The sequence below is a fragment of the Sulfitobacter sp. UBA1132 genome (assembly GCF_002311545.1).
Lineage (GTDB): Bacteria > Pseudomonadota > Alphaproteobacteria > Rhodobacterales > Rhodobacteraceae > Sulfitobacter > Sulfitobacter pontiacus.
Window position 1 is genome coordinate 1 of record NZ_DCAN01000020.1, and the last position, 57,041, is coordinate 57,041.

The window sequence follows — 57,041 nt, forward strand, 5'->3', positions numbered from 1 at the left end:
CCGTCTAGCGCCCCGTGTCTGCATCTCTGCGTCTCCGGTAGAACGCTCTATAGACCTGTGATTTGGGGGCCGCAACAGCTTTTTTCAAAAAACTTCGTTTTTTTCGATTTTATTCGGAACCGCGCTGATATCGCGTGCTGCTGGCGCTGTGCCCCCATTCCGGCCCCTATGCCCCAAGCCGGCAGTAAAGCCCCGCGGCCAGCTTTGCGCGCTCTACCAGACTGTCGACTTCGATATGTTCGTTCAGCGTATGGAGCCCCTGCCCCCGGACCCCGATGGAATCGAGCGTGGGCAATCCGAGGTAACCGGTAAAGTTCCCGTCCGATCCGCCGCCTGCCGATTGGCCGGTCATCTCGAACCCCAGCTCGCGCGAGATGTCTTGCGCCACCCCCAGCATCGCCATCGTGCCGGGCTGGTCCGGTTCCCACACGGGGCGGGTCACACCGCGCGTGACCTCCATCACCACATTCCCCTGATCCGAGTTCAGCGCCATCATCTTGGCGATGCCCGCATCCAGTTGTTCCTGTGTCTTGGCCATCGACAGAACTTCGGCATCGCAGACCGAAGATACGCAGTTCACCCATTGGCCTGCGTTGAACACGCCCAACGAGAAGGTGCAGTCGTCGCTGGTCATGCCTTCGATCACGGCGACATGCTTTGCCATTTCGGCAATCGCCGACACGCCATCCTTCAGCGCCCATCCCGCGTGGCTGGGTTTGCCGCGGGTTTGCAGGTTGAACCGCGCGATGGCATAGCGCCCGATCACCGCGCCGCCGTCGGGGCAGGCAGGTTCGGGCACAAGGATATATTTATGGCGCTTGGCCTCGGCCTCGATCAGCGCGCGGGTCGACGGTGTGCCGACCTCTTCATCCGGCGTGAACAACACGGTGACGGGCAGCGGAGTTTCGACCCCGGCGGCCAGCAATTTGCGCAGCGCTTCAAGGAAGACATAATTGCCGCCCTTCATATCCATCAGCCCGGGGCCATAGCAGATACCGCCCTCGCGACGGAACGGCAGCTTATGCAGCGTGCCCACTGGGTGCACCGTATCCATATGCCCCAAGAGCAGAATACCCCCCTCACCCGCACGGGGGTGGGGCATGGTGGCACGCACGCTGTCGCCGAACCCCATCCGGCCCGGGATCCGTTCAACCCGCGCGCCCAAGGCCGCCAAATCATGCTGCACCAGATCCATCATCCGGTTCACGGCCCCCGCGTCAAAGGTCGGGCTTTCGGTTTCGATCCAGGGGCGCAGCCCTGCGATCATCTCGTCCGTGTCAAACGGCAGCTCAAGCGGATTGGTCATGTCGGGTCTCCTCCCTAGTGCGATGCCGTGATCTGCGGCGCCGCCAGACGTTTTTGATGATAGCGTAACTTCAGGCCTTGGGCAGACGTGTTTCCACGATGCGCGCATAGATCGATGCCCCCACGGGCAGCATCGCGTCATCCAGCACAAAGCCCGGATTATGCAGCGGAACATTTCCCGCGTGTCCGACACGGCAATAGGCACCGGGCACGACTTTCAGCATATCGGCAAAATCCTCTGATCCGGTGGCCTGCTCGGTCGATTCTGACGACAGGTCAGCGCCCACCACATCTGCGGCAGCTGCGACATAGGCAGTGGTCAGGTCGGGGTCGTTCATCAGCACGTCAAAGACATTGCGCAGGTCCACGTCAATCTCCACCCCGTAAGACAGCGCCATGCCCGCGCAGATATCGCGGATGCGCTGATCGGCGAGCTGGGACACATCGTCGTGGAAATAGCGGATGGTGCCGGCGATCGTCGCCGTATCGGGCACCACGTTATAGGCAGAGCCCGCATTGAACTTGGTCACCGACAGCACGATGGGCTTGGTGGGGATGATATTGCGGCTGGCGATGCTTTGCAGCTGTTGCACCAAAGCGGACCCGATAACGATCGGGTCTTTCGACTGATGCGGCGCGGCGGCGTGGCTGCCGGTGCCCTTGATCGTGATGTCGAAAAAGCTTGCCCCCGCCATCGCCGGCCCCGGCGTGACGGACACGACATTGGGTTCCGAATTCGGATCGTTGTGCATCCCGTAGATCTCGTCACAGGGGAAGCGTTCAAACAGCCCCTCGGCGATCATGCGGCGCGCACCGCCCAGACCTTCCTCGGCGGGTTGAAAGATCAGCACCACGGTGCCGTCAAAATCGCGAGTTTCCGCCAGATAGCGCGCGGCCCCCAGCAGCATCGTGGTATGGCCGTCGTGACCACAGGCATGCATCCGCCCCGGATTGGTCGAGGCATAGGCCACGCCCGAGGTTTCCTCGATCGGCAGCGCATCCATGTCGGCGCGCAGACCCACGCGGCGGTTGCCACCCCCCTGCCCCTTGATCAGCCCAACGACGCCGGTACCGCCGATGCCCTCATGTACCTCGTCCACCCCATAGGCGCGCAGCTGCGCCGCCACGATGCCCGAGGTCCGCACCTCTTCGAACCCCAACTCGGGGTGGGCGTGGAAATCCTGACGGATCGCGGTCAGATCGCTGGCAAAGGATTCGATCTTTGGAATGGTGGTCATAGGGTGGCTCCTGTCACGGGGGGCGTGCGGTCCAGCGCACGGAAGTTGGCGAAATCCCAATGCCGGCCGGGCGCGGCCTCGATCAGGTTGCGGGTGTAGTCATGGCGCGGCGCGGCAAGCACCTCGCCCGCGGGCCCATGTTCGACGACAACGCCTTTCTGCATCACCAGCACCTCGTCGCAAATCTGCGCTGCGACCCGCAGGTCATGGGTGATGAACAGCATCGCGATGCCGAATTTTTCCTGCACATCGTCCAGCAGATCAAGCACCTGCGCCTGCACGCTGACATCCAGCGCCGACACGGCCTCGTCCGCGACCAGCAGATCGGGTTTCATTGCAACGGCGCGCGCGATGGCGATCCGTTGGCGCTGCCCGCCCGAGAATTGATGCGGATAGCGGTCCAGCGCATCGCGCGGCAGGTCCACCAGCTCCATCAGTTCGGCGGCGTGCTCCATCGCATCGGCGCGGCTGGTGCCAAAGTTGATCGGCCCCTCGCACAGGCTGCGCGCCACGGTCCAGCGCGGGTTCAGCGACCGGTAAGGGTCTTGAAACACGATCTGGAAATGCTTGCGATGCGGCTGCAACTGACGGCGCGACAGCTTGGCGATCTCGGTCCCGGCAACAGTCACCTTTCCCGCCGTAGGGTCGATCAGCCGCATGATGGCGCGGGCCACGGTCGATTTCCCCGACCCGCTTTCGCCCACGATCCCAAGGGTGCGCCCCGGCTGGATGGTAAAGTTCACATCCTGCGCCGCCCGCACCCCTTGGCTGGCTTTGAAAAAGCCTCCCCCGCCATAGGTCATCTCTAGCCCGTCCACGGTGATCACATCCCGCGCCTCCGCCGGCGCCCGAGGGGCGCGCGGATCAAGGTTGGGCACCGCCTGCAACAGCTTGCGGGTGTAGTCTTCCTTGGGGGCCGTCAGCAGCTGCTGGATCGGCGCGCTTTCAACGATGCGGCCCTTCTGCATGACGCTGACGGTATCCGCGATCTCGGCCACTACGCCCATGTCATGGGTGATGAACAGCACCGCCGTGCCATGGCGTTCCTGCATCTCTGAAATCAGCTTGAGGATCTGCAACTGCGTCGTCACATCCAGCGCCGTCGTCGGCTCGTCCGCGATCAACAGATCAGGGTCAAGGATCAACGCCATCGCGATCATGATCCGTTGCCGTTGCCCGCCTGAGAGCTGATGCGGGAAAGCGGCATAGATACGTTCCACATCCGGCAGATGCACCTGCTCCATCATATCGATGGTGCGGGCCTTGGCTTCGGCGCGGGACAGATCGCTGTGCATGTTCAGCACTTCCTCGATCTGCTCGCCCACCCGCAAAACAGGGTTCAGCGCGGTCATCGGTTCCTGAAAGATCATCGCGATCCGCCGCGCCCGCAAGGCCCGCATCTGCGCCGGCTTGGCTTGGGTGATCTCGATCCCTTCCAGATCAATCGACCCGCCCTGAATTTCCAGCGCATCCTTGGGCAGCAGCCCCATAGCCGTCAGCGAGGTGACAGATTTGCCCGACCCGCTTTCGCCCACCAGACAATGGGTCTCGCCGGCGCGGATATCCAGATCGATCCCGCGCAACACCGGATCGGCCTTGGGCCGCCCCGCCAGTCCCACCGTCAGCCCGCGTATTTTCAGAACGCGTTTGGCATCGGTAAAGTCTTTGGACTTGAATTCCATCTCACACCTCCCGCTTTTTCATACGTGGATCAAGGATATCGCGGGCCGTGTCGCCCAACAGGTTGATCGCCAGAATACACAAAGACAGCATCAACCCCGGCCAGAAGATCAGCCCCGGCTTGATCTGGAAATAGCTTCGCCCCTCGGCCATGATATTCCCCCATGTGGGGATCTCGGTCGACACGCCCGCCCCCAGAAAGCTCAGGATCGCCTCGATCAGAATAGCAGAGGCGCAGATATAGGTGCCTTGCACGATCAACGGCGCAAAGGTGTTGGGCATCAGATGCTGCAACAAGACCTTGGGCATGGACGATCCAAGCGCGATCGCCGCCTCGACATAGGGTTCTTCGCGCGCAGTCAGCACCACCGACCGGACCAGCCGCACGACGCGGGGCACCTCCGGCACGGTGATCGCGATGATCACCGATGTGACGCTTGGCCCGTTCAGGGCCACCAGCGCAATCGCCAGCAGGATCGCGGGGATCGCCATCAGGCTGTCCATGATCCGCATGATGATACTGTCGGCCAGCCGGAAATACCCCGCGACCAGACCAATCAGCAGCCCCACGGCGACACTGACCACCGCCGCCCCGACACCGATCAGCAGCGACACGCGCCCCCCCGTCACGACGCGGCTAAAGATATCGCGGCCGTAAGGGTCCGTGCCCAGCAAGAAATCATCCGACGGCGGCTTCAGCCGCGCCATCGCATTCATCTCAAGCGGGTCATAGGGCACATAGTAAGGGGCCAGCACCGCCGCGAGGACAATCGCCACAAGGATCACCGCCGCAATCGTCGGACCTACGCCGATCCGCATCGCTTTGGGGACAGAGAATAAACCGGTCACAACTTGAAAGGCGCTGTGCCGAGAGCTTGGGATCTGCGTCATATCAGTACCGGATCCTTGGATCGAAGAATGAATAGGAAATGTCGATCAACAGATTGACCGTCACATAGATGCCCGCGGTCAGCAGGATCATCGCCTGAATAACCGGATAGTCGCGCGCCAGAATGGCATCGACTGTCAGCCGCCCGATCCCGGGGATGTTGAACACGCTCTCGGTCACCACCACGCCCGAGATCAGCAGCGCGAACCCCGTGCCGATGATGGTCAGGATCGGCACCGCCGCATTGCGCAGCGCATGGCGGAACAGCACGACATTCTCGCGCACCCCCTTGGCACGGGCGGTGCGGATATAATCCTCGCCCAACACTTCGAGCATCGACGCCCGCGTCATCCGCGCGATCAGCGCGATATAGATCGTTGCCAGCGTCAGCGACGGCAGGATCGCACGGCTAAAGAACGGCCCGATGCCATCGGTTGGCGATTTATAGCCCTGCACCGGCACCCATTTCAGGTCGATGGCGAAAATCTGGATCAGGATATAGCCGATCACAAAGACCGGCACGGAAAAGCCAAGCACCGAAAAAGACATCACGAGGAAATCCACCCAGGACCGGTGCCGCCACGCGGCAATCACCCCCATCGGCACGGCCAGAGCGACCGAGATCACAATCGTCATCAGCGCGATATTCAACGTCGGCCCCAAACGGTCGCCGATCATCCCCGCAACCGAGGTATTCGACAGCAGCGATGTGCCCAGATCACCGCGCAACAGCTGGCCCATCCATGTGCCGAACTGCACCAGCAGCGGGTCGTTCAGCCCCAGACTGTCACGGATACGTTCAAGCTGCGCAGGGGTGGCAGCATCACCGGCAAGGATCGCGGCAGGATCACCGGGCGTCAGCCGCAGCAAGAGAAACACAAAAATCGCAACGATCACCATCACCGGTATCGTGGCCAATATGCGCTTGAGGATATAGAAAAACATGCCGAAGGCTCCTTGCGGTCGTAGGGGTGAGAGGCGCACATCGCAGCGCGCCTCTCAAGGCAGATCACTCTGCCGCTTTGGTCATGTTCCAGAACACCGGCACCGGCGACGGGATCATGTCTTCGATATTGGACCGACGCGCCTGCGGGATGATGTATTCGCCCATCATCAGATAGTTCACGTTGTCCATCACATGCTCTTGAATACGCGTCGCGATCTCTTTCTTGGTCGCGTCGTCGCTGGCCGAGACATACTCGGTCCGCATGGCTTCGATCTCGGGGTCATCGGGCCAGCCGAACCAGCCATCATCGCCGCGACCGTTCAACATCACGTTGACCAGCGGGTCAGAGACTTCGGGCACCATCCAGTTGGTGAAGAACAGGTTCCACCCGCCCTCAGCCACAGGCGACTGCTGTGCGCGGCGTTGCACGACCGACTGCCAGTCCATCGACTGCATATCGACCTCGAACCCCGCCTCGCGCAGCGCTTGGGCTGCAACCACAGGCTGGTTGTTCAGGCTGATCACATCGGTCGGGGCCATCAGGACAATCGGCGTCCCGTCATAGCCCGCTTCTTCCAGCAGCTCCTTGGCACGCTCGGTATTCGCGCCACCGGTCAGCAAGTCTGATCCCGCCTCGTCTCCCAAGGGGGTAGAACAGCCAAAGATCGCGCCACAGACTTTGTAGTATTCAGGATCACCCTGCATCGTCGCCAGCATGGATTCCTGATCCAGCGCCGCCATCGCCGCCTGACGCACCAGCTTGTTGTCAAACGGCGCATGCAAGAAGTTCGGACGCCCGATGGTGACATAGCCCAGATCATCGCGTTTCTCGACGACGACATCCTCATTGCCCGACAGGATCGGCATCAGGTCGATCTGGACCTGCTCAAGATAGTCGATCTCCCCCGCCGAAAGCGCATTCAGCGCGGTCAGCGCATCGGGCATCGTGGTCCAGACAACCTTGTCCACATTCACGACCTTGCCGCCTGCCATCCAGGATGCGGGTTCGTCGCGCGGCACATAGTCGTCGAACTTTTCATAGGTGACCGACACGCCGGGCTCATAGGCATCCTGATCAAACACAAAGGGGCCGGAGCCGATGTATTCCGTGATCGTCTCATCGGCAGAGGTTTCGGCAACACGCGCCGGCATGATGAACGGCGGCACCGCGGATTGCTTGGAAATCACGTCGATCAGCGGACCAAAGGGCTTGGTCAGCGTCCAGACAACCGTTTTGTCATCGGTCGCCTCAAGGCTTTCGGTCACGTCAAAGATCAACTGCCCGCCGCTGTCGCGCTTGCCCCAACGGGTCAGAGAGGCAACAACATCGGCGCCGGTCACAGGCGCGCCATCGTGGAACACCAGCCCGTCGCGCAGGGTGAACGTATAGACCAGCCCGTCGTCAGATGTTTCCCAGCTGGCCATCTGCGGCTGCGGGGTGAAATTCTCGTCCACCGCCGTCAGCACGTCATAGATCATATAGGCGTGGTCACGTGTGATGTGCGCCGTGGTGATCACCGGATCCAGCACCCGCAGGCCCGAGTGCATGACCGCCGTGATCGTGGTTTCTTCCTGCGCGAAGCTCGCGGCAGGCACCAGCAGCGCAGCCGTGGTCATCAGCGACGCCGCCAGCCCCCGGCTTTGTTTCAATGTGGGTCGTAAAGTCAGCATATCAATTTCCCATGTTGGTTGTGGTCATTGTTATATTTGGACACCGCCGGTTGATCCGCCGGTATCGGGGCGTGCAGCAGCCGCACGCGCGGCCCCGAAAACGGGACCGTTAGGAGAAAGCCGCAACCCCTCACGCAACCGCGTAAAGGGCAGGTCTGCGGGGTCGAACGGCATGGGGCCGGGGGCACGCGCGACAATAATCTCGCGCGCACTCGGGGTGAAATCGGCCCGAAAATGGGTAGAGCTTTTGACGACAAGGATTTTCTGCGTCTCTGGTGCGATCCCGACAAAGCGGAACATCTCGCGGTCGGCCATCTGCGCAATCCGCGTCGTGACGGCCACCCGCACGCCGCCGATGCGCAAACAGGCCGAGGGCCCCAGATCCAGCATCGTCCCACCGTAATATGGGCCGGTGGCTTTCACTTTGCCCTCCGACAGCATTTCGACAACGGCCTCGACCTCGACGGGGCTATCGTCGGGCAGACCGGGGTGCCCGCCAATGCGAAAGACAGCGCACGCGCCCTCCCCCAACTCATGGGCTTGCGCGGCGGAATGCGGGTCTACGATCAGCCCGATCGCCGCGTCTTGGGCATCGGCATCGATCAAGGCCCGCAACATCCCCGTCGTGGCAGACACCCCACCCGCGCCGGGGTTGTCTTGGGTATCGGCAATCACCACAGGCCCCTGCCCTGCCCCTTTTGCCGCGCGCACCGCATAGGCAACCGCCGCGTCGGGGGTAAAAGTATCATTGTCGAACTCGGATTCGGCAGCGGCATAGGCATCCGCCACCGCATCTGCTGCGGCATCCGCTGCTGCTTGAGTCTCTGCATAGGCCACCGCCGTGGGGCCACAATCGGCAATATCCGCCGCCGGAAAGCCCATGAACAGCGACGCCGATAGTGCGCCTTGCGCCTCAATCCCTGTCAGGTTTTCATACAATCCCTTGGCGGGCTGCATATCCGTCGTCTGAAACGGGATCGGCACCAGATAGGACATGCGACGGAACGCTTTGGCCGGGCGCGTGCCGGTCTGCATCACATGATCCAACAACCGCGCTGCTGCGGCACCGGTATCGGCCATGTCGATGTGCGGATAGGTGCGGAATCCCGCCAGCACATCCACCGTGTTCACAAATTCTTCCGAGATATTGCCATGCAGGTCCAATGCGGCGGCAATCGGCACATCCGGCCCCACCAATGCGCGCACCTGACGGGCGATCTCGCCCTCCCCGTCATCGTGATGCGTTGCCACCATCGCGCCGTGCAAATCCAGAAACACACCATCCAACGGCCCTGCGGCACGTAGCCCGTCCAGAAGCTCGCCCAGAATAGTGTCGAACGCATCCTGCGTCACAGGTGCTGATGGAATAGCCCCCGCCCAAAGAACAGGCACCACATCCCAATCCGAATCCCCCGCGACCTTCAACGCACCGGTCATGCCAAGGTTCACTTCCTGAAAGGCGTCGATCATCGCGGGGCCACCCACCATAGGGACATAACCGCCACCGGCCTTGAAGGCCGCCATATCCGCAGGCTCGGGCGCAAAGGTATTGGTTTCATGAAGAAATCCGGCCATGGCGACACGCATCGGGGAACCCACCTTTAAATCTTGTATCGCTTCACAAGGTTGAATGTATTGCTTGGCGATACGGCTGTATTGCCATACGATGCTAGGCACTGACCTATCCTCGCGTCAACCCGGAGCGCTCAATGCCTGACCCCAAACGACCACATTCCTCTGTCGCGTCTAATTTTCAGGCAGATGCCGATAGGCTCTTTGTGCGCTCCGCCGCCCGCGCCATTCATGTGCTCAGCGCGTTTCACGAGGCCGACGGCCCGCTCAGCCTGTCAGACATCGCAAAAAAGGCAGAGATCGACCGATCTGCCGCGCAACGCCTAGTGCATACGCTCATGACATTGGGGCACATCCGGCGCAGCCCCGATGACCGCGGCTACCTGCCCGGATTGCGCTTGCTCGACCACACCCACGACACCCTGCGTCTGGACCCCGTGGTGCAAGTCGCCACCCCCGTTGTTCTTGAGATGCGTAAATCCATCAACGAACGGATCGACTTCAGCCTCTATGATGAAACCCGCGTGATCTATGCCCTGCGCATGCAAAGCAAACGCGAAACGTTTTACGCCACGCTTGTGGGCCATAGCGTCCCCACCTATTGCACCGCAGGCGGCCGCGCGACCCTCTGCGCCCTGCCCCCGGAGGAAGCGCGCGAGATCATCAATCGCTTCCCGCTGCACAGCTATACCTCATATACCAACGTGGACCCCGACAGCATCATGAACAGTCTCGAACAGGCCCGTAGAGACGGTTTTGCGCAGGTGCAGAATGAATTTGTATTGGGCGAAATCGCCGTCGGCGTTCCGGTCGTCAACCGTCAGGGCCGTCCCTTGGGCGCCATCCACATCGCCGGGTCGCTTTCTGAATGGAGCGCCGAAGACTTCGCCCGCCGCGCGGCCCCCATCGCCCAAGAAGCCGCGCGCGCCATCAGCGGCAGTTTCTAGCCCTTGAATTCAATCCGCGCGACGGGCCCCAGCTCTGCCTCCACCGCAGTGACAAGCGGGCGCAGAAGATGTGTCTCTATATAGCGTTGCGCGAATTTGCTCGGGGTGCGCAGCTCAAGCACGCCCCCTTCGAACGCCACATATTCAAGCTGCGAGAACCACGCCTTGAACTGATCCGCGTTCTCCCGCGACAGGTTCACCATCGCACGTTGCCACGTGCCCGGCCCGCCCTGCGCGGGATCCGTCGCCTCAGATTTCGCGTAATCCGCCAGTTGCACCACCTTGACCGGCGTTTCACTGCGATACCGCTCTTTCATCCGCGCATCGTAATCCGGCCCGACCAGCGGCCAGCATGGCTCTGACAACCGCGCGATCTGCGCATAATTCAACCGATAGGCCGCCACCCTGCCCCGCACGCCGCCGCGCGTACAAATCAACAGCTGCGCATCCGTCAGACGCTTGATCTCGCGTTTCACCGTGCGTTCATTCACTGACCACATCCGCGCCAGATCTCGCTGGCCCACGCTGAGCTCGTCGGCGCGCCAATTATACCGCGAGGTCACCGCCGCGATCAGCCGCATCAACGAGGTCTGCAAGGTCGGTGATCCGTTCAACCCCGCCACGCTCAAAGCGGTCAAAAGGTCGTACTTGATCACCCCGGCTTCAGGGCCGGTCAGCCGCAATGGGTTCATGGTTTTGCCTACTCGATGTATCGTCTTATTTTTATCGGTCAGCTTCTTTGAGCCGATTCCGTTTATGCTTTCTACAAAGCTCTAAATCCCGTCTTCTGTCAACCCGCTGGGAAAAACAGGAATTACCCTTTTCCTTAATCCAAATTCAATTTGGTAAAGGTTAATAGGTTAAGGGGGACGCTAAGGTGTCACCATATCAGGGGATCGCTGTCACCAAAACAGCGTCATATGCCCCTTGCCTGTCACCAAAATCTCTTTGCCCCGCGTTAACCGCAGCGTAATAAACCCGTTCTTCAGGAACGGCGCGCGAATTTCGGGAAAATTAGGTTTTGCCAAATTGCCGAATTCGCGTTATTCGAAATTCGAGGCTTAAAAACGCGAGTAGATAGATGAGAAATCACAACGACCTTCTTAACATGAACGAGCGCAGCTTGGAACAACAGGCCGCCGTGCGCCGCGCCACCTTCTCCCCCGGAGAGATCAAGGCCCTGCGCCCCTTCTCCATCTGGGAGATCAGCCAGTTCATGTTCGACGTCCCCGCCGACACCCTGCGCAAGAAGCTGGCGGACGACCCGACCCTGCCCCAGGGGCTCACCGAGGAGGACGGCCGCCAGCGCTGGTTCAGCCTCGAAGAGATCAACGAACTGCGCCGCCGCGCCAAGTTCCGTGGCCGCAAGCTGCTGCCCGAACGCCCCCGGGGCCGTGCCATGCGCGTGGCCGTGTCGAACTTCAAAGGCGGCGTCGGGAAGACGGTCGTCGCACAACACCTCGCCCATGCAGCCGCCCTTGATGGCTACCGCGTGCTTTGCGTCGACTTCGACCCGCAAGCGACACTGACCCATTCGATGGGGCTGACCGAGGTCAAGGAAAGCCACACGGTCTGGGGCATCATGTGCCGCGACCTCTGCCGTGAATCCAACCGGATCATGGAAAGCTATGATGACCCCGATGACTGCCCCTACCCCGCCGCGGACGAATTGCCTGAAGACGTGCAATCCATCGGCGCGCAGCGGTTCCAGGAATTCATCCAGCCAACCTGCTGGCCCACGATCGACATCATCCCGTCCTGCGCCAACGCGGCATTCGTCGAATTCGCCTCGGCCCAATACCGCGCGCTCCACAAGGCATGGAGCTTTTTCGGCTGCGTCGCGCGCTACCTCGATGAACTGCCCGACGATCAATATGACATCATCATTTTCGACTGCCCGCCCGCCATCGGCTACCAGTCCCTAAACGCCGCGTTTGCGGCTGATATCCTCTATATCCCCTCGGGCCCGGGCTACTGGGAATATGACAGTACGACCAGCTATCTAGGGCAGCTTGGCGACGCGATGGCCGATATCTCGGAAGGGTTTGCAAGCCTCGCAGCGGACGCAGGCATTACGCTTCCTAAACAGTTTTCCGACATCCGTTTACTTATGACCCGTTTTGAATCCAACAATCCGTTGCACAGCGCCATGATCGACGCGTTCAAGAACGTCTTCGGCGCCGACGTCTGCGCCCACCCGATTGAAATGACCCGCGCGGTCGAACAATCGGGCCGGTTCCAGATGTCGGTTTACGAACAGGACTATCGCCAGATGACGCGCGAAACATGGAAACGGGCGCGGCAAAGTTTCGACCGTGCCTATGACGAGTTTTTGCAAACCGTGCTCGAAGCGTGGAAAGAAAACGGAAAACGTAAGGAGAAGGCAGAATGAGCAGTAAAAACAAATTCGGCTTCGCCCCGGTAGAAGCCCCCACATCCGGCAGCCGCCGCAACCGCCAGCCGGGCCCCATGGGCGCCGCCGTGCGGGACGTGGCCGAAAACCTAGCAGAGGCAACCGAAGCCAAAATCGAACAGCGCCGCCGCAACGCCGAAGATGCCAAGACTTTCCGGCAGGCCCAAGGCGAAGGCCGCGTGCTCTATCAGATCGACCTGTCGGAAATCTTCACCGACGATCTGCCGCGCGATCGCCTTGCGCTGGAAGAAGTCGCGCAGTCCGACGAGATGGAGGAGCTTAAATCCTCGATCCGCGAACGCGGGCAGCGCGAACCGGTCGAGGTCTATGTCGGGCCGAACGGGCGCTACCAGCTCAAGAAAGGCTGGCGCCGGTTCACCGCCCTGTCGCAATTGTTTTCCGAAACCAAGGACGACCGCTTTGGCACGATCACCGCGCGGGTAGAAGTGGGCGAGGATGACCGCATTTCGCGCTATGTGGATATGGTCGAAGAGAACGTCGTGCGCGAAGATCTGTCTTTTGCCGAGATGGCACAGGTGGCGATCACCGCCGCCAAGGACGACGCGGTAGAAGAGATCGACCCGGCAGAGCTGGTGACCCGTCTTTACAGCGCGCTGCACAAGACCAAGCGGTCTTACATCAAAAGCTTTGTCTTCCTTCTCTCTGCTTTGGATGGGAGCTTGCAGTGGCCCAAGGCCGTGCCGCGCAATCTGGGTGTCGATGTCGCGCGCGCGCTGCGCACACCTGATCAAGCGAGCGTCTTGCATGAGAAACTCTTGGATGCCTCGACACCGGACGAGCAGAATAAAATCCTCAAGGATTTTCTGACCACCTCGAACGAACCGACAGAGAAGTCCGCCTCCAAGGTGGAGCCAAAGCAGAAGTTCGAATTCTACGTCGGCCAGACCAAGGTCACCGCCCGCCACGGCGAATGCCGTTTGATGAGCGATATCGACTTTGCCACCATGCCCAAGAAGCAATTGGAAGAAGCCGTGCGCGCCTTTGAAGAGGTGCTCAGCAGCGGGCCGCGCATCCGGTAAGGGGTTACCCATGGGTAACCACTGCCCACCCGGTTACCCATGGGTAACCACCGCGCATCGGGTTACCCATGGGTAACCGGCAAGGGTAAATGAGGGGGGTAGCCGGGAAGGGGGCGCAGAAGCGTCCCCTTTTTTGCGCGTTGAAAGGCAAAGAGCGCAATTGCCCCATTTCCCAATAAAACAAGGGGTTTTCCGCGCGAATATCGGCTTAACGCTTTGATTCAAAACAGCTTTGCGGTTGAAAGATGCAGATTTCACCGTGATTCCGCCCTATCGGCACCAGAACCCGACGTTGACCCATGGACATCCCCTGAAACGCGGGATTAACGTGCGCCCATAGGGGAGGGCTGGCAGATGTCAGAAAGACCTTATCGACATATTTTTGATCTCGGGAGAAACATCATGGATCGTCGTTCATTTATTCGTGGCGCAGGCGTTGCGGGGGCAGGGGCCGTTGCTTCATCGCTGGCCGCACCCGCCGTCGCCCAAGGCAACATTACCTGGCGCATGGTCACCACCTGGCCGAAAAACTTCCCCGGTCTGGGTGTCGGCGCGCAGCGTCTGGCAGACCGCATCACCGCCGCTTCCGGTGGCCGCCTGACGGTCAAGGTTTTCTCGGCGGGCGAACTGGTGCCGCCGCTGCAGTCGCTGGACGCGGTCATCGACGGCACAGCCGAGATGAGCCACGGTGCCGCTTACTATTGGCAAAACAAATCGCCGGCGCTGTCCTTCTTTACCGGCGTTCCTTACGGCATGACCACGCCAGAACTGACAGCCTGGATGCGCTATATGGGCGGTCAGGAAATCTGGGACGAGATCTATGACCAGTTCGGCGTTCAGGGCTTCCTGTCGGGCAACACCGGCACGCAGACCGGCGGTTGGTTCCGCGACGAACTGACCAGCCTTGACGATGTCAAAGGCGTGCGCTTCCGGACCCCCGGCCTTGGCGGTCGCGTATGGGAGAAACTGGGCGCCACGGTCACCAACATGGCCGCGGGCGAGATCTTTCAGGCGCTGCAATCGGGCACGCTGGACGCGGCCGAATTCGTCGGCCCCTACAACGATCTGGCGCTCGGCTTCCATCAGGTTGCCAAGAACTACTACATGCCGTCCTTCGTTGAATCCGGCCTCGCGACCGAGCTTGTCGTCGACAAGAAGAAGTATCAGGAACTGCCCGAAGACCTGCAGGCGATCATCCGTGATGTAAGCCAGGCGGAATACGATCAGGTCGCGGCAGACTTCTATGCCAACGATCCACGCGCGCTGAAAACGCTGGTGGAAGAGCACGGCGTGACCGTCCGCAACTTCCCCGACGACATCATGGAAGCCGGTGCCAAAGCCTCGGTCGAGGTGGTCGAGGAACTGCGCAGCAGCGACGACCCGCTGGTCAAGAAAACCGCCGACAGCTTTGTCGAAGCGCTGAACCTTGTCCGCACCCGGACAGAGAACATCGACAGCCCCTACATTCAGGCGCGTCAGAGCTTCCTGAAATACTAAGTTCCGCCCGTCGGATACAGAAAAGGCCCGGTGGAAACACCGGGCCTTTTTGTTTGCTGGGGCAGGGGTGTTAGCCTGCGATCAGTTTGGGCAACCAGGTCACGATCTGCGGGAACATGAACAGGATCGCGATTGCCACCAGCTGCAGCATCACGAAGGGCAGGATGCCCTTGTAGATCGCGCTGGTGGGCAGGTCCGCCGGGGCGACGCCGCGCAGGTAGAACAGCGCAAAGCCGAAGGGCGGGGTCAGGAACGACGTTTGCAGGTTCACCCCCACAAGCACACCCAGCCAGATCGGATCGACATCCAGCATCAGCAGCACCGGTGCGGTGATCGGGATCACGATAAAGATGATCTCGAAGGTGTCGAGGATGAAGCCCAGGAAGAACATGATGATCATCACCACCGCCACCGCAGCGAGCGTCCCGCCCGGCAAGTTGCTGAGGAATTCATGCACCAGATTGTCGCCGCCCATCATGCGGAACACGACCGAAAAGACCGAGGCCCCGAGCAGGATCACAAAGACCATGCTGGTGATTGTGGCCGTCGATACCATCGTTTCCTTGAGCACGCCAAAGGACAGACGCCAGCGCAATGCGGCGAGGATCATGGCCCCGACGGCACCGACGGATGCGGCCTCTGTCGGGGTGGCGATGCCGCCCAGAATAGACCCTAACACGGCCAAAATCAGCGCCAGAGGCGGGACAAGCGCCACAAAGACCTCGCGCAGCAGCTTTGATTTCTCATCCGCTGGAACGGGGGTGGCCGGGCAGGATTTAGGGTCTGTTGCGGCTTTGAACAGCACATACCCGAGGTAGAGCGACACGAGCAGCAGCCCGGGCAGCAGGGCGCCGGCAAAGAGATCCCCGACAGAGACAGGCGTGGGGGCAAAGTTGCCCTTGGCCATCTGCACCTGCGAGTTGATGCCTGACAGCATATCGCCCATGAAAATCAACACGGTAGAGGGGGGGATGATCTGGCCCAAAGTGCCGCTGGCGCAGATCACGCCGGTGGCCAGTTTCGGGTCATAGCCCGCCCGCAGCATCGCGGGCAGCGAGATCAGCCCCATCGTCACCACGGTCGCGCCCACCACACCGGTAGAGGCCGCAAGCATCGCCCCGACCAGCACCACAGAGATCCCAAGCCCGCCGCGCATATTGCCGAACATCTTACCCATGGTGAGCAACAGTTGTTCCGCGATCTGGCTGCGTTCCAGCATCACCCCCATGAAGATGAACAGCGGCACGGCAACGAGCACTTCGTTCGTCATAAAGCCGATATATCGGTTGGGCAAAGACCCGAAGTTGGACGGGTCGAACACGCCCAAAGCCATGCCTACACCGCAGAATAGTAACGAAGTCCCGGCGAGGGTGAAGGCTACGGGGAAGCCCAGAAGCAAAAAGCCGATGACCCCAAAGAACATCAGCGCGGCGAGCATCTCGCCAATCATGATCGGGTCCATCAGGCGGCTCCCTCGGTGGTGGCGGGTTTGATGGCGTCCGGGCTGTATTGCATCGCGGCGGGCACAAGATCAGCCCTGCCACCAAGCACCAGAATGGACCGGATCGCCATGGCAATGCCTTGCGCCGCAATCAGGGCCGCAAAGACGATGATAAAGGTTTTGAGGATATAAAGCCCCGGCATCCCGCCTACATTGGCAGAGCCTTCGTGATAGCCCCATGCGCGCTGCACGAAGGGCATCGAATAGATGTAGACGATCCAGGTAAAGGGCAGCAGAAAGACGAACACCCCGATCAGGTCGGTGATCGCGCGGGTGCGCAGTTTGGCGGGACGGTAAAAGATATCGACGCGCACGTGATCGTCGCGCAGCAGGGCAAAGCCTGCCACCGCGGTGAACATCGCCCCGTTCAGCCAAATATAGAGATCCTGCATCCAGACGTAGCTGGTGGCAAAGAGGTATCTTTGTACCACTACGGTAAAGCAGACGACGACAATGGCCAGCGCGAGCCAGGAAAAGACTTTTCCGATAATCAGATTAACAGCGCAGATGAGGGATGCTACTCCAGCGAGAAAACGCACATTCCACCCTTTTCTATGGTTTCTATCGTTCTTAACGCATGTCAATCAAAGTGCCGCAGGGGAATGTCAAGCGGGGACAGTTGTTTTCAAGCAGCGGAAAATTGCGAATGTCTGTTCTGGCAAGTCGACCTAAGAGATACCTTTTGACTCGGGCCGCAACTTTAGGTTACGGATTCGCCATAGCGTGCGACGGTTAGTAAGTGCCCAGATCTAAAGATAATAAGTATAGATGTCAGCAACAGTTCAACTCATTCATAATGAAACCGGCACTCTTCTTAGAAGAGAGGAGGACAGGGCGGTTTTTTCGGTCACGGCACCTGATGACCTTGTTGTCAAAGTCCCGCTAAGGCCCGTCAGCGAGTCCGCGCGCGGCGGCATAAAACCGTTTCTGCACAAGCATTTTCCCATGGCACCGCATCGCGCGTTGTTTCGCGAGGTGAACCACGACATCACCATACGAATTCGCAGCTACCAGATGGGGCATGCGTCGCCGATCGCGTCCACCAATGGCATCATGCGCACCGATCACGGGTTGGGCCTTTTGATGCAACGTGTGGGGCCGGCGACAGGCGGGCTGGGGCTGACGCTGGATGAATTCATTGCACAGGACCTGCTGGATACGCCGGCGCTGAAAGCTTTGAACGACTTTTCCCGCGCGATGTTTGCGCTTGGGGTGGTTGCGCCGAACGTTGGCCCAAGAAACATCGTTTGGGGCGAGCAGGACGGGACGTGGCGACCGCTGATCGTGGACGGCTTTGGCGATCACAGCGTGACCAAGCTGCCGTCTTGGATACCGTTTCTGCGCCACTATGGATTGCACCGCGGGATGGAGCGTACGGCACGTGACGTCGGGCTCCGGTGGTCGCGCCGCAAAAAGATGTTTCTGCGGGCAGATTCTGGTGCGCTCGACTAAGGTTACTCTTTTTGCTTATTCCGCCGGAAGCTGGGAATAATACAGCGCCAGCGCCTCTATCTCGGCATCTGACAGATTGCGGGCGGCTTTTTCCATCAGCTCTTTGCGGGGGCCGCCGCCGCGTGTGCCATCGCGCCAAAGCTTCAGCTGCTGCGCCAGATAGGGGCGCGGCTGGCCGCTGATGCGCGGGAAGCCGGGTTTGGTTTGGTCCAGACCGGGGCCGTGGCAGGACGCGCAAGACGGCGCGTCGATATTGCCGATGGCGGCGACGCCGGCCCCTTGCTCCATCAGCTCAAGCTCTGCCGGGGGTAGGGGGGCTGTCGGGGTCGGGCCATCGGGCGCGGATGCGGCATAGTGGCGTATCACACGGGTCAGGTCATCGGGGGGGAGCTGCGTTGCCGCATGGGCCATAAAGCCGCTGTCCCGCGCGCCCGTTCGATAGGCGATGATTGCGTCCTGCATGTATCCTTCGTCGAGGATATCGAGGCGGGGGATATGGCCGTTGCCTTGACTGTCGCCCGTCGCGCCGTGGCAGGTGGCGCAATAGGTCAGCGCGGTGTCGTCGGCCGGTGCGTCTGACGCCAGCAGCGCGTCAAAGCCCGCGCCTTCCATCTTTCGGACATGGGTGAGGAAGGCGACCATGGCCCAGATCTCGTCCTCGCGGTTTTCGGCGGGCCAGTAGGGCATGCCGCTCATCTTGACGCCATCCTTGACGATGGTGAACAGATGTTGCGGCTGCCAGTCGGCGACGGCGTCGGTGATATGGGGCGGTTCGGGCGACATGGCGTCGGCGGTGGCGGAGTGGATCCGGTCGGGGGCAGCGTGGCAGAAGCTACAGGCGCTGTCGAAATGCCCCGCGCCGAGGGCGACGAGATCGGGGTCGGACAGGTCGGGCACCTGTTCGGCGTCGGGGGCGCGGAGTTTGACCGACTGGCGATAGGCGGTGTGCAGCACCCAGGACACGCCCGGAATATGGCCCGCGCGGGCAGAGACGTTGAACAGCCCCAGCCCCACGATGGTCACCGCGCCGACAGCCCCCAGCAGGGCCAGAACGATCAGGGTTTTGATCACAGTTCTCATTGCGTTTGCTCCGTTACGTTTGGGGTGCGGTGTCGGTGCTGCGCAGGTCACGGCCCACCAGCCACAATCCGGCGATCAGATAGACCGGTGTGCCGATGCCCAGCATCAGCAGCCCGCCCAGTTGTTGCCCGCCAAGGTCGGCGGCGCGGCCGCAAATCTCGGCAAAGACATCGCGGGGGGCGAGGATCAGCAGCGCCCCCAGTAGGGTCATATGCATCGAGGTCAGCAGCAGCGATCCGGCCCCTGCCAGCCCGTTGTGCGCGCGCAGGGCGCTGACCCAGACTAGCAGTCCGACGATCAGGAAACTGCCCTGCTCCAGCGCAAAGCCCGCGGGCAGCAGATAGGCCATCCCGTGCAGCTGCGGCAGATGCCATGCCCAGACCACCATGAATTCAAGCACCGTTGCGATCAGCGGAGAGATCATCAGCCAGCGCAGCCGGTCCCCCAGTCCGAAGGCGAGCAGCGGTGCGACCACGGCGACCAGCCCCATATGGCGCAGCATATGGACGGGGAAGGCGGCGCCGGTCAGCCGTTCCAGCGGCACCAGCCAGAGCAGGCCAAGCAGGACAAACCCTAGATATGTCGCGGCGCGGGTCATGCGCAGCTGGCGATCAGGAGCACGGGGAGCGAGACATAGATCACCCCGACCGCCGAGATCAGCGACAGCAGGAAGGCCGCGTGGCCCATGAACTGGTGGCGGTCCTCGTTGTTGCCCGCGTCGTTTTCCCATTCGCGGTCGCGCACCACATCCCATTGCCGCCACGCGCCCCAGCCCAGCCAGACGATCGCCGCCAGAACGCCTATGGTCAGCAGCCCGATGCCGAGGCGCAGCGTGCTGAGGTAATCCACGCCGAGGATGTGATCGGCGCAGAATACGGTTGTGGCACCGTAGCAGATCACGAAATGCAGCGCCCAAAGCGTGGGGCTGAGGGCGAGCCGCCAGAGGCTGTCTTGTTCCTCGTGGAATTCCTCTTGCTCTTCTTCGGTGGAGATCTGGTTCATGCCAGCAACCTTGGGGCCACGCCCAGAATAAAGCCGGTGACCAGTGCGGTCAGCACCATGAAGTGCCAGAACAGCGTCACGTTGCACAGATCGGCGTCATATTGCGGGGTCACCTTGCCAAAGATCGACCCTGCCAGCGCGTAAAGCTGCATGATGATCCCCAGCACGGAATGCGCCACCAGCCAGACCATCAGCGCCCACATGGTCGCGGGGTAGACATGGGTCGTGGGCTCAAGATCGAGGACCGACACGATGATCAGCCCCGCCCCGCCGAGGGTGCAGGTTGCGGCCCCTGCCAATGCGAGGCGTGCCAGCGTGATATGGCTGCGTTTATTGACCTCGCGCGCGAGCACGGTCGCGGCCCATGAGACGACAAACAGCGTAACCCCGAGCGCGACGGCGGCGCCCGTCGCGTGGTCCGCTCCGATGGTGATAAAGTCCGGGCGCGCGGTCCAGTAGAAGAAGAACCCGAAGACGAGGCTGGCGAAGGCGGTGCTGTCGCCCAGCATCGTGATCCAGACCGCCCACCACCCGACAGAGGTCGGCCCCGAGGCGTAGGTCGGCAGGCTGAGGCCAAGACCCACGTCCTTACGCTCCTGATCCGGCACCTGTGCCGTGCTGGTCCAGAGCCAGTAGAGCACGCAGACAATGGCGAAGGCGCCGCAGACGATGGCGGGTTCGTAGATGTGGAAGGTGGGGAAGATGAACGCACCGCCGGTAAAGAACGCGGCGAGCATGGTGATCCACGCGGGGCCGGTGACGCGCTGCACCATCAGCGGTTTCGCGTCGATGACCGAGGTGATCAGCGTCTCGCGTTTGCCCTCGGGGGCGTCGGGCAGATAGTAGCGGCCCGCGTCCATACGCTCGACCAGTTTGGGCTGGTCCCACAGGGGGTAGCGCGAGGTGATATAGGGCACCGAACGGTTGCCCCATGCCTCTTCGGGCACGTCATGAGCCCATTCCAGCGTACCGCCGCCCCAAGGGTTGCGCTTGATCTGCCCCTGATACGCTTTGGGCCGCAGCAGGTCGTAAACGAAGACGGCAAAGCCTGCGGCGGTGATATAGGCCCCCACGGTGGACATCATATTGAGCCAGTCCCAGCCCGCGCTGCCCGGATAGGTGAAGATCCGGCGCGGCATCCCCTTGAGCCCGGTCAGATGCATCGGCAGGAAGGTGACGTTGAAGCCCACAAAGATCAGCCAGAAGGCCCAACGGCCAAGGGTTTCGGACAGTAGCTTTTTGCGGAAGAAGGGGAAGAAATAATAGACCCCCGCCATGACCGGAAAGACCATGCCGCCGAACAGTGTGTAATGCAGGTGGGCCACGACGAAGTAGCTGTCATGCGCCTGCCAGTTGAAGGGCACGATGGCCAGCATCACGCCCGTCAGACCGCCCGCCACAAAGATCGCCAGCGCCCCCGCGATCCAGAGCATCGGCAGGGTCATCTTGACCCGTCCCACCATCAGCGTCGCGACAAAGGCGAAAAGCTGGATGCCGGTGGGGATCACCACGGCCTCGGACGCCGCAGAGAAGAACCCCAGACTGATCTGGGGCAGGCCGGTGGTGAACATGTGATGCACCCACAGCCCGAAGGACAAGAACCCCGTGCCGACCGCGCTGAGCACGATCCACGAATAGCCCACGATGGGCGTGCGGGCGACGGTGGGCACGATCATCGCGGCGATCGCGATGGAGGGCAGGAAGATGATGTAGACCTCCGGATGGCCGAAAATCCAGAACAGATGCTGCCAGAGCATCGGGTCGCCACCCCGGACGGGATCGAAGAACGGCCAATCGAAGGAGCGTTCGAGTTCGAACAGGAAATCCCCCGCGATCAGCGGCGGGAAGGCGAAGAGGATCATCCCGCCCACGACCATCACATACCAAGCGTAGAGCGGCATGATGTTGACGCGCATCCCCGGCGGGCGGCATTTGAGCGCGCCGACGATCAGCTCGACCGCCGCGGCGATGGAGGCGACCTCGATAAACGAGAGGCCCAAAAGCCAGATATCGGGGCCGATGCCTTCTTCCTTCGTGGCGAGCGGGGGGTACATGAACCAGCCCGCCTTGGGGCCGGAATCGAACAGGATGGACCCGAAGACAAAGATGCCGCCGATCAGGAAACACCAGTAGCCATAGGCGCTGAGCCGCGGGAACGGCATGTCGCGCGCCCCCAGCATCCCGGGCAGCAGCAGGATCGAGATCGCCTCGAACATGGGCACGGCAAAGAGGAACATCATCGCCGAGCCGTGCATGGTGAAGAACTGGTTATAGCGGTCGGCGTCGAGGAAATCATTCTCGGGCACGGCAAGCTGGGTGCGCATGAGCACCGCAAGAATACCCGCACAGAGCATGAAAAAGAACGCGGTCATCGTGTACCAGATGCCGACCTCGGTGTTGTTCACCGCCGACCAGTAGCGCCAGCCTTGCGGCGTTTTCCAAGCCGCACGCAGACGTTTTTTCTGCGCCTCCTGAACCTCCTGCGGGACGGGTTCGGCGAGCATATCCTCGGTCGGGGGGTAGGTGCCTTCGGGGTCCAGCACATCGGGGTATCTGCGGGTCATTCCAGCCCCCCCAGATAGGCGGCGAGCGCCGCGAGGTCGTCGTCGGACAGGAAGTCATAGGTGGGCATATTGACCTCGGGTTTGATCGTGTCGGTGTGGCCGATCCATGTGGCGATGGCCTGCGCGTTCAAGGGAAGGGTGCCTGCGGCAAGCGAGTGGCGATTTGCCAGATGGGTCAGGTCGGGGCCGGTCTTGCCGATGGCTTTGGTGCCACGAATGCTGTGGCAGGCGCCGCAGCCTTCATCAAGGAACAGGGTCGCGCCGGCCTGGGCCAGCGCGCCTTGGGGCGGCTTGGCATCGCGCGCCTCTGCGCTCAGCCATTGGTCGAATTCATCGGGCGGCATCACCACGGTTTCAAAGGCCATCAACGCATGGGAGGCGCCGCAGAATTCGGCGCATTGGCCCCGGTAGATGCCGGGATCGGTGGGCGCGAGGGTCATGCGGGTTTCGCGCCCCGGGAACATATCGGTCTTGCCGCCAAGGGCCGGCACCCAGAAGGAGTGGATCACCCGATGCGCGTTCAGCACAAGCTCGGTCCGGGCACCGGCGGGCAGGCGGAGCTCATTCGCCGAGACGATTGTTCTGGTCTCCCCTTGCTGTTGGTATTCGACGCGCCACCACCATTGTTCGGCGGTGACCCGCACGACCAGCCCGTCCCCTTCGGCGCGGGTCGGTCCCATCAGCGGCAGGGAATAGATCAGCAGCCCCCCCAGCAGGACCACGGGAAAGAGGATGCCCCCGCCGACGATCAGCATCTCGGCGGTGCGGCGGCGCATGGCACCGGGGTTGATGCGTGTGACATAGACGAACAGCAGCGCGACAAGCCCCCACAGGATCACCGCGCCGACCAGCATCACCCAAAAGAGGTTCAGCACATCCGCCGCGTCCTGACCGGCGGGGGCCAGCACGGATTGACGCCCCTCGCAGCCTGCCAGAAGCAGGGCGGCCGGGGCGATTGCATAGATGCGCCAAGGGTATTGCAAGGGGGCTCCTTTCACTCTGACAATTTGTCCATGTCCGAGGCAAGCGGGTCTTGCCCCTTTGATTTCATGTAGAACACGGTCGCACCCCATAGCACCACACCCAAGCCGATCAGCACCGCGGCGATCAGGTATTGCACGCTGTCGCGCCCCGTCCACGGGCCGACGAAAAAGGCGCAAGATATCGCGCCGATATAGGGCAGGCCGAGGGGGCTGGTGAAATGGTCGTGGTCCACCGTATCGCTGCGCACTACCAGCACGGCGATATTGACCAGCGTGAACACCGCAAGCAGCAGCAGCGCCGTGGTGCCCCCCAGATCAGGCACCGCGCCGACAAAGGTGATCAGCGCGATCGCCAGCCCGGTGGTAAAGACGATGGCCGTATAGGGCGTGCGCCGCTTGGGCAGCACCTTGCCCAGAATGGAGGGCAGGACTTTTTCCTGCGCCATCCCGTACAGCAGGCGGCTGGCCATCAGCATGTTGATCAGCGCGGAATTCGCCACGGCGCACATGGTGATGATGCCGAAGACGCTGAGCGGGAACCAGGGCGCGCCGGCTTCGACGACCTTGAGCAGGGGGGTGGCCCCTTCGCCCAAGGCCTTTGCGTCGACAAGGGCAATGGCGGTGATCGACACCAGAAGATAGATCACGCCGGTGATCAGCAGCCCGCCGAGCAGGACTTTGGGAAAGATGCGCGAGGGGTTCTTGGCCTCTTCGGCCATGTTCACGGAATCCTCGAAGCCGACCATCGCAAAGAAGGCCAGCGTGGTCGCAGCGATCACGGGCCAGAACAGGCCCTGCTCTCCGGCGCTGCTGAAATCGAACGCGCGGCCGAAATCGCCTTGCCCGCCCATGAGCGCGGCGGCCCCGATCATGATGATGATGAGCAGGCCGGTCAGTTCGATGCAGGTGAGCACCACATTTGCCTTCACGCTTTCGCCGACGCCGCGCAGGTTGATCAGCCCCAGCAGCACCATAAAGCCGATGCTGATGGCGGTGATCAGGAAGGCCCCGTCGCCCAGACCGAAACTCTTGCCGAAATTCTCGGCAAAAGCCTGCGAGGCGGTAGAGGCCGAGGTGATCCCGCTCGACATCACAGCGAAAGCCACAAGGAAGGTGAGGAAATGCACGCCAAAAGCCTTTTGCGTATAAAGCGCGGCACCGGCGGCCTTGGGGTATTTGGTGACAAGTTCAAGGTAGCTGCAGGCGGTCACGGTGGCCAAGACAAAGGCCACGAGGAACGGCAGCCAGACGATGCCGCCGACCTTTGCCGCGACTTCGCCTGTGAGCGCGTAGATCCCTGTGCCCAAGACATCGCCCACCACGAAAAGCAGCAGCAAGCCGGGCCCCATCACGCGTTTGAGTTCGGTTTTCTCGCCGTCTTGATCCGGCGCCTTTGAAACATCCTTGGTCATGGGACACTCCCTTCCCCCCTTGCCGGGGGCGTGGCCCCGACATCACAGCCGTCACCAGTTCACGCCCGTAGCGACGGCTAGCCCGTGGCGTCTTGTGCGCTGCCGCCTTTCTTGCGGATCACGCGGTAGATGTAGGTCAGCACCAAGGCGCCGATGACAACGTTGGACACGGGGTTCATGTAGTCCGCGACCAGATCGTATTGCGACCCGAGCGCGTAGCCGAGCCCGGTCAGCAATGTGTTCCAGATCACCGTGCCCGCCAGCGAGAAGGCCAGAAACGGCAGGTGATGCATCGGCGTCAGCCCCGCGGGCACCGAGATCAATGTGCGGATCGCGGGCACCATGCGCCCCATGAGCACGGCCAGATTGCCGTGGCGGTCGAACCAGTCCGACGCGCGGTCAAGATCCTCGGGGGACATGGTGAGCCAGCGGCCATGCTTTTCCAGAAGGCGCCGCACGCGGTCGCGCCCGATCTTGCGCGCGATGATATAGTAGAGGTAGGTGCCCGCCAGCGACCCGATGCTGCCCGCGATCACCACGCCGACAAAGTTCATCTGGTCCTGATAGGCCAGATACCCCGCCAGCGGCATGATCAGCTCGGACGGGATGGGCGGAAAGACGTTTTCCGCGAACATCAGAAACGCGACGCCCAGATAGCCTGCGGCGTCCAGCAGGCCGGTGATCCAGTCAAACATGGGGTTTCCGGTTCTGTTGCGTTGCGGGGGAGGGGGCGTTGAGCGTCATTGAGGGTCTTTCGTCGTCAGCGGGTTGGCCACGCGTTCATAGTATTCACTGATGGCGCGCATATCCTCGGGGGTCATTTTGCGGGCGATGGCGGACATCATGCCGCCAAAGTCATTGTCCCGCTGGCCGCGTTTCCAGCGGTCCAGTTGCAGCACCATGTAGTTGGCGTATTGACCGGCAAGATAGGGCACCGAGGGCGGGTTGCCCGTGCCGTCGGGCCCGTGGCAGTTGGTGCAGGCGGGCAGGCCCTTGTCGGGCGACCCGGCCCGCGCGATGGCGGCACCTTTCTGGATATCTTGTACCGAGACCTGCCCGCGCGCCACCCGCAGCGGTGCGGCGAGAGAGGCGTAATAGGCGCTGACCGCGGCGCGGTCGTCTTCAGAGAGGGATTGCGCGACGGGCGTCATCAGGTCGTCGGGCCGCGCGTCGCTGGCATAGTCGTCCAGCTGCTTGTCAAGATACCACGCCGGTTGTCCGGTCAGCCGCGGGAAGCTGCCCGACCCGTCCCCCTGACCATCAACGCTGTGGCAGGTCACGCAGGATTGCACATCGCCCGCGCCTTGCAGGGCGATGGCCTGCCCCCGTGCCAGCGTGTCGGCGTCGGGCGGCGTATCGACCGTCATGTTGAACAGATCGCGCGCCGTATCATAGGGCTGATCCGCAGGGATCGCCTGCGCGGTGGCCAGCGCGGGCAAAAGGGCTGCGAGGGCGAGGCAGAGCAGGGGGCGGTGCGGGATGTTCATGGGGGCTCCTCTGCTTCAGGCGTCCATCAGCGGGCGCGGGTTGGCGATATAGTCGTTCTTCATGTGATCGAGCGTCCAATAGGCGACGCCCATCAGCGGCCCCGTGGGGTTGTAGCCAAGGTTCTGCGGAAACAGCCCTGCGCCAAAGACAAAGACGTTGTGATGATCCCACATCTGGCCAAAGCGGTTCACGACGCTGGTGGTCGGGTCCGTGCCCATAACCGTGCCGCCGGTGTTATGGGTGGTCTGATAGGGCACGATGGAATAGTCACTGCCCTCTGCCGCGCGGTTGCTGGCGGAGGTGGATGTCACGTTCTCCATATTGCGCGCGATCTCATGCGCCTTGCCCATCACATAGTCGGCCATGCGCCGGTCGTTTTCGGGGAAGTTGAAGGTCATCCGCAGCAGCGGGCGGCCATAGGCGTCTTTCCATGTTGGATCGAGGTCAAGGTAGTTATCGGGCGTCGCCATGGATGACCCGTGGACGGTCAGGCTGGCGTGGTGCAGGTAATTCTCGCGCACCGCACGTTTCCAGTCGGCGCCCCATGCGGGCGTGCCTTTTGGCGTGGGCTGGTAGTTGATCGGGCGGCCATTGGTCTGCGTGCAGGCGATATAGCCGCCGCCCAGAAACCCCAGATCGCTGTGGTCAAAGTTGTCGCCGTTGAAATCGTCGATCACCGTGCCAAGCGCCCCCGCCCCCATAAAGGGGTTGGTCACCACCTGATCCTCAAAGAACACGTTCACGCCTGCCATCGTCTGATAGGCATAGTTCCGGCCCACGGTGCCCGTGCGGGTTTTCGGGTCGTAGGGTTTACCCAGACCGGAGACCAGCATCAGATGCGCGTTCCACAGGCCATAGGCGTTCATGCAGACGATATCGGCGGGCTGGAACACCTCTTCGCCCGCGTCGGTCAGATAGGTGACACCGGTGGCGGTCTTGCCGTCCTCTGACTTCTCGACGCGCAGGACCTGCGCCTGATAGCGGATCTCGAAGTTGTCGTGGGATTTGATCTGGTCAAAGACGCAGATGATCGGGTCGGCCTTGGCGTAGTAGCCACAACCGAAACGTTCGCAAAAGCCGCAATAGGTGCAGGGATGCAGCTTGGCCCCATAGGGGTTGGTGTATTCCTTGGTGGCGTTGGCGGCGGGCATGGGGAAAGGGTGATAGCCGAGCTTTTGCGCCGCCTCGCCAAATTTGGTGGGGCCGATGGGCTGGCGCATGGGCGGGTTGGGATAATCAGCGCTGCGGGGGCCTTCGAAGGGGTTGCCGCCTTCACGCGGGCCGTCAGCCATCTGGCCTGCTGTGCCGGAGGTGCCGCAGATTTTCTCGTAGAAATCAAAATGGGGCTCAAGCTCGTCATAGGTGACGCCCCAATCCTGCACATTCAGATCATCGGGGATGAAGTCGGCCCCATAGCGGTTTTCGTAATGGCTGCGCATCTCGAGGTCAGAGGGCAGAGGCCGCCAAAGCTGGCCATTCCAGTGGATGCCCGCGCCGCCAAGCCCGGCACCGGGCAGGAACGACCCGAGCCTGCGCATCGGCAGCGCCCGTTGGCTGGCAATGTTGCGGAAGGTCAGGGTCTCTTTGCGGGTGTTGATCATATGCGCGTGGTGCACCGCATATTTCAGTTCGTCATGTTCCTTGGGGGCGGCGAAATCATCGGCGTCGTGGCGGTAGGATCCGCGTTCCAGCACCACACAGCGTTTGCCAGCGTGGGCAAGTTCATATGCAGCTGTCAGACCCGTCCAACCGGCCCCGATGATGACCACATCTGTTTTCGCCAGCCGCCGTGCCATGATCTACCTTTCCCAGTTGAAGTCGCTTGTGCCCGGTTGATGCCCGATGCCCATAGGGGGCTGCCGGTAGGGGCGATTGTGGGCGTCGACCGTGTCGGTGAAATAGCCGAAGGCCCCGGGGAAGCCGACCATATGCCAACCGGCATAGCCCTTGTTGCCGCCATAGATCGGGTCGGCAAAATAGCCCTGGTTCGTCAGGGCGTGGAGTTCGGTAAAGAAGGTTTTGGCCCCGACACGACCGGCGAGCGCGGGCCTATCCTCGGACAGGCCGGTCATCAGCTGGTCGAGCGCGGATTGCGGTTGTCCGTCAAGCGGGCCGATGACGGTCTGCATCGCTGCCAGCCCCTCGCGCCAGAGCTCGGCGGGGCGTAGGGGGGATTGATAGCCTTGCTCGGGCGTGCCTTGGGGGTGGGGCCCGTCCATATACAGGTGTTCCCCGCGCCCATATCCGCCCGCGAGTTGCAGGTCGATGAAATCGACCACGCCGGCCTGACTGGCCGAGGGGAAATCATCCTGCGGGATCAGCGTGTCACACAGCAGTGCGAGGCTTCGGGCCTCGGGATCGGTCAGGAAGGTGAAGGGGGTGCCATCGAGGGCGGCAAAGGCATGGCGCGGCAGGGACGCAAGGCCGACTGCGGCACCGAAGCCGAATAGAACTGATCGTCTGGAATACGTTGGCATACGAAACCCAAATGATTGGTCATTTGTCTAAATAACGCCCGCGTGAGCGAGATGTTCCGCAGTTTTGCAAAAAATTTTGGCGAAACTAGTCGTGGCGTTTCTGCCGGGGGCGGTCTAGTTTGCGCGGGCCGAAACAAACTCACACAGCCATGTGACTGGTTCTTGGGAACTGGGTCGCGCTATTGGGGGTTACATCGTCAAGCACTAACTAAATAGGAGCGTGCACGCATGCTGACCAAACGCCATTTTATCACCAGCTCCGCTGCCGCGTTGTTCTCTGCCCCTCTGGCCCCCAGTCTCGCCGCCGCTGCGACGACAGACAAGTCGATGTGGGACGCATGGGATGCGCAGGTAACGCCAGCGGGCTACGATCCTGCAACGACGAACCCCTGGGGCGTCGCGCCCCGCTTTCTGCCCCAACTGGTAGAGGCGAACCCCGGTCTGACGCCGGGCGATATCCACGTCGATGCGGTCGCGCGGTATCTGTATCACATTCAGGACAATGGCACGGCTATGCGCTATGGCGTGGCGATTGCGCGGGGTAACCTGTACGAGCCCGGCACCTATTCGATCAAGCGCAAGGCGAAATGGCCAACCTGGACGCCGACGCAGAACATGATCCGCCGCGATCCAGAGCTTTATGAACAACACGCCGATGGGATGGACGCAGGCCCGCAGAACCCCTTGGGGTCACGCGCGCTGTATCTTTTTGTCGGTAACCGCGACACCTATCTGCGCATCCACGGGTCGCCTAACCCGCAATCGATCGGCGGGCGTGCAAGCTCTGGCTGCGTGCGGATGATCATGGCGCATATCAACGATCTGTACGAGAACGTGAACACCGGATCGCGCGCGGTCCTGTACCCGCCGGAAGAGCTGGTGACGGCTGCGACCTAAGTCGGGACCTTTGCAGACATGAAAAGGCCGCCCGAAGCGAGATGCTTCGGGCGGCCTTTTTACGTCACGACGCGGGGCGCGATTAGCCCGCCGCAGCAGCCGCGATCGTTTGGGTGCAGATCGGGCGGCCGTTGTCGGCGCGCAGGGGCAGGAAGGTGGTTTCGACCGGCCCGCGGTAGCGATAGACGTAGCACCCGTTGCTGGGGTCGATCTTAACCGCGGTCAGATCCTGGTTCTTGGCAGCCACCAAGCGCACCCCTTCGGGCAGCTCGGTGAAAAACCCTTGGTCGTTGGTCATCTTGTCAGTGGTGGTCTGTACATCCGCACAAGCAGCCAGCGCCAATACGGCACAGCCTGCAATCCAAACCCGAACGCTCATCGTGATATTCCTCATATGAATTTGCTATGCAGCTAGGGTATTTCGCCGGAGTTGTAAAACAAGGGCGCGTGTTTCTGGGTCACAAACTGTTGCATTGCTGCCGATGGCCGTGACTAGTCGTGCTCTTCATAGGTGCCCGCGTGTTTTTCAAGCTTGCGCACCAGCGCGATGATGATCAGCGCGAGGATCACGGTCATGCCCGCAATCGTCCATTCGCCTAAGCCACAGGCCACGCCAACGGCGGCGGCGACCCACATGCTGGCCCCCGTTGTCAGGCCGCGCACCTTGCCTTGGGAAAAGACGATCAGCCCCGCGGCAAGGAAAGCGACGCCGCTGGTCACCGCCTCGATGATACGCAGGGGGTCCATCCGGATGGTGTCGCCGAATTCGGCGCTGCGGGCGAGCAGGGCGAGGGTCAGCAGGCAGTAGATGCACGACGCGAGGCCGATCAGCATATGCGTGCGCAGACCCGCAGGCCGTTTGGAGGTTTCGCGTTCAAGCCCGATCAGCCCGCAGAATACCACCGTCGCAAGGGTGCGGGCCACAACGACCGACAGGGGCAGGCTGGGGGCGAGGGCGAATTCGTTCAGCAGATCCTCCCACATCAGCGTGTCTCCTGCGCGCAAGACGGGTGCGGGAGAGGGGGGCAGGGGGCGGAACTGGGCATAGGGGCAATCCGGTCTCTTGAAAGCTATTGGTCTGGATGTAGGGCAGTGACAGAAAAAGACCGCCCCCGATGTGGGGACGGTCTGCGTCGTTAACTTCTGTGGATCAGATCCAGTAGTTCGGCACCATATAGTGTTCGTGGGTCCGGCGTTCCCATTCGCGGTCTGTCACCCAACCGTCGCTGCGGGTTGGTGCGCCTTTGACCTGCTCTTCGGTGATGTCGGTCACGAAGCCTTCTTTGGTGGTGTCGTATTCAAGCTTGCCCCACGGCACGGGGTGGTGATCCTCGCCCAAGCCCAGAAATCCGCCAAAGCCCATCACGGCATAGGCGACCTTGCCGGATTGCTTGTCGATCATCAGATGATCAATGGACCCGATATGCGTGCCGTCGCGGCTGTAAACAGTCGTACCATTCACGTCAGAGGAAGATACGAGGCTAGAATGTGATGTCGCAGTCATGTCGAAACTCTCCTGTGTTGTGGTTACCTGTAGTTGAAACGATAGAGGCGGCGCGGCGGTTCCGCGTCCTTCGGCGGACGGCTAACTTCTGCCGATGCGCGTGGTTTGGCCGTGTGGGCACGGGGGCTTGGAACTTTGGGTAAATGCGGCGGGTTGGTCTTTGATCAATCGACCACAGCTGGCCGGTTCAAACCCAAGCATGAAAAGGGAGATTCCAATGAAATTCGCACTAACCACCGCCGTTGCCTGCGGGCTGATGACAAGCGCCGCTTTCGCCGCCGAGACGACTGCGCCGGTTATGGATGCCGAGGGCGCAGAGGTCGGAACCGTGACGGTTCAGGATACCGAGTCCGGCGTGGCGCTGGCAAAACTGTCGCTGTCCAACCTGCCCGCAGGGGGCATCGCGGTGCACCTGCATGAAACCGGTGATTGTTCGGGCGACGGGTTCAAATCCGCTGGCGGACATATCGCGGGGGACCGCGAGCATGGCGTGTTGACCGCCGGTGGCCCACACCCCGGAGATATGCCGAATGTCACGGTGGGCAGTGATGGCACCGTAGAGCAGGAAGTGTTCCTACCGTTCCTGAATGTCGAAGAGCATCTGATGGATGACGACGGCGCTGCCTTTGTTATCCACGGCGGGCAGGACGATTACAGCTCGCAACCCTCGGGTGATGCGGGCGACCGGATTGCCTGCGGTGTCTTTGGTGCTGATCCCGCCTGATCCCCCTTCGGCAAACGATGATTTGAACGACCAAGGCCGCGCCCCCACTGGCGCGGCCTTGCTTTTGCTGGCATAGGCTACCGCTGGCACCCTGCGCGGGCAGGGGGCAAACCGCCGGATCAATCAGCAAGGTTTCCCATGGCAAAAACACCCAGCCCCTGCATCGACGTGTGCAAGTTCAAACGCGAAGGCCATTGCATCGGGTGTTCGATGACCAAGGCGCAGAAATCCATGTTCAAGTCGCTGAAAAAAGAAAGCCACCGCGTCGGCTTTGTTCAGATGCTGACCGCGCAACAGGAACGTCTGGGCAAATACAGCCATTGGGATCTGGCCTATCGCAAGAAGCTGGCAAAACGCAAAATCGCGGCCGAGAAGCTTCTCTAGCCGCGATTTGATTTTGGGTGCTGACGGGATCAGCGGGCGGGCTATTTAGCCTGCGAGGTGTGCGCGCAGGAACCACGCGAATTTCTCGTGCTCTGTCCCGCGTGCGATGCACAGATCTTCTGTCAGCGTGTCGCCGTGGTCGGCGGCCAATTGGCCCGCGCCCGCGATGGTGGAGGCCAGCGTTTCCTGCGCTTCCATCATGATGCGGATCATTTCCTTGTCGTTGGCGTGGCCATCATGTTCGTTGATCTTGGACCGCTTCAGCATGCCTGCAAGCATCCCTTCGGCATGGACATCAAGGGCGCGAATACGCTCTGCCAGATCATCCTGCGCGACAAAGTGGTCTTCGTAGATCTTCTGGAACAGGTCGTGCAGCGGGCCGAAACCCATACCTTTTACGTTCCAGTGAAAGTTTTGCGCCAGCATTGTCGTCACGGCGGTTTCCGCAACGCATTGGTTCAATGCATCGGCGATTGCTGTTTTTGCATCGGTTGTCAAAGCAGCTGCTGTCTGGTTCATTTTCTCGTCCCCAAGTGATTAAAATTCTGACTGGCTGGCACGGTACTAGCTTGCTGTCCATTCAACATAGACACCAAAAACGGTTTGCCAAGGTCTTTTTGGAATTATTCTAAACTTGAGAAAACTGCTCGGAAATCTGGCCAAGAAGATAGCCGATATAGCGTCGGTCCGCAGGGGCCACGCGCGACTTGATCAGGAAGTTGAGACTGGCGGGATCGTTCTCGCGGATGCTGGTCAGGCAGCGCAGGATCCAGGCTTCGTCAAACGATAGCGTGTCTGTGCCCGGCGCGCACCAGACGACCTTGCGCTGGATCGCATTCGGCAGACATTTGATCAGCGTATCCACAAATGTGCGTTTCGCGTCCTCGCCATCAAGGCTGAGCAGGGCGCAGGCTTCGTAAAGATCCGTGCGCGCGGCGACGCGGCAGGCCATCGCCGACATCCGGAAATGGGTCAGCGCGGTGCGTTGTTCGGGGGTGATACGGGGGGCGGGAGCCTGTGCCGGAGCGTCGTCGCGGTCGAGGATCGGAAGGGTCGCCAAAGATGCCATATCAAGAGAAGTCCATACATGGGGCAGGGTTGGGGCCTGTCCGGTTGAATATCTTACTTTATTTATAGGGTATAAGCATCGCCCCGACAAGGGGGAGTGTTTTAGTGGGGTATTTGAAAATATTATGTAAATACATGGGTGTAGGCAGGATGCCGCTTGTGACGGCCAAGTTTGTGACGCAGCGGCTTGCCCCGACGCGCCGACCTGATTAGGTCTCGCGCAAGTGAATACCTTACTATTTCAGTTTGACAATAGCCGCGGGGCGGTTCATTTCCGACTAAAACAGTAAGGGACAGAATTCCATGCAAATTTCAAGGATTGCCTTGGTGGCCGCGCTGGCCGCATCACACCCCGCCTATGCGCAGGAGGCGGATACGCTTGATCTGGGGACGCTCACGCTTGAGGCGGAAAGCGATGCGACGCTGCTGCAAAACGGGTATGTGGCCGAATCGGGGCGTCAGGCCACGCGCGTAGACACCCCCATCCGTGACATCCCCCAAACGATCAGCACCGTCGGGCAGGACCAGATCGAAGATCAGGAGCCGCGCACGCTGCTGGACGCGTTGGGCTATACCTCGGGGACGAATGTCACCAACTTCGGTTTCGACTCGCGCTATGACGCTGTCTATCTGCGCGGTTTCTCGGCCTATTATGACGGGTTGTTCCGCGATGGCCTGCGTCAGGTGAACGGGCCGTCGGCGTGGTTCCAGAACCACCCCTACACGTTCGAAGGGGTTTCCGTGCTGAAGGGGCCATCGTCGTCGATGTATGGCGTCAGCGGCGCAGGCGGTTTGGTGAATATCATTTCCAAACGCCCCAAGGACGACGCCTATAACGAGCTCAAGCTGACCTTTGGCACCGACAGCCGTAAAGAGCTGGCGTTTGATTTCACCGGCCCCGTCGGCACCGACGGACGGCTCAGCTATCGTCTGACCGGTGTGGCGCGGGATGCGGATACGCCGCTGCCGGGCTATAGCGACGATCTGGCGCTGCTGGCCCCGTCCTTTACCTATCAGTTGACGGATCGGACCAAGATCACCGTACTGACAGAATATTCTGAATCAACCCGCGGCGGTACGGCGTCTTACTACAACCCGTCGCAGGGCGAAGCGTCTGATATCTATGTCGGCGATCCTGATTATAATGACTTTGTGAACGAACAATGGCGCGTCGGCTACGAGCTTGAGCACGAGATGGACAATGGCGTGACCCTGCGCCAGAACCTGCGGTATTCCGAAGTGGATGCGGATCTTGAGTTCAGCGGCATCTATGCGGCGGGCACGGGTTTCGGGCGCTACTGGGGCCATTACCTTGAGAACTCCGAGAATTTCTCGGTCGATACCTATGCCGAGGGGCATTTCTCTACCGGTGCGTTTGACCACACGGTTGTGGCCGGTTTCGATTACACGCAGTCGTCCTATGACGCCTATTATGGCGGTGTCGGCTATGTCTCTGCTGCCGACACGGACGCGGTGGATCAGCCCTATTCCAACGGTCAGGAAATGTATCAGTATGGCGTCTATGTGCACGACCAGCTGAGCTCCGGCCCCTGGACGATGTTCCTCAGCGGCCGCTACGACTGGGTCGACATGACCACCTTTGATGCCAATCAGAACGGCACCGATACATCGCACAACGGGTTCTCGGGTCGTGTCGGTCTGAGCTATGCGTTCAACACCGACCTGTCGGTCTATGCCAATGTGTCGAGCTCTTTCGTGCCGACCACAGGGCTGGTCTATGACGACAGCAGCGATCCCAACAGTGGCCGCGCAGCAGAGCCGACGCGCGGGCTGCAAAAGGAAGTGGGCGTCAAATACCAGCTGCCGGGCACGGAAAGCCTGATCACCGCGTCGCTGTTTGACATCCGCCAAGAGGACGGGGTTGTCTTCCAAACGGTTGATCCGGCCACGTTCAATGGCTTGAACCAGGTGCAGGTGCCCTATGACCTGCGCTCGCGCGGGCTGGAGATTGAAGGCCAGTTCAACTTTGCCAATGGTTTGCGCGTGACCAGCGCCTATACCTATCTGGATATGGAGATCGAGGCAGGGTCGACCGGCACCGTGGGCAACCAGCTGTCGGCCACACCGAACCATACCGCATCGATCTGGGGCTTTTACGAGCCGCAAAGCGGGGCGTTCAAGGGCTTTGGCTTCGGGGCGGGTCTGCGCTATGTCGGCGAAAGCTATGGCAACGATGCAAATACCTACAAGAACGATGCCGAGGTCTTTGCCGATCTGTCGATGTCCTATGACTTTGGTGAAGTCGGCTATGACGGGCTGAGCGCGCAGATCAACGTCAAGAACGTCTTTGACAACACCGACCAGACCTGTAGCGCGGACTATTGCTATCGCTACGAAGGGCGCACAGCGACGGCCAGCGTCAGCTACCGCTTCTGATGGCGCGGCTTGAGGGAACTTGGGGTGTCGTCGGCGCGATCGGCGGCATCTATATCGCGCAAAGCGTGATTGCGGGCGTCACATGGTCGGGGTTGCCGGGGGTGTTGCGCGCGCAGAACCTGCCGCTGGATCAGATCGGGTTGATCTCGGTGCTGGTGTTGCCTTGGGCGCTCAAGTTCCTTTGGGCACCGAGGGTTGAACGGTTCCGCCTGCCCGACGGCGGGCGGGACCGGTCGGTCACGATTGTAACATTGGGCGCTGCGGTGGTGATCGCGGCGCTTTTCGTGGTGGGGCTGATCGGCCCGTCGCCGGTGCTGCCTGTTCTGGCGGTGCTGATGGTGGCGGCCTTTGCGACGGCCACGGTAGATATTGCCTGCGACGGCTATGCCGTGGCGGCGTTGAAGGAGACGCAATACGGTTGGGGCAACGCGGCGCAGGTGGGCGGTGCCTATCTAGGGGCTGCGATCGGCGGGGGCGTGTTCCTGATCCTCGTGGACCGCGCCGGATGGCTGGTGGGCGCATGGGGGATGGCGGCGGTGATTGCTGTGCTCTGCGTCCCCTTTGCGATCATCGCGCGGGCGAAAACCGCGCAGGCGCGACCGCATCAACCGCGGCTTAGAACCGCCTTGGCCCGCGCCGAGGTGCGTCAGGGTTTGCTGGTCGCGGCGCTTTATGTCGTGGCGCAGAAAACCGCGATGGGGATGTTCGGGCCTTACTTTATCGATGCGGGCTATGATCTGGGTCAGCTTGGACTGCTCAGCGGGGTCGGCAGCCTGACCTTGGGTTTTGCGGGGGCGATGACCGGCGGCGCAGTGGTGCGCCGTTTTGGCACCCGCGTGGTGCTGGCCGGCGCGGTGGCGCTTCAGGCGCTGATCCTCGGGGTGGTTGGCCTGTCGGCGGCGGGTGGCGTTTTAGCCGCTGCAACGGTGGCCCCGATTGCGATGGTCAGCAGCGCGGCAGTCATGGCTTTCGGGTTCGTCGCCCTTTACGGGCAGTTTATGAACTGGTCCGACCCGCGGCAGGGGGGCGTCGATTTTACCTTGTTCCAATGTATGGATGCGGCGGTGAGCATGGTCTCGGGCATGGTCGCCGGGGTCATCGCCGAGCATCTTGGTTACGGTTTCTTTTTTGGTGTGGCCTGTGCCGTCTCGCTTGCGGCATTGCCGCTGATCTGGCGGGTCTCGGGGCAGCGCGCACCGCAACAGGGGGTGGCCCATGTCTGATCACACTGCACAAACCGAATTGCCCGGCGTCAACTTCGCCGCCCTGCGACAGGCCACCTTGGCCGAAGCGGCAGAGCATGACCTGCACGTCGAACAGGATGGCGCACAGGGAATTGTCGTGGGCACCTATTATGGGCGGATCGCCTTTGCCCCGTCCGGTGCCCATTGCAGGGCCGAGATTTCGACCGCGCGCGCCGATTTTCTGCAGACGTTAAAGGACAGTCTGGTGGATCAGATCGGCAGCGTCATGCCCGATGCGGCGCAGGCGATCCGCTGGTCGGATGGGATACGTCAGGGTGCCTTGCCCGATAACGCACGGTTGATGACGGTGCAGCACCGCGAGATGCTGGATTGCGGGTTTATGCGGGTCACGCTGGCGGGCGATGTGGCGCGGTTTTCTGACAGTGCGATCCATTTCCGCCTTGGCATCGCGCAACCGGGCAAGACCCCCCAATGGCCCCGCATCGGAGAGAACGGGGCAACGGTCTGGCCCAAGGGTGAGCACAAGCTGCATCTGCCGGTCTACACCGCGCGGCGGGTGGATCGGGAAAACGGGTTGTTGGTGTTTGATCTCTTTATCCACGAAGGCGGGCGTACCACCGATTGGGCGCGCAGCGTTGAACTGGGGACGCAGATCCTTGTCACCGGACCGGGGGGCGGCGGCTGTACGATCACGGGGCCGGTGTTCGGATTTGCCGATGATACCGCCTTTCCGGCCATCGCCCGTATCATGGAGGCGAACCCCGATCTGACCGGGCGCATCATGCTGTATCCATCGCATGTAGATGCCGCACATTATCCGCTGCCAAAGCACACAGGACTGGAGGTTGTTATCGCCAGCGAGGCCGCGCGTCCCACGATGGGGCAGGCGGCCTGCGACGCGGTTTCATCTGCGGCGGACGGGTTTTTATGGTTCGCGGGGCAAAAGGCGATGGCGACGCAGGTGCGCAAGACGTGGAAAGAGTACGGCGGCGCGGCCGAGCGGTCTTACATCTCGGCCTTTTGGTAAAACCCTGTTATCCACGCAAAAAAGGCAGCCTGTTAAAGGGCTGCCTTTTCGTTACTTGCGCCGGATTGCGCAGCTTACGCGGCGCTGGCGGATACCAGCAACTGCGCCTCATGCGCGCGCAGGGACCGCCGGGCAGCGACAAAGTTGGACATGCCGTCAGCCGCATCGAGTTCGGGGAACAGCGACAGGATTTCGCTGCGCTGTTCGGACTGGATGCCGGCCATCGAATGTGCCCCCGGCTGGAAGCTTTCGGCCCATGTCCCGTCCGCAAACACGACTTCGTGGTTGTCAAACAGCATGTGGATGTAGCTGACCTTGTCCGGCGTGACAGTGTCGACCCCGTCGAGCCCGACCAGATGTTTCGCCGCAACCAGAACTTCGCGTTCGCTGAACATCACCTCGGCCGTCTCGGAGGCGACAAGCATGCGGTGGTTCGGGCTGACCATCATATCGCGCTGCGGCACGCCTTCGCCAAAGGCACCGGCCTTGATCCGAACGGGGTTGAAGCCGGGGGTGCGCAGCAGGTTGTCGCGCCCCAGATTGCGGCGACCCACCCAGCGGACCGGCTGCAGGCCGTTGTCACGGGTGACGACCAGATCGCCGACCTTGATCTGCTGCACCGGGATCTCGCCGCGCCGCGTGGCAATGGTGGTGCCGGGGGTAAAGCAGATCACAACCTCTTCGATTTCGGAATAGGTTGTGGTGCCGGTCACATTGCCGTCCGCATCGCGGAATTCGATGGTGCCGGATTCAGGGCCCGTTTTGGTCAGCGTGTACTGCGACCGATCCAGCCCGCTGAGGTTCAGAACGTCGACATCTGTTCCGTCGGCATCTTCGCCGCCTACGATGGTGTGATCACCGCCCGAGGTAAAGTTGAACAGGTCGGAGCCTTGCCCACCTTCGGCGCGGTCATCGCCGCCGCCCGAGGTGATGGTATCCTGCCCGTCGCCGCCTTCGATCTGATCGTCGCCTTCGCCACCGTCAAGGCTGTCGTTTCCGCCCTGACCAAAGATCGTGTCGTCGCCCTCGCCGCCCAGAATGGTGTCATTGCCCGCTTCGATCGGGGTCACAACGGCGTCGTCAATCAGGTCGCCAGAGAGGGTGAAGCCCGACTGTGTGGAACGGGTTTCAAGCGTGAACTCGATGAACTCGCGGTTCTCGAACTGGCCCGAGAACCACGCATCCTGATCGTCGGGGGAGTTCGCCTCGGTCCCCGCCGCGGTCACGGTGCCATCGGCATTGGTGACATTCAACGACGTGTCATCGCTGGTCGCGAAGGAGGTGAAGCTGTTGGTGTCCAGCGTCACAGATTCCTGATCGCCGGGGGAGTTGCGATCCAGATCGTTGAAGGTTGCTGTCGCGTTCAGGGCGATAGGCTGGAGTGTTTCGCGATCGTAAAATTCGAGCCTAAACGTTGCTGTTTCACCCTCGAAGCGTGAGCTACCACCGCGACCTGAATTAAGCAGTATTTCGGAACCGTTGCCGCCTGTAAGGTCGATTGGCATATCGTCGTTTGTTGTGCTGACCAGTACGAGTCGGCCAACAACCGACCGACCGTCTTCTAGCGTGGCGACATTTAGGTAGATCGCAGAATCGCCCGGCTCGGCGTTGTTTTCGGTGCCTCGGTATGCATTGCCCGATGACAGGTTGATAGGCGAAGCGTCGTTGCCCGGTGCCGTACCGACGCCTGCATCGCCATACAGCAGGTCATCGCCCGCGCCACCGTCGATCCGATCGTCGCCGCCTTCGCCGGACACGCGGTCGTCCCCTGCGCCGGCATCAATCCGATCGTCTTCTGCCGTCCCTTGAAGGGTATCTGTGCCCGTCGTGCCGTTGATCGCTGCCATTGTCGTCTGCTCCGCGTGATTTCTGCAAGAAACCACGGTCCGAAGTCGGCAAAGGTTTCGCAAATCGTAAAAAACTGGTGGTCTTTTTATCGCGGTCTTCGCGTGTGGCAACGGATTTGACGGCTTTGTGATAAGTTGACGTGGCGACCCTCTCGCGTCAGTTGTGGGCGGCGTGGTGGTTCACGTTTTACGACCAGTGAATACAAAATGGGGGCGGCATTACTGCCACCCCGCGCTTTGGTCTAAGAATTACTTGCGAAGCAATGCCAGTATGACGAGAAAAGGCAGCGTGAATATGCCCTATCTCACCGGCCTGCTTGGAGAAAATCGTGATGCCGTTCTATGCGCCCTACCTGCCAGTAACCCAAGGGTAGATCAAGCGGGGGAAAACCCCCATCTACGGTTGGATTAGCCCTAAAACCAGTGATTTGGCGACCGCATGATCGCGTGTGCTGGCCCGCAGCTTTTCTTTCGCGCCCTTGATGTGTTTCTCGAAGGTTTTTTCGCTGATCTTGAGGGTCCAGCAGATCTCGGCCGGGCGCAGACCGATGGCAAGATAGCTGAGGCAGTCACGCTCGCGCGGGGTGAGGTTGACCAGCACGCTCATGTGATCGCGGCGGATGCCTTCATCCATCGCAAAGGACAAACGTCGTAACGCGCTGCGATGCTCTTGCCAGTAAAGATCGAATTCGCGGTCGCTGCGTGTCTCGCTCACCCAAAGACCGATGCCGGAGATGGCCTGACCCGCGGGCGTGCGGTTCAGCGCGAAAGACGCACCGAACTGCATGCCGATGTCATTCTCCAGCTCGGATTGCATCTGTTGTGGCTCGGTCGCGTGGTCCAGCAGGCTGGCGTCATTCCATAGCACCTCTTTCGTGCCATTGGCGATTAGTTCGACCGAGATGTCGTCATCAACCAGCGCCTGTTCCTCGACCGCGGTGACCCAGTCTTGGGGGTAGGTGTGGCGAAAGAAACCGGCTTGGGTAAACCCGCGCACGGTCGCGTCACTGGCGTAAGGGATGATGCCATAGCCGATGCCGGTGATGCCCAGATCAGCGAAGGTTTGGGTGCAGCTGTCCCAAAACGCAACATCGCCCGTGCCCGCTTTCGCGGCACCTGCCAAATCGATCAGCTTTTCCAATGACATGTTCGCCCCCCGGCCTGAGCAACATAATGGCAACGGTGTCGCCAAAAGGCAACATAAAATATGGCTGGAACAAGGCGTTCACTCTTCTGCGCAAGGGAATTCGAAGGCGTCAGGCCGGTGCATCACAAAATACCCTGTTCGGAAAATCGCAAAGCGCGTAAAAGGACACCATGAATATTTGCGCGATCACAATGGTTTACAAAGACTACTGGGCGCTGTCACAGTGGTACGCGCATTACGGGCGTATGCTGGGGTTTGATAACCTCTATATTGTCGCCCACGGGGCCGACGCCAGGATCGCCAGCCTTTGCCCGCGTGCGACCGTGATCACCGTGCCCCGCGAAACGCTGGAAGGGTTCGACCGGCGACGCGGGCAGGTGTTGAACAGTTTTGCCGATGGGCTGGCTGTGTCTTTCGACTGGGTGATCCGCACCGATGCGGACGAGCTGATCTGCTATGATCCCGCACTATATACGTCACTGCACGCGGTGTTAGAGACGGCATCGGCAAAGTCGATGTTCGCGCTTGGTCTCAATGTGGCAGAGACCTTGGAGGATGATGTGCTCGCGGCGGGGCAAATGGCTCTTGGCCATCGGCGCACGGCGGTGTTCTCGGGGCACTACAGCAAGGCTTGGGTGACCAAACGCGGCACGGGCCTGTGGCGCCACGGCATATGGGTCGGGCCCAAGCGCATTGAAACGGCGGTGTTTGACCTGCCGCGCGGTGTCTATTTGATGCACCTGAAATACGCTAATATCGACGCGTTAGAGACGGCAAACCAGCATCGGGTCGATGTGGGGAACATGCCGGGGCGCGGCTTGCCCGGTGCCGCGTGGAAAGAGGCGGACCAGACGGCGGCACGGTTCTATGCCCGATTGGCGGGATTTCGCGACGAGACATGGGAGGTCGCGCGCGATCACGCCTATGCCACGATCAGCGCGGATCCGGTGCGCGACACCAAAGAAAACGTGCTGCGGGCGAAATCGACAGTGTTCGAGCAGCGGGTGACCTTGCCGGAGTGGGTCGCCGCGACGTTTGGCGATACCTGATCAGTGACCCTTCGACGCTGCGGGTTCCGGTGATGGCGCCTTTACCATGCCCTGTTCGCGTGGTGGGATACCCCGACACAGACCGTAGAATGCGTGGGAGGAGAGCAGGATGACGGACAAGATCAAGGTCGAACGGCACGGGCCGGTGACAGTGCTGCGGCTTGATGATGCCGAGACGATGAACGCGCTGACCTCTGCGATGGCGCTAGAACTGCGTGACCTGCTGCAACACGAAGCACAGACAGCGCGGGCGATTGTCTTGGCGGGGTCGCCGCGCGCGTTCTCTGCGGGGGCGAACCTCAAGCAGGGGACGATTGAAAGTGGCAAAGAGCTCGACGCGGGTGCCGCGCTTGAAAATGCCTACAACCCGTTGATGATGACGCTTCGCGATCTGCCGGTGCCCGTGGTCTCTGCCGTGCAGGGGGCGGTCGCGGGTGTGGGCGCGTCGATTGCGCTGGCCTGTGATGTGATTGTCGCCGGTCGTGATGCCTATTTCCTTGAGGCCTTTGCGCGGATCGGGCTGATCCCCGATGGCGGGGCGACGTGGTTGCTGACACGCGCCGTGGGCCGCGTGCGCGCGATGGAGATGATGCTGCTGGCCGAGAAAATTCCCGCGCCGACGGCGTTTGACTGGGGGCTGGTGACGCGGCTGGTCGAGAATGACGCGGTTGACGCCACCGCGCTTGAGATCGCGACCAAACTGGCGAACGGGCCGGTGCGCAGCCTTGCCTTGATCCGCAAAGCCGCGTGGAGCGCCGCCGACACTGATTTTGACACCGCATTGGCTAACGAGCGCAAGTGGCAGAAAGAAGCGGGGAATACTCCCGACTTCAAAGAGGGCGTGGCCGCGTTCCTCGAAAAACGGGCACCCCGTTTTAACGGGTGATCTGTTGTCGAAGGGGGCTGTGACCCCCTCTGGTTCCTGCGGGTGTCGGTCCCGCGGGAACGAAATCATGATCTGTGCAGTTGTCGCCCTGAAGGGTTTTGATCATGTACCGCCACCTCATCGCCGCTGCTCTTTTGGTCGTTCTGGCTGCCTGCCAGTTACCGAAAGACCCCGAAAACACCACTGATACCGTGCAAGGTGCCGTGCTGAAGGTCGGCGCGTTGCAAGATCCTTTGCCGGATCAAGACCTGCAGGCGGTAACGTTGATCGCCGCGGCGCTGGACGCGCAAATCGAATGGCATCGCGAGAACCCGCACCAGATGCTTGACGCGCTTGAGGGGGGTGATCTGCATCTGCTGGCGGGCGGGATACCGAAAGATTCACCGCTGACAGAGCATACGGGCATGACCAACCCCATCGGATATGTGACCGTCGGGGCCGACCGTCCCGAACGGGTCTTGCTGTTGCGGCGCGGCGAGAACCGGTTTCTCATGCGGTCCAATATGGCGCTGCGTCCGCTGACGCGGGAGGCGCAGGAATGAACCGCTACCCCCCGCTGCCGCAAGAGATCGCCGACAAAATCGCGAAAGCGCGTCGGCTGGAATGGTGGACGCTGTTCTGGCTGGTCACGATCATTTTCGTGATGTTTCTGGTCATGGGATCAAGTCAGGCGATGCAGGCGGCGTGGATCGAAGACACGTTATCGCTGTTGCCGCCGATCCTGTTCCTGATCGCCGCGCGGCTTGAACGGATGCCGCCAAGCCCGAAGTATCCCTTTGGCCTGCACCGCATTGGCACCCTGGCCTTTGCCCTCTCGGCGGCGGCGCTGACCTTGATGGGCGGTTATCTGGTGTATGACGCGGTGGTCACGTTGGTGCGGCAGGAACATCCCACCATCGGCAGTATCGAACTGTTTGGCACCGAGATCTGGATGGGCTGGTTGATGGTGGCGGCATTGGTCTATTCGATCATCCCGCCAGTGATCTTGGGGCGCAGGAAGCTGGCCATCGCGCCCGACATTCAGGACAAGGTGTTGCATGCGGATGCTGACATGAACGCCGCAGACTGGAAGACCGGCGTTGCGGGTATTCTGGGCATCATCGGTATCTCGATGGGGTTCTGGTGGGCCGATGCCGTGGCTGCGGGGTTGATCGGGTTGGACGTGCTGAAAGACGGTGGGCGCAATCTGCGTATCTCGGTCGCGGAGCTGTTGGACGGTGCGCCGCGCAAGCTTGGCTCTGCCGAGCGTCAAGATCTGGCGGATCGTGTTCAGAAAGGCATGGACGGCGCGCCCGTCGTCAAGCTGCGCGAGGCCGGACGCTATCTGCACGTTGTGATCGGCGACGACGACGAATTGCTGCCCGATGCGACGCGCGCGAAAGAGCTGGTTGGCGAGGATGACGCCTGGCGCGTGGTCACCCTGAGCGTGAAGCCCGAAAACTAGGCTGCCCCGGGACCGTTGGATTTTTTTCTACATTTATTCGCGTTTTCAGCGACGGAATTTTCAGACCGTGCGTTAAATCGCTTAATGACCTGATCTGGATAGTTGGAATAATGCGGAAATTTGTGAGTTTGCTGGTGGCCGTCGGGCTTTTGTTCGGGGCTTATGCCATCACCTTTGGCCTGCCCGGCACGGATGCCACAAGCGAGGCGGCGCAGCCTCAGTCCGCGTCGGGCGGGCGCCCTGCAGGTGGCCCCCCTGGGGCCGGGCGTGCACGGGGGGCGACGTCGGTGGTGACGACCGCGCTGGAACAACGCCCCTACGAGGTGACTTTATACGCGACCGGCACAGCATCCTCTTTGCGCAGTGCGGATGTGGTGACTGAAACCGCCGGTACAGTGGTCGAAACCCGGCTGACCGCGAACCGCGAGGTTGAACAGGGCGAGGTCCTTGTGCGGTTGGATGCGCGGACCCAAGAGCTGAACCTTGAAATCGCGCGCGCCAATCTGCAGCAGGCGACCGATACGGTCGACCGCTATGACCGGCTGCGGGCCGGTGGCAATTCTACCATTACCGATGTCGCACAGTCAGAGGCGCGGGTGGCGCAGCAACTGGCCGATGCCGAAGTGGGTCTGGCCGAAGTCGCGCTGGAAGACCGCACGATCCGCGCGCCCATCTCGGGGCGTCTGGGGCTTAGCGAGGTTGAGGTCGGCGATATCCTTGGCGCGAATGACGTGATTGCAACGATTGACCAGACCGAAACGCTGGTGGTCGAATTCGAACTGCCCGAACGCGCCATTGGCATGCTGGGGCAGGCGCATGAGGTGCTGGTCTCTACCTCTGCCTTTGTCGGTCGGTCGATCACCGGAGAGATCCTGTCATTCGACAGCCGGATCGATGCGGTCACGCGCTCGGTCACGGTGAAGGCCAAGATCGACAATGCGGAACGCATCCTCTGGCCGGGCATGACCTTTGCGGTGCGCCTGCTGCATGAAAGCGAACCGCTGCCGGTCTTGCCATCGACCGCGGTGACGTGGTCGCGCATGGGGCCTGCGGTCTGGGTCGATGACGGCGGGACGGCGGTGCGGGTGCCGATCACGATCCTTTACCGTAAAAACGAATTCGTCTGGGTCGAGGCCGACATCGCCGATGGCGCAATGGTCGTGACCGAAGGCGCGCAAAAACTGCGGGACGGGGCGAAAATCACCGCGGTCGGTGCCGAGACTGAAAAGGCACCGTCATGAGCGATACCCCTGCAAAGCCCCGTGGCGGGCTCGCCGATCTATTCGTCTCGCGGCCGATTTTCGGGATCGTCATCAACCTGCTGATCCTGATCGCAGGTCTGGCGGCGCTTGTGGCTGTCGACGTGCGGGAAATGCCCGACGTTGACCAGCCGGTTTTATCCGTGCGCACCACCTATGAAGGCGCGGTGCCCGCCACCGTCGACCGCGAGGTGACGCAGGTGCTTGAGGATGCCCTGAGCGCGCTTGAGGGGTTATCTTATATGGAATCCACCTCGACCACGGGGTCGAGCCGGATCACCATTGATCTGTCCGAAGGCACCGATGTCGATGTCGCGGCAAATGAGGCGCGCGAGATCGTTTCGTCCACGTTGCGTGACCTGCCCGATGATATCGAGGATGATCCGACCGTGACCAAAAGCGACAGCAACGCGGATGCGATCATCCGGCTGGCGCTGATGGGCGACGCGAGTCTTGATGCGTTGACCGAGCTGGCCGAGGGCGTCGTCTATGACCGGCTGTCCACCATTGACGGCATTGCAGAGGTCACCCTGCGCGGCGAACAACCTAACGAGTTCCGCGTGACGCTGGATATGCCCGCGCTGCTTAGTCGGGGGATGACCCTGTTCGATGTCTCTGACGCGCTGGCAGCGCTGCGCGATGACACGCCGCTGGGATCGCTCGATTCAGATGCGCAAACCTTGGCGCTGCGGGTCGGCAACGCGAATGTCACTGTTGATACCGTGGGCCAGATCCCGATTGATGCGAATACGCGCGTTTCCGATGTGGCGTTCGTGCGGCTGCTGCCGGAAGAGGACGCCGTGCTAACCCGCGTGAACGGGCAAACCGCCGTGGGCATGGACATCACGCGGCAATCCGTGGGCAACACGCTGTCGATCTCGCAAGATGTGGCCGTTGCGGTGACTGATCTGCAATCGGCGCTGCCCGACGGCGTTCGGCTTTTCGTGACCTCTGACGACGGGACATTCATCAGGGGATCCTTGACCGAGGTGATGAAATCCATCGCTTTGGCGACGGGGATTGTGGTTGTGGTGATCTTTGCCTTTCTACGCTCCCCCCGTGCGGTGATGATCCCGGCGGTGACCATTCCGGTGTCGCTGGTGGGCACGGTTGCCGCGATCTGGCTGACCGGGTTTTCGGTCAATACCATCAGCCTGCTGGCACTGGTGCTGGCGACGGGGATGGTGGTGGATGACGCGATTGTCGTGATCGAGAATATCGTGCGCAAACGTAAACAGGGGATGGGGGCCTTTGCTGCCGCTGCGGCGGGCACGAACGAGGTGTTCTTTGCCGTCATCTCTACCACCGCGACGCTGGCGGCGGTGTTTATCCCGATCTCTTTCCTGCCCGGTCAGGCCGGTGGGGTGTTCAGCGAATTCGGCTTTGTGCTGGCCTTTGCTGTCACGCTGTCGTCCATCACCGCGCTGACGCTGGCACCGGTTCTGGCGGCCTTTCTTGATCCGGGGAAATCCGCGCTCGAGGCAACGGCAAAGCCGCAAGGCTGGGCCGGGCGGATGTTTGACACGGTGATGGACAAAGCCATCCGCATGCCGTTGGTGGTGCTGGGGGCGGCGGGGGCCTTTGTGATCGTGGCGGCGGGGGCGGCGGGCACTTTGCCCTCTGCCATCACGCCCGACGAGGATCGCGGGTTCTTTCTGGTACAGGCGCGCGGTGCGTCCGATACCACGATCGACTACCTTGATACCCAGGTTGATCAGATCGAAGAGATCCTGACCCCCTATCAGGAAAGTGGCGAGGTTACTTCGGTTCAAAGCATCGTTGGCGTCGGCGGTGGCACCAGCGCCTTCATCATCGTGCGGCTCGATGACTGGAGCAATCGCGACCGCAGCCAATCCGCACTGGTCGCCGAGATCAGCGGCAAGCTGGCGCGGGTGCCCGGCGTTCAGGCCTCTGCGCGGGGAACCAACAGCCTCAATATCCGGGGCGGCGGGCAGGGCTTGCAATTCGCGGTGACGGGCAAGGACATCGCGGCGATGACCACGGCAACCGAGGCTTTGGTCGCGGCGATGGCGCAGGATGAGGCGTTTTTGAACCCGCAACTTTCCAACGACGCAGTGCAGGCGCAATACGAGGTCCGCGTTGATCCCGAAATGGCAAGCGTCTTTGGCCTGACAGAGGCCGAGATCACCCAGACCATCGGCGCAATGACCCAAGGCAAGGTCGCCGTCACCGTCTTTGCGGACGAGATCGAGACGGATGTGAATGTCGTGCCGGGTGGCCCACCGATCGATGACCCGTCTGATCTTGATAACATCCAGCTGCAGTTGCCGGGCGGTGCCTATGTGCCCCTGTCCGCGGCGGCAGAGCTGGTGCCCGTGGTCAGCCAATCCACGCTGGAACGGCAGGGCGGGTCGCTGGCGGTGTCGGCGCAGGCGAACCTGAACGACGGTATCGATCTTAGCGTCGCGATGACCCGTCTGACGGCGATTGCCGACAGCGTGCTGCCCGACGGGATGGGGATCATCTTTACCGGCGAGGCGGCGACACTGAGCGACAGCCAGACAGAGATGTATATGGTGTTCGGCGTCGCGTTGGTGGTGGTCTTCCTTGTGCTGGCCGCGCAGTTCGAAAGCATCGCCAGTGCTGTCGTCATCATGCTGACCGTGCCCTTTGGTCTGGCGGCGGCGCTGTTCGCGATCTCGCTTAGCGGTGGATCGTTGAACTACTACAGTCAGATCGGGCTGGTGATGCTGATCGGGGTGATGGCGAAGAACGGTATCCTGATCGTCGAATTTGCCAACCAGTTGCGTGAGGCGGGGCAGGATATCGACAGCGCCATCCGTGACGCGCTGCGTCTGCGGATCCGCCCGGTGATGATGACGATGGTGTCGACCGTCTTTGGTGGCTTGCCGTTGATCCTGACCTCGGGCGCGGGGGCCGAAGCGCGCATCGCCGTGGGCTGGGTGATCGTGGGCGGGCTTGGCTTTGCCACCATCTTCACCCTATTCCTCACGCCGGTGTTCTACCGCTATGTGGCGGTCTGGGGGGCAGAGCCGGGGATGGCGTCAAAACGTCTGACCCGCGAGGCGGCGGTCTGACGAAAACCGCGGGGCCGGTCGCAAAGAACCGGCCCCGCGTTGGTCTGCTTCTGGCGGTGCGAAAAGGGTGTTCGCCCCTTCGCCCCGCAACAATCAGTCGATATGGGTGACCAGCGTTTCCGCCGACTTGCGTACTTTTTTCATCGGGGCCAGCCAGTCGGATTCCGCATCGCGGTAGCCCAGAGGCAGCAGGATCACCGACCGCAGGCCGCGCTCTTTAAGGCCCAGAATCTCGTCTACCTTCGCTGGGTCGAAACCCTCCATCGGGGTGCTGTCGACCTCTTGTTCAGCGGCGGCAACCAGTGCCACCCCAAGCGCGATATAGGCCTGACGCGCGGCATGGGCGTAGTTTACCTCGGCATCGCGGGGCAGGTAGTTGTTTTTCAGGTTCTCGTAATAGGCGCTGAGCAAGGGCAGGTCGCCACGGGCTTCGACATTCAGATCGGTGACCGCGTCTATGCGGTCTTTGGTGTAGTTATCCCACGCCGCGAACACCAGCAGATGTGACCCTTCGGTGATCTGGGTCTGGTCGCTGGCGGCTTTCTGGATCTGCGCCAGCTTGTCGGGGTTGGTCACGACCAGCAGCTCGAAGGGCTGGGTGCCGCTTGAGGTGGGGGTCATGCGGATGGCTTCGACGATGGTGTCGACTTTGTCCTGAGGGACTTTCTTGGACGGGTCCATCTTCTTGGTCGCATAGCGCCAGTTCAACTGCTCTAATAGGGTGCTGGTCATCGTGATCATCCTGTTTTTGGCCCCTCGGGGCGGCGTGTGTACCGGCGCGATGTAGGAATCCCCGCGCCCCAACACAAGGAGACCGGCGCACTTCGCACCGGTCCCTGTTGGTGTTGGGGCGTCAGGTCAGGGTCAGATCGACCGGCCCGCCCCGTCCCAGTAGGGCGCGCGCAGGCGGGGTTTGAAGATCTTGCCGCTGTCTTCGCGGGGCAGGGCCTCGTGGAAATCGACAATCCGTGGCGCTTTGAAACGGGCCAGTTTGCCGTCAAGGAAATCCAGCACCTTCTGTTTGTCGGCGCTATGCCCATCGGCCAGTTCAACCGCCGCGACGATCTGTTCGCCAAATTCGGGGTCAGGGGCGCCAAAGACGGCGACATCGCGGATGAAAGGCGCGCGCATCAGCACCGCCTCGATCTCGGCGGGAAAGATATTGGCCCCGCCCGATATGATCATGTCTTTCTTGCGATCCGTGATGAACAGGAACCCGTCCTCATCCACCGATCCCAGATCCCCGACAGAGAAATGCCCGTGCTTTTCAGCCGAGGCGCGGCTTTCGGGATCGTTGGAATAGTCGAACCCGCCGAAGGCATCCATGCGGGCATAAATCTCGCCCACCTGACCGGCGGGCAGCTCGTTCCCATCGGGGTCAAGGATCATCAGCGTGCCGCCCATCTGCATCCGCCCTGCGGTACCGGGCCGTGCCAAAGCATCTGCCGAGGATACCATCGTCATAAACCCGATCTCTGTCGCGCCGTAGCTTTCCCAGAACACCGGCCCCCACCAGTCGATCATCGCTACTTTCAGGTCATGTGGCCAGGGTGACCCCGTCGAGACGCAGAATTCCACCGAGGACAGGTCATATTTCGCCTTCACCTCTTGGGGGAGCTTCAGCATCCGGCTCATCATGGTGGGGACCAGATAGATATGAGTGATGCGCTGAGCCTCGATCGTGGCAAGGAAGCTTTCCGGGTCGAACTTGGGCGCGACAAAGGTCGATACGCCCGGGGTGACCAGCGCGGCAGAGGTCAGCGTTGACGGTGCCGAGTGATAGATGGGCGCGGCCGTAAAGAACCGCGAGCCGGGTTTGAGCTGCAACATCTCGGTGCCTACGCGCGAAAGCACCTCTTCAAAATCGCGCTTGGGCCCGCCCCCCAAACGCCGCACGCCCTTCGGCTTGCCGGTCGAGCCCGAGGTATAGCGCATCAGCGGGCGCATCATCTCGCGCGGGGTGATGGGGTCGGCGGCATCTACCAGCGCGGACCATTCCGGTGTCTCGGGGTCGGTCTTTGCGGCGGCGTCATCAATGCCATAGGCTTGACGCAGCGCGGTATCAGGGGTGACCGCGATGACCGTGCGCCCTTCGAGGGCGGGGCGCAGCGCGTCGATCAGGTCACGGTGGATGATCACGAACTGTGCGCCGCTGTCGTCACAAATGGCGCCGGCCTCTTCTGCGGCGGCGTGCCAGTTCTGCGCGACGATGACCGTGCCGGCCATGGCCGCAGCGCGCATGACCTCAAGCTGGGTCAGATCGTTGCGCATGATCAGCGCCACAGGCACATCCGCGCCCGCCCCCAGACGCGTCAGCGCCGCAGCACCCTGCGCCGCGCGCTGTTCAAACGCCTCTCGTGCAAGCTTGCGATCAAAATCCGCAATCACCGTATCCGACATTAAATGTACTCCCTTCGTGCCAATGCCCGCCCGCCACCTTCGGGCGCGCAGGTTGTTTCGTTCCCTTACGCTAAGGTAACCTTACTTTGGGTAAGGGTCCATCGGGGGCCCGTGGGCGACGTTACGGCAGAGCGGATTTCTCTTAGGTGAATCGGCACTTGACGGCTATACCGGAAATATATTCTGTTTTTCACAGATGTCTTGGGAGGGATAATCGTGGATGTACTGATTTCGGTCGTCTTGCCGCTTGGCTTGGCGTTTATCATGTTTACCTTGGGTGTCGGGCTGACACCTGCGGATTTCGCCCGTGTCGGGCAACGGCCGCTTGCGTTTTTCATCGGGGCGCTGAACCAAAGCATCCTGCTGCCGCTCGTGACCTTTATCTGTGTGCTGGCCTTCGGCATCCGCGCGGAAATGGCCGTGGGCTTCATGATCTTGGCGGCCTGCCCCGGTGGGGTGACCAGCAATGTGATCTCGAAGCTGGCGAAAGGGGATGTGGCGCTGTCGGTGTCGCTGACGGCGGTGATCAGCCTTGCCAGTGTGGTGACCGTGCCGCTGATTTTGGGCCTGTCGATGGGATATTTCATGGGCGATGCCGCGCCCGAGATCGACATCACCAAAACCGCGGTCACCATGTTTGCCCTGACGGTGGTGCCTGTCACGCTTGGCTTGGGCGCGCGGGCGATGGCCCCTGCCGCGATGGCCCGGGCGGAGCCTAAGCTGAGTGCGGTGGCGACGATCCTGTTTGCGGTGATCGTGCTGGCGGCGTTGGCGGCGAATTGGGCGCTGTTTGTGGAAAATATCGTGGTGATTGGGCCCGCGCTGCTGGTCTTGCTGGCCGCGCTGACCACCATCGGCTTTGTCGTGCCGCGGCTGCTTGGCCGGTCGGTGACCGAGGCCAAGACCATCTCGGTCGAGACGGGGGTGCAGAACAGTACCCTGGGGATCGCCGTTGCCGCGATCATTGTCGGCGGCGAGGGTGGGTTCACCGCCTATGCGCTGCCGTCGGCTGTTTACGGTATCCTGATGTATCTGATCATCCTGCCCGTCGTTTTGAAATACCGCCGCATCGGCACAGCGTAAGGAGCTTTGCATGAACACCTCTGACGTTATTATCGTGGGCGGCGGTCTGGCCGGACTGGTCGCCGCAGCCGAACTGGCTGATCGTGGGAAACAGGTCACCCTCATCGATCAGGAACCCGAAGCCTTTCTGGGCGGGCAGGCCTTCTGGTCCCTTGGCGGGCTGATGCTGATCGACAGCCCCGAACAGCGCCGGATGGGCATCAAGGACAGCCGCGAACTTGCGCTGCAAGACTGGATGGGATCGGCGCAATTCGACCGGCCCGAAGACGCGTGGCCGCGCAAATGGGCCGAGGCCTATGTCGATTTCGCCGCAGGCCCGATGCGCAGCTGGTTGTACGATATGGGGATGCGGTGGTTTCCCGTCGTGGGATGGGCCGAACGCGGCGGCAGCTTTGGGTCGGGTCACGGCAATTCCGTGCCGCGCTTCCACCTGACCTGGGGTGTTGGGCCCGGAACAATGGAACCATTCGAACGCCGCGTGCGGGAACATCAGCAGGCCGGTCGCATCACGCTGAAATTCCGCCATCGCTGTTCGCATATCATCATGGAAAACGGTGCCGCGGTCGGTGTTTCGGGCGAGGTGCTGGCGGCGGACGGGGCATCGCGCGGGCAAAAGACCAACCGTGATATCGTGGGCGATTTCGAACTGCGCGCGCCCTCTGTCGTTGTTACCTCTGGCGGGATCGGCGGAGATTTCGAGCTGGTGCGCAAGTCATGGCCGACGGCACGTCTTGGGCCCGCCCCGAAAGAGATGATCGCCGGCGTGCCCGCCCACGTCGATGGCCGCATGATCGCCATCAGCGAGGCGGCGGGCGGCCAGCTGATCAACAATGACCGCATGTGGCACTATACCGAGGGGGTGAAGAACTGGGACCCGATCTGGCCCAACCACGGTATCCGTATCCTGCCCGGCCCGTCGTCGATGTGGTTCGATGCAAAGGGCAACCGCTTTCCCGCGCCGTCGCTGCCGGGGTTCGACAGTCTGGGGTCTTTGAAGATGATCCTTGATACGGGCTTTGATTATTCGTGGTTCATCACGACGCAGAAGATCGTGAAAAAGGAATTTGCCCTGTCGGGGTCAGAGCAGAACCCCGATTTCGCCGACAAAAGCTGGGTCAAAGTCTTGCAGCAACGTATCCTGAACAAGGCCGCGACCCCCGCCGTCGAGGCTTTCAAGGAGCATGGCGAGAATTTCGTCGTCGCCCAAACATTGCCCGAGCTCATCACCAAGATGAACGGGATGGAGGGGAATGACCTGTTGTCGCTTGACAAGATCGAGGCCGAGATCAGGGCCCGCGACAGGCAGGTCGATAACAACTTCACCAAAGACGCGCAGATCACGGCGATCCATGCGGCGCGGAATTATCGCGGCGACAAGCTGCAACGCACGGCGAAACTGCACAAGATCCTCGACCCTGAAAACGGCCCGTTGATCGGGGTCAAGCTGAACATCATCACGCGCAAAACTCTGGGCGGGTTGCAGACCAATCTTGACAGCCAGATGCTGGATGCCTCTGGCACGCCGATCCCGGGGCTGTTCGCGGCAGGCGAGGTCGCCGGTTTTGGCGGCGGTGGGTATCACGGGTATAACGCGCTTGAGGGGACGTTTCTGGGCGGCTGCATCTTTTCGGGGCGGCAGGCGGGGCGGGCGGATACCATCGCCTGACCCGCAGGCGCTAATCCGACAGGTATTGCGACAGATAATGCTCAAGCACTTTGGTCAGCTCTTGCGAATAGGGGCGAGAGCTGCGCCGATCCGCCTGCGCCGCGACCAGATCTTCCATCGCAAGGGAAATCTGGATCGTGGTTTTGGCCACCACCACGGGATCGCCGCCCTGAAACCCGTCGGCACCGCTTTCCCATCTGTTGCATAGAAAGCGGACCAGATCATCGTGGTCGTCATCCTCGATCGCGAGCGGCCCGCGTTTCGTCGCGAAATGCAGCAGCAGCGGGCGGTAGTAGGGATGCCGCGCCAGATAGCTGCGCTGCACATCCAGCACGGCACGCAACCGGTCCCGCCATGTTGTATGGGCGTGAACATCATCAAGGCTTGCGAAAAGCTTGGCGCGTAATTCATTGGCGGTCTGCGAATAGAGTTCAAGCAGCACGTCATCAAGCGTGGGAAAATACCGATAGATAGAGCTGACAGGCACCTCGGCACGGGTCGCGATGGCGGTGGTGGTCAGGTCTTGCAACCGGTTCTCGGCCAGCAGCGCCGCTGTGGCGTTCAGGATGACATGCACGCGGGTCACCGCACGCGACTGGCGCGGCGTTTCACGGGTCCGCAGGGGGCCAAAGATGATCGGGACCATGGGTTTCCCTTTCTGCGCAGCGATGCGGGTTTCGGCAGTCCCATAACGATAGGGGCGTAGAACCCCAAGCGTAAAGAGAGACGCTGCATCAGGCGACTGCCGCGGCCTAACCAATCAATCACCCATTCCGATCATTTGGACAATTATAATCCGTTGGATTGATGTATCGGAATAGCCGATAGTGCACAGGTAACGACGATACTTAGGCACGCTATGACTGATACGACCCTCTCTGACCACATCCACGCTGATAAAACCACGCCATTGATCTGGCCGGGTCTGGCGCTCGCCGCCATGATCGCCGCGCTGGCCTTTGCGCTGCGGTATCTGCCGGGGGTGGGGATGCTGAGCCCGTTGATCCTCGCGATCCTTCTGGGCATGGCGCTGCGCAACACCCTTGGCACGCCCGAGGTGGCGAAGGCAGGGCTTGCGATCAGTATGCGGCCGGTGTTGCGGGCGGGGATTATCCTGATGGGGTTGCAGCTGACGCTGGGGCAGGTTGCGGCTGTCGGCTGGGTGGGGGTCGCGGTGATCGCGCTGTCGCTGGTGCTGACCTTCGGGTTCACCACATGGCTGGGCCGCGTGCTGGGGGTGGATGCCAAGCTGACGCAGTTGATCGCGGCGGGCACGTCGATCTGCGGGGCCTCTGCCGTGATCGCAACCAATACCGTCACCCGTGGCCGCGACGAAGACGTCGCCTATGCGGTGGCCTGCGTGACGATTTTTGGCTCGCTCTCCATGATCCTGCTGCCCTTGGCGGAAAACTGGTTGACCCTTGGCCCGCGCGGCTTTGGCCTTTGGACAGGTGCGTCGATCCACGAGGTCGCCCAGGTCGTCGCCGCCGCCTTCCAGCGCGGCGAGGAGGCCGGACAGTTCGGCACGATTGCCAAGCTCACGCGGGTGATGATGCTTGCCCCGATGATCCTGTGTCTGGGGGCCTTTGCCGCGCGGCGGCGTCAGGGGCAAAGCGGTGGCGGCAAGGCCCCGATCCCGTGGTTTGTTTTCGGGTTCATCGCGATGGTCGGCGTGGCCTCGACCGGTTGGGCACCGCAGGCGGTGCTGGCCCCCGCGACCGCTGTGACGCAATTCCTGCTGGCGATGGCGCTTGCGGCGATGGGGCTTGAGACTGATCTGCGCAAACTTGCCGCGGCGGGGGGGCGTCCGGCCTTGCTGGGGGCGGCGGCTTGGGTCTTTATCATGGGGGTCAGCCTTGCGCTGATCATCCTGACGGGGGCCGCCTGATGACACTGGACCAGTTGCGCATTTTCGTTGCCGTGGCAGAGCGTGAACACATGACCCGCGCCGCCGAAGCATTGAACCAGACCCAAAGTGCGACCAGCGCTGCCATCGCCGCGCTGGAAGAGCGTCATAACCTGCGCCTTTTTGATCGTATCGGGCGGCGGATTGTGCTGACCGATGCGGGGCGCGATTTTCTGGGCGAAGCCCGCGCCGTTCTGGCCCGCGCCGCCATCGCCAGCCAGCGGCTGGATGATCTGGCGGGGGTGAAACGCGGCAGGTTGCGGCTTGCGGCAAGCCAGACGGTCGCGAACTACTGGCTGCCTGCGGTGATCGCGCGGTTCCGTGGGGCGCACCCCGAGATCGCGCTGACGGTGCGGATCGGCAACAGCGACGACGCCGCCCGCGCGGTCGAAGCATTGCAAGCTGACATCGGCATTATCGAGGGGGACTGCCAGCTCACCACACTCCGCGCTAAGGCGGTGGCGGGGGATACGCTGCGGTTGGTGTTTCCAAGCGGTGCCGAGGGGGGCGATCTTTCGCCCGAACGCTTGCGGCAGACCCCTTGGATCCTGCGTGAAGCAGGGTCAGGCACGCGCGACAGTTTTCGTCAGTGGCTCGGGCGGCAGGGTTTGGGGCTGGAGGAACTGGAAAGCACGCTGGAGCTTCCGTCAAACGAGGCGGTGTGCAGCGCGGTCGAAGCGGGCATCGGTGCTGCGCTGCTGTCCGATCTGGTGGTCCGCCGGTCGATCGAGGCGGGGCGGATGGTTGACGTGCCCATCGACACCCCGCAACGACAGTTTCACATCCTGACCCATGCCGAACGCCAGCCAAGCGCGCTTGAGGCCCGGTTCATACACCACGCCGAGACAAGCGCATAAGCGCGCCTCCTAGATAAGCTTCTGTCGCGCATCAGGGACAGTGGCGGGTGCCATCTTGGCGGCCTGAATCATCGC

Annotated in this window: 52 protein-coding genes (1 of these 52 running past the window's edge); 21 read left to right on the top strand and 31 right to left on the bottom strand. The window is 61.6% G+C overall.

What is annotated here, in order from left to right; all coding sequences use genetic code 11:
• Positions 1-166: 166 nt before the first annotated feature.
• From B4F27_RS16040 to B4F27_RS16070, 7 genes are all read right to left on the bottom strand, one after another.
• Complete coding sequence (locus B4F27_RS16040; protein ID WP_286760135.1) at positions 167-1,306, bottom strand: M20/M25/M40 family metallo-hydrolase; 1,140 nt, start codon at positions 1,304-1,306, stop codon at positions 167-169.
• Positions 1,307-1,376: 70 nt separating this feature from the next.
• Positions 1,377-2,543 carry a M20 aminoacylase family protein gene (locus B4F27_RS16045; RefSeq protein WP_009824267.1) on the bottom strand — a complete coding sequence of 389 codons (1,167 nt, stop codon included), beginning with the start codon at positions 2,541-2,543 and terminating at the stop codon, positions 1,377-1,379.
• Entirely contained in the window at positions 2,540-4,225 is a 1,686-nt protein-coding gene (locus B4F27_RS16050; protein WP_286760136.1) for an ABC transporter ATP-binding protein, read from the bottom strand. Before B4F27_RS16050 ends, B4F27_RS16045 begins: the two co-directional genes overlap by 4 nt.
• A 1-nt stretch (position 4,226) precedes the next feature.
• Complete coding sequence (locus B4F27_RS16055; RefSeq protein ID WP_064216922.1) at positions 4,227-5,114, bottom strand: ABC transporter permease; 888 nt, start codon at positions 5,112-5,114, stop codon at positions 4,227-4,229.
• Position 5,115: 1 nt separating this feature from the next.
• Positions 5,116-6,057 carry an ABC transporter permease gene (locus B4F27_RS16060; RefSeq protein ID WP_005848795.1) on the bottom strand — a complete coding sequence of 314 codons (942 nt, stop codon included), beginning with the start codon at positions 6,055-6,057 and terminating at the stop codon, positions 5,116-5,118.
• A 64-nt stretch (positions 6,058-6,121) separates the two neighbouring features.
• Entirely contained in the window at positions 6,122-7,729 is a 1,608-nt protein-coding gene (locus tag B4F27_RS16065) for an ABC transporter substrate-binding protein (RefSeq protein ID WP_037941349.1), read from the bottom strand.
• A 30-nt stretch (positions 7,730-7,759) separates the two neighbouring features.
• On the bottom strand, positions 7,760-9,328 hold the full coding sequence (locus tag B4F27_RS16070) for a M81 family metallopeptidase (RefSeq protein ID WP_286760137.1): 1,569 nt from the start codon (positions 9,326-9,328) through the stop codon (positions 7,760-7,762).
• Positions 9,329-9,438: 110 nt separating this feature from the next.
• Between B4F27_RS16070 and B4F27_RS16075 the strand changes: the two genes are divergently transcribed.
• Entirely contained in the window at positions 9,439-10,248 is an 810-nt protein-coding gene (locus tag B4F27_RS16075) for an IclR family transcriptional regulator (protein ID WP_286760138.1), read from the top strand.
• On the opposite strand, the gene B4F27_RS16080 is transcribed toward B4F27_RS16075, so the two are convergent.
• A complete protein-coding gene (locus B4F27_RS16080; protein WP_286760139.1) occupies positions 10,245-10,940 on the bottom strand; it encodes a DnaA N-terminal domain-containing protein in 696 nt (231 codons plus the stop codon). The two genes, B4F27_RS16075 and B4F27_RS16080, sit on opposite strands and share 4 nt — an antisense overlap.
• Before the next feature lie 389 nt (positions 10,941-11,329).
• On the opposite strand from B4F27_RS16080, the gene B4F27_RS16085 reads away from it, so the two are divergent.
• From B4F27_RS16085 to B4F27_RS16095, 3 genes are all read left to right on the top strand, one after another.
• Entirely contained in the window at positions 11,330-12,640 is a 1,311-nt protein-coding gene (locus B4F27_RS16085; protein ID WP_107277637.1) for an AAA family ATPase, read from the top strand.
• A complete protein-coding gene (locus B4F27_RS16090; protein WP_286760140.1) occupies positions 12,637-13,701 on the top strand; it encodes a ParB/RepB/Spo0J family partition protein in 1,065 nt (354 codons plus the stop codon). Before B4F27_RS16085 ends, B4F27_RS16090 begins: the two co-directional genes overlap by 4 nt.
• 402 nt (positions 13,702-14,103) lie before the next feature.
• Positions 14,104-15,198: a TRAP transporter substrate-binding protein gene (locus tag B4F27_RS16095; RefSeq protein ID WP_286760141.1), complete on the top strand. Its 1,095-nt coding sequence runs from the start codon at positions 14,104-14,106 to the stop codon at positions 15,196-15,198.
• 70 nt (positions 15,199-15,268) lie between these two features.
• Here the strand turns inward: B4F27_RS16095 and B4F27_RS16100 are convergent, their stop codons facing one another.
• Together B4F27_RS16100 and B4F27_RS16105 are read right to left on the bottom strand one after the other, a co-directional pair.
• Positions 15,269-16,660 carry a TRAP transporter large permease gene (locus tag B4F27_RS16100; RefSeq protein ID WP_286760142.1) on the bottom strand — a complete coding sequence of 464 codons (1,392 nt, stop codon included), beginning with the start codon at positions 16,658-16,660 and terminating at the stop codon, positions 15,269-15,271.
• Positions 16,660-17,238, bottom strand: coding sequence for a TRAP transporter small permease subunit (locus tag B4F27_RS16105; protein WP_174226630.1), 579 nt, complete (start codon positions 17,236-17,238; stop codon positions 16,660-16,662). The genes B4F27_RS16100 and B4F27_RS16105 overlap by 1 nt, the downstream gene beginning before the upstream one ends.
• 229 nt (positions 17,239-17,467) lie before the next feature.
• Here B4F27_RS16105 and B4F27_RS16110 point away from each other — a divergent pair, with 229 nt between their 5' ends.
• The gene (locus tag B4F27_RS16110) at positions 17,468-18,151 is read left to right on the top strand and encodes a YrbL family protein (RefSeq protein ID WP_074637155.1); all 684 of its coding nucleotides are present in this window, start codon (positions 17,468-17,470) and stop codon (positions 18,149-18,151) included.
• A gap of 15 nt (positions 18,152-18,166) precedes the next feature.
• Here the strand turns inward: B4F27_RS16110 and B4F27_RS16115 are convergent, their stop codons facing one another.
• The 10 genes from B4F27_RS16115 to B4F27_RS16160 all read right to left on the bottom strand — a co-directional run bounded on the left by B4F27_RS16115 (position 18,167) and on the right by B4F27_RS16160 (position 29,157).
• The gene (locus tag B4F27_RS16115) at positions 18,167-19,231 is read right to left on the bottom strand and encodes a c-type cytochrome (RefSeq protein ID WP_286760143.1); all 1,065 of its coding nucleotides are present in this window, start codon (positions 19,229-19,231) and stop codon (positions 18,167-18,169) included.
• A 13-nt stretch (positions 19,232-19,244) separates the two neighbouring features.
• Positions 19,245-19,829, bottom strand: a complete 585-nt coding sequence (locus B4F27_RS16120) for a cytochrome c oxidase assembly protein (RefSeq protein WP_286760144.1) — start codon at positions 19,827-19,829, stop codon at positions 19,245-19,247.
• Entirely contained in the window at positions 19,826-20,233 is a 408-nt protein-coding gene (locus B4F27_RS16125) for a hypothetical protein (protein WP_132998019.1), read from the bottom strand. The genes B4F27_RS16120 and B4F27_RS16125 overlap by 4 nt, the downstream gene beginning before the upstream one ends.
• Entirely contained in the window at positions 20,230-22,797 is a 2,568-nt protein-coding gene (gene ctaD, locus B4F27_RS16130; RefSeq protein ID WP_286760145.1) for a cytochrome c oxidase subunit I, read from the bottom strand. The genes B4F27_RS16125 and ctaD overlap by 4 nt, the downstream gene beginning before the upstream one ends.
• Positions 22,794-23,780 (bottom strand): cytochrome c oxidase subunit II, encoded by a 987-nt coding sequence (gene coxB / locus B4F27_RS16135; protein ID WP_286760146.1) that lies wholly within the window; start codon positions 23,778-23,780, stop codon positions 22,794-22,796. Before coxB ends, ctaD begins: the two co-directional genes overlap by 4 nt.
• Positions 23,781-23,791: 11 nt before the next feature.
• A complete protein-coding gene (locus B4F27_RS16140; protein WP_286760147.1) occupies positions 23,792-25,192 on the bottom strand; it encodes an APC family permease in 1,401 nt (466 codons plus the stop codon).
• Between the two features lie 77 nt (positions 25,193-25,269).
• Positions 25,270-25,887, bottom strand: a complete 618-nt coding sequence (locus tag B4F27_RS16145; protein WP_286760148.1) for a DedA family protein — start codon at positions 25,885-25,887, stop codon at positions 25,270-25,272.
• Between the two features lie 45 nt (positions 25,888-25,932).
• Complete coding sequence (locus B4F27_RS16150) at positions 25,933-26,679, bottom strand: c-type cytochrome (protein WP_286760149.1); 747 nt, start codon at positions 26,677-26,679, stop codon at positions 25,933-25,935.
• 15 nt (positions 26,680-26,694) lie between these two features.
• Entirely contained in the window at positions 26,695-28,476 is a 1,782-nt protein-coding gene (locus B4F27_RS16155; protein WP_286760150.1) for a GMC family oxidoreductase, read from the bottom strand.
• Positions 28,477-28,479: 3 nt separating this feature from the next.
• On the bottom strand, positions 28,480-29,157 hold the full coding sequence (locus B4F27_RS16160; protein ID WP_009824247.1) for a gluconate 2-dehydrogenase subunit 3 family protein: 678 nt from the start codon (positions 29,155-29,157) through the stop codon (positions 28,480-28,482).
• A gap of 228 nt (positions 29,158-29,385) precedes the next feature.
• Here B4F27_RS16160 and B4F27_RS16165 point away from each other — a divergent pair, with 228 nt between their 5' ends.
• A complete protein-coding gene (locus tag B4F27_RS16165; RefSeq protein WP_009824246.1) occupies positions 29,386-30,054 on the top strand; it encodes a L,D-transpeptidase in 669 nt (222 codons plus the stop codon).
• A gap of 82 nt (positions 30,055-30,136) precedes the next feature.
• Here B4F27_RS16165 and B4F27_RS16170 read toward each other — a convergent pair whose 3' ends face one another.
• The 3 genes from B4F27_RS16170 to B4F27_RS16180 form a co-directional block, all read right to left on the bottom strand.
• A complete protein-coding gene (locus B4F27_RS16170; RefSeq protein ID WP_037953403.1) occupies positions 30,137-30,433 on the bottom strand; it encodes a hypothetical protein in 297 nt (98 codons plus the stop codon).
• A 113-nt stretch (positions 30,434-30,546) separates the two neighbouring features.
• A complete protein-coding gene (locus B4F27_RS16175; RefSeq protein ID WP_074637142.1) occupies positions 30,547-31,038 on the bottom strand; it encodes an MgtC/SapB family protein in 492 nt (163 codons plus the stop codon).
• Positions 31,039-31,204: 166 nt separating this feature from the next.
• Complete coding sequence (locus B4F27_RS16180) at positions 31,205-31,558, bottom strand: PRC-barrel domain-containing protein (protein WP_174226631.1); 354 nt, start codon at positions 31,556-31,558, stop codon at positions 31,205-31,207.
• A gap of 217 nt (positions 31,559-31,775) precedes the next feature.
• On the opposite strand from B4F27_RS16180, the gene B4F27_RS16185 reads away from it, so the two are divergent.
• Together B4F27_RS16185 and B4F27_RS16190 are read left to right on the top strand one after the other, a co-directional pair.
• Complete coding sequence (locus B4F27_RS16185) at positions 31,776-32,282, top strand: superoxide dismutase family protein (RefSeq protein WP_005848745.1); 507 nt, start codon at positions 31,776-31,778, stop codon at positions 32,280-32,282.
• A gap of 138 nt (positions 32,283-32,420) precedes the next feature.
• The gene (locus B4F27_RS16190) at positions 32,421-32,666 is read left to right on the top strand and encodes a DUF1289 domain-containing protein (protein WP_005848743.1); all 246 of its coding nucleotides are present in this window, start codon (positions 32,421-32,423) and stop codon (positions 32,664-32,666) included.
• A gap of 45 nt (positions 32,667-32,711) precedes the next feature.
• Here B4F27_RS16190 and B4F27_RS16195 read toward each other — a convergent pair whose 3' ends face one another.
• Both B4F27_RS16195 and B4F27_RS16200 read right to left on the bottom strand, forming a co-directional pair.
• Positions 32,712-33,185 carry a Dps family protein gene (locus tag B4F27_RS16195; protein ID WP_005848741.1) on the bottom strand — a complete coding sequence of 158 codons (474 nt, stop codon included), beginning with the start codon at positions 33,183-33,185 and terminating at the stop codon, positions 32,712-32,714.
• A 109-nt stretch (positions 33,186-33,294) separates the two neighbouring features.
• Positions 33,295-33,735: a hypothetical protein gene (locus B4F27_RS16200; RefSeq protein ID WP_286760152.1), complete on the bottom strand. Its 441-nt coding sequence runs from the start codon at positions 33,733-33,735 to the stop codon at positions 33,295-33,297.
• Positions 33,736-34,037: 302 nt separating this feature from the next.
• On the opposite strand from B4F27_RS16200, the gene B4F27_RS16205 reads away from it, so the two are divergent.
• Genes B4F27_RS16205 through B4F27_RS16215 form a run of 3 tightly spaced genes read left to right on the top strand, consistent with a single transcriptional unit; the run spans position 34,038 to position 38,363 of the window.
• Positions 34,038-36,131 (top strand): TonB-dependent siderophore receptor, encoded by a 2,094-nt coding sequence (locus tag B4F27_RS16205; RefSeq protein ID WP_286760153.1) that lies wholly within the window; start codon positions 34,038-34,040, stop codon positions 36,129-36,131.
• The gene (locus B4F27_RS16210) at positions 36,131-37,354 is read left to right on the top strand and encodes an MFS transporter (RefSeq protein WP_286760154.1); all 1,224 of its coding nucleotides are present in this window, start codon (positions 36,131-36,133) and stop codon (positions 37,352-37,354) included. Before B4F27_RS16205 ends, B4F27_RS16210 begins: the two co-directional genes overlap by 1 nt.
• Positions 37,347-38,363 carry a siderophore-interacting protein gene (locus B4F27_RS16215; RefSeq protein ID WP_286760155.1) on the top strand — a complete coding sequence of 339 codons (1,017 nt, stop codon included), beginning with the start codon at positions 37,347-37,349 and terminating at the stop codon, positions 38,361-38,363. The genes B4F27_RS16210 and B4F27_RS16215 overlap by 8 nt, the downstream gene beginning before the upstream one ends.
• A 74-nt stretch (positions 38,364-38,437) precedes the next feature.
• On the opposite strand, the gene B4F27_RS16220 is transcribed toward B4F27_RS16215, so the two are convergent.
• On the bottom strand, positions 38,438-40,210 hold the full coding sequence (locus tag B4F27_RS16220; protein ID WP_286760156.1) for a Hint domain-containing protein: 1,773 nt from the start codon (positions 40,208-40,210) through the stop codon (positions 38,438-38,440).
• Positions 40,211-40,607: 397 nt separating this feature from the next.
• Entirely contained in the window at positions 40,608-41,357 is a 750-nt protein-coding gene (locus B4F27_RS16225; protein ID WP_286760157.1) for a helix-turn-helix transcriptional regulator, read from the bottom strand.
• Between the two features lie 170 nt (positions 41,358-41,527).
• On the opposite strand from B4F27_RS16225, the gene B4F27_RS16230 reads away from it, so the two are divergent.
• The 6 genes from B4F27_RS16230 (at position 41,528) to B4F27_RS16255 (ending at position 49,054) form a co-directional block, all read left to right on the top strand.
• On the top strand, positions 41,528-42,406 hold the full coding sequence (locus B4F27_RS16230) for a glycosyltransferase family 2 protein (RefSeq protein WP_286760158.1): 879 nt from the start codon (positions 41,528-41,530) through the stop codon (positions 42,404-42,406).
• 109 nt (positions 42,407-42,515) lie between these two features.
• Positions 42,516-43,292 carry an enoyl-CoA hydratase-related protein gene (locus tag B4F27_RS16235; protein ID WP_286760159.1) on the top strand — a complete coding sequence of 259 codons (777 nt, stop codon included), beginning with the start codon at positions 42,516-42,518 and terminating at the stop codon, positions 43,290-43,292.
• Between the two features lie 104 nt (positions 43,293-43,396).
• Complete coding sequence (locus tag B4F27_RS16240) at positions 43,397-43,834, top strand: enoyl-CoA hydratase (protein ID WP_074637129.1); 438 nt, start codon at positions 43,397-43,399, stop codon at positions 43,832-43,834.
• Positions 43,831-44,736 (top strand): cation transporter, encoded by a 906-nt coding sequence (locus tag B4F27_RS16245; RefSeq protein WP_074637128.1) that lies wholly within the window; start codon positions 43,831-43,833, stop codon positions 44,734-44,736. The genes B4F27_RS16240 and B4F27_RS16245 overlap by 4 nt, the downstream gene beginning before the upstream one ends.
• A 110-nt stretch (positions 44,737-44,846) precedes the next feature.
• The gene (locus B4F27_RS16250; protein ID WP_286760160.1) at positions 44,847-45,977 is read left to right on the top strand and encodes an efflux RND transporter periplasmic adaptor subunit; all 1,131 of its coding nucleotides are present in this window, start codon (positions 44,847-44,849) and stop codon (positions 45,975-45,977) included.
• Positions 45,974-49,054, top strand: coding sequence for an efflux RND transporter permease subunit (locus B4F27_RS16255; RefSeq protein ID WP_286760161.1), 3,081 nt, complete (start codon positions 45,974-45,976; stop codon positions 49,052-49,054). The genes B4F27_RS16250 and B4F27_RS16255 overlap by 4 nt, the downstream gene beginning before the upstream one ends.
• A gap of 93 nt (positions 49,055-49,147) precedes the next feature.
• Here the strand turns inward: B4F27_RS16255 and B4F27_RS16260 are convergent, their stop codons facing one another.
• Complete coding sequence (locus B4F27_RS16260) at positions 49,148-49,795, bottom strand: NAD(P)H-dependent oxidoreductase (RefSeq protein WP_286698230.1); 648 nt, start codon at positions 49,793-49,795, stop codon at positions 49,148-49,150.
• Between the two features lie 123 nt (positions 49,796-49,918).
• Positions 49,919-51,454 (bottom strand): AMP-binding protein, encoded by a 1,536-nt coding sequence (locus B4F27_RS16265; protein ID WP_037941397.1) that lies wholly within the window; start codon positions 51,452-51,454, stop codon positions 49,919-49,921.
• Between the two features lie 216 nt (positions 51,455-51,670).
• Between B4F27_RS16265 and B4F27_RS16270 the strand changes: the two genes are divergently transcribed.
• Both B4F27_RS16270 and B4F27_RS16275 read left to right on the top strand, forming a co-directional pair.
• Positions 51,671-52,537, top strand: coding sequence for a bile acid:sodium symporter family protein (locus B4F27_RS16270; protein WP_286760162.1), 867 nt, complete (start codon positions 51,671-51,673; stop codon positions 52,535-52,537).
• A 10-nt stretch (positions 52,538-52,547) separates the two neighbouring features.
• Complete coding sequence (locus tag B4F27_RS16275; RefSeq protein ID WP_286760163.1) at positions 52,548-54,203, top strand: FAD-binding dehydrogenase; 1,656 nt, start codon at positions 52,548-52,550, stop codon at positions 54,201-54,203.
• Positions 54,204-54,213: 10 nt separating this feature from the next.
• Here B4F27_RS16275 and B4F27_RS16280 read toward each other — a convergent pair whose 3' ends face one another.
• Positions 54,214-54,849 (bottom strand): TetR/AcrR family transcriptional regulator, encoded by a 636-nt coding sequence (locus tag B4F27_RS16280; protein WP_286760164.1) that lies wholly within the window; start codon positions 54,847-54,849, stop codon positions 54,214-54,216.
• 213 nt (positions 54,850-55,062) lie between these two features.
• Here B4F27_RS16280 and B4F27_RS16285 point away from each other — a divergent pair, with 213 nt between their 5' ends.
• Entirely contained in the window at positions 55,063-56,091 is a 1,029-nt protein-coding gene (locus B4F27_RS16285; protein ID WP_286760165.1) for a YeiH family protein, read from the top strand.
• Positions 56,091-56,966, top strand: coding sequence for a LysR substrate-binding domain-containing protein (locus B4F27_RS16290; protein ID WP_286760166.1), 876 nt, complete (start codon positions 56,091-56,093; stop codon positions 56,964-56,966). Before B4F27_RS16285 ends, B4F27_RS16290 begins: the two co-directional genes overlap by 1 nt.
• Positions 56,967-56,975: 9 nt before the next feature.
• On the opposite strand, the gene B4F27_RS16295 is transcribed toward B4F27_RS16290, so the two are convergent.
• On the bottom strand, positions 56,976-57,041 hold the 3' portion of the coding sequence (locus tag B4F27_RS16295) for a GAF domain-containing sensor histidine kinase (RefSeq protein ID WP_286760167.1). The gene runs 1,203 nt beyond the window's last position; 66 of the gene's 1,269 nt are visible here — the last part of the coding sequence; its start codon lies off the right edge, out of view — the gene reads right to left on this strand; the stop codon is at positions 56,976-56,978.

Bases quoted from the DNA above. Each gene is read 5' to 3' on its own strand.
- B4F27_RS16125 (WP_132998019.1), bottom strand. From the start codon at position 20,233: ATGAACCAGATCTCCACCGAAGAAGAGCAAGAGGAATTCCACGAGGAA.
- B4F27_RS16285 (WP_286760165.1), top strand. From the start codon at position 55,063: ATGACTGATACGACCCTCTCTGACCACATCCACGCTGATAAAACCACG.
- B4F27_RS16280 (WP_286760164.1), bottom strand. From the start codon at position 54,849: ATGGTCCCGATCATCTTTGGCCCCCTGCGGACCCGTGAAACGCCGCGC.
- B4F27_RS16180 (WP_174226631.1), bottom strand. From the start codon at position 31,558: ATGACTGCGACATCACATTCTAGCCTCGTATCTTCCTCTGACGTGAAT.
- ctaD (WP_286760145.1), bottom strand. From the start codon at position 22,797: ATGACCCGCAGATACCCCGATGTGCTGGACCCCGAAGGCACCTACCCC.
- B4F27_RS16240 (WP_074637129.1), top strand. From the start codon at position 43,397: ATGTACCGCCACCTCATCGCCGCTGCTCTTTTGGTCGTTCTGGCTGCC.
- B4F27_RS16195 (WP_005848741.1), bottom strand. From the start codon at position 33,185: ATGAACCAGACAGCAGCTGCTTTGACAACCGATGCAAAAACAGCAATC.
- B4F27_RS16155 (WP_286760150.1), bottom strand. From the start codon at position 28,476: ATGGCACGGCGGCTGGCGAAAACAGATGTGGTCATCATCGGGGCCGGT.
- B4F27_RS16255 (WP_286760161.1), top strand. From the start codon at position 45,974: ATGAGCGATACCCCTGCAAAGCCCCGTGGCGGGCTCGCCGATCTATTC.
- B4F27_RS16160 (WP_009824247.1), bottom strand. From the start codon at position 29,157: ATGCCAACGTATTCCAGACGATCAGTTCTATTCGGCTTCGGTGCCGCA.
- B4F27_RS16050 (WP_286760136.1), bottom strand. From the start codon at position 4,225: ATGGAATTCAAGTCCAAAGACTTTACCGATGCCAAACGCGTTCTGAAA.
- B4F27_RS16210 (WP_286760154.1), top strand. From the start codon at position 36,131: ATGGCGCGGCTTGAGGGAACTTGGGGTGTCGTCGGCGCGATCGGCGGC.
- B4F27_RS16075 (WP_286760138.1), top strand. From the start codon at position 9,439: ATGCCTGACCCCAAACGACCACATTCCTCTGTCGCGTCTAATTTTCAG.
- B4F27_RS16060 (WP_005848795.1), bottom strand. From the start codon at position 6,057: ATGTTTTTCTATATCCTCAAGCGCATATTGGCCACGATACCGGTGATG.
- B4F27_RS16145 (WP_286760148.1), bottom strand. From the start codon at position 25,887: ATGTTTGACTGGATCACCGGCCTGCTGGACGCCGCAGGCTATCTGGGC.
- B4F27_RS16055 (WP_064216922.1), bottom strand. From the start codon at position 5,114: ATGACGCAGATCCCAAGCTCTCGGCACAGCGCCTTTCAAGTTGTGACC.
- B4F27_RS16220 (WP_286760156.1), bottom strand. From the start codon at position 40,210: ATGGCAGCGATCAACGGCACGACGGGCACAGATACCCTTCAAGGGACG.
- B4F27_RS16090 (WP_286760140.1), top strand. From the start codon at position 12,637: ATGAGCAGTAAAAACAAATTCGGCTTCGCCCCGGTAGAAGCCCCCACA.
- B4F27_RS16085 (WP_107277637.1), top strand. From the start codon at position 11,330: ATGAGAAATCACAACGACCTTCTTAACATGAACGAGCGCAGCTTGGAA.
- B4F27_RS16225 (WP_286760157.1), bottom strand. From the start codon at position 41,357: ATGTCATTGGAAAAGCTGATCGATTTGGCAGGTGCCGCGAAAGCGGGC.
- B4F27_RS16245 (WP_074637128.1), top strand. From the start codon at position 43,831: ATGAACCGCTACCCCCCGCTGCCGCAAGAGATCGCCGACAAAATCGCG.
- B4F27_RS16065 (WP_037941349.1), bottom strand. From the start codon at position 7,729: ATGCTGACTTTACGACCCACATTGAAACAAAGCCGGGGGCTGGCGGCG.
- B4F27_RS16260 (WP_286698230.1), bottom strand. From the start codon at position 49,795: ATGATCACGATGACCAGCACCCTATTAGAGCAGTTGAACTGGCGCTAT.
- B4F27_RS16175 (WP_074637142.1), bottom strand. From the start codon at position 31,038: ATGTGGGAGGATCTGCTGAACGAATTCGCCCTCGCCCCCAGCCTGCCC.
- B4F27_RS16140 (WP_286760147.1), bottom strand. From the start codon at position 25,192: ATGACCAAGGATGTTTCAAAGGCGCCGGATCAAGACGGCGAGAAAACC.
- B4F27_RS16200 (WP_286760152.1), bottom strand. From the start codon at position 33,735: ATGGCATCTTTGGCGACCCTTCCGATCCTCGACCGCGACGACGCTCCG.
- B4F27_RS16190 (WP_005848743.1), top strand. From the start codon at position 32,421: ATGGCAAAAACACCCAGCCCCTGCATCGACGTGTGCAAGTTCAAACGC.
- B4F27_RS16170 (WP_037953403.1), bottom strand. From the start codon at position 30,433: ATGAGCGTTCGGGTTTGGATTGCAGGCTGTGCCGTATTGGCGCTGGCT.
- B4F27_RS16095 (WP_286760141.1), top strand. From the start codon at position 14,104: ATGGATCGTCGTTCATTTATTCGTGGCGCAGGCGTTGCGGGGGCAGGG.
- B4F27_RS16215 (WP_286760155.1), top strand. From the start codon at position 37,347: ATGTCTGATCACACTGCACAAACCGAATTGCCCGGCGTCAACTTCGCC.
- B4F27_RS16080 (WP_286760139.1), bottom strand. From the start codon at position 10,940: ATGAACCCATTGCGGCTGACCGGCCCTGAAGCCGGGGTGATCAAGTAC.
- B4F27_RS16110 (WP_074637155.1), top strand. From the start codon at position 17,468: ATGTCAGCAACAGTTCAACTCATTCATAATGAAACCGGCACTCTTCTT.
- B4F27_RS16250 (WP_286760160.1), top strand. From the start codon at position 44,847: ATGCGGAAATTTGTGAGTTTGCTGGTGGCCGTCGGGCTTTTGTTCGGG.
- B4F27_RS16290 (WP_286760166.1), top strand. From the start codon at position 56,091: ATGACACTGGACCAGTTGCGCATTTTCGTTGCCGTGGCAGAGCGTGAA.
- B4F27_RS16045 (WP_009824267.1), bottom strand. From the start codon at position 2,543: ATGACCACCATTCCAAAGATCGAATCCTTTGCCAGCGATCTGACCGCG.
- B4F27_RS16265 (WP_037941397.1), bottom strand. From the start codon at position 51,454: ATGTCGGATACGGTGATTGCGGATTTTGATCGCAAGCTTGCACGAGAG.
- B4F27_RS16235 (WP_286760159.1), top strand. From the start codon at position 42,516: ATGACGGACAAGATCAAGGTCGAACGGCACGGGCCGGTGACAGTGCTG.
- B4F27_RS16150 (WP_286760149.1), bottom strand. From the start codon at position 26,679: ATGAACATCCCGCACCGCCCCCTGCTCTGCCTCGCCCTCGCAGCCCTT.
- B4F27_RS16275 (WP_286760163.1), top strand. From the start codon at position 52,548: ATGAACACCTCTGACGTTATTATCGTGGGCGGCGGTCTGGCCGGACTG.
- B4F27_RS16120 (WP_286760144.1), bottom strand. From the start codon at position 19,829: ATGACCCGCGCCGCGACATATCTAGGGTTTGTCCTGCTTGGCCTGCTC.
- B4F27_RS16230 (WP_286760158.1), top strand. From the start codon at position 41,528: ATGAATATTTGCGCGATCACAATGGTTTACAAAGACTACTGGGCGCTG.
- B4F27_RS16205 (WP_286760153.1), top strand. From the start codon at position 34,038: ATGCAAATTTCAAGGATTGCCTTGGTGGCCGCGCTGGCCGCATCACAC.
- B4F27_RS16165 (WP_009824246.1), top strand. From the start codon at position 29,386: ATGCTGACCAAACGCCATTTTATCACCAGCTCCGCTGCCGCGTTGTTC.
- B4F27_RS16185 (WP_005848745.1), top strand. From the start codon at position 31,776: ATGAAATTCGCACTAACCACCGCCGTTGCCTGCGGGCTGATGACAAGC.
- B4F27_RS16115 (WP_286760143.1), bottom strand. From the start codon at position 19,231: ATGAGAACTGTGATCAAAACCCTGATCGTTCTGGCCCTGCTGGGGGCT.
- B4F27_RS16100 (WP_286760142.1), bottom strand. From the start codon at position 16,660: ATGGACCCGATCATGATTGGCGAGATGCTCGCCGCGCTGATGTTCTTT.
- B4F27_RS16040 (WP_286760135.1), bottom strand. From the start codon at position 1,306: ATGACCAATCCGCTTGAGCTGCCGTTTGACACGGACGAGATGATCGCA.